Source organism: Pseudomonas sp. PA-5-4B, from assembly GCF_021606215.1.
In the GTDB taxonomy this organism is placed as follows: Bacteria; Pseudomonadota; Gammaproteobacteria; order Pseudomonadales; family Pseudomonadaceae; genus Aquipseudomonas; species Aquipseudomonas edaphica.
Genome location: NZ_WKDB01000055.1, coordinates 1 through 40,554, shown reverse-complemented (window position 1 = coordinate 40,554; position 40,554 = coordinate 1). Strand labels below are relative to the sequence as shown.

Below are 40,554 nucleotides of genomic sequence, written 5' to 3'. Positions count from 1 at the left end.
CATCCGGCGTGGGCTGCGCCGGCACGGTGGAGCGCAGGTAGTAATTCTGTTCCGTACCCGCGGTCACGCCCCCTCTGAACAAGTGATAGTCAAACGCACCAGCAGACACGGGGCCAGCCAGCGAGAACGCACCGACGCTGCTGGTGGCGCCCTGGGTTGCCTGTACCACCTCAATGCCATCCTTCACGGTCAGCGCACCTGCACCGCCCAGGTTGGTGATGCTGATCGCCGTGGCGCCCTGCAGGGTGCCTTGGCTGACCACCAGTTTGTCGCTGGGTGAGTTATCCGCGCCCAACACCGTTTGCAGCGCCAGCCGACCGCCCGTGCCGATGTAATTGCCGTTGACCGTCAAGCTGTCGGTCGTGCTGGAACTGTCGGTACTCATATCGATCAGACCGGCGTTGTTCAAGGTTGCCAATTGCCCGGACGTGAAGGGCGCGAGAGTGCCCGTTGTGACGATCAATCTGCTCGTTGCATCGATGCTCATTGCGCCGGTACCGGTATCGCTGCCTCCCAATACGAATGTGCCACCGAGTGTCAGGGCCGACCCATTGACCATAGACACCCGCTCCCAGCCGGTGTAGCGGCTCGGGACGCTGGTTTGCGTTGCGTCAAAGGTGAGGGTGTCGTTACCCACGCCGCCGTCCAGTTGGGGGGTGGCGGCCAGCAAGGTTTCGCGGAGGTTTTTCAGCAGGGCAGAATCATCATCGGCACCCATGAGAATTGCCCCGTTGATTGTTCCCCCGTCGGTCCAAATGAACTGATCGGCGCCGAAGCTCGTGAGGATTTGGCCGTTGACCCTGCCACCGCTGACCTGGATCAAATCCACGCCGGCGCTGGTGCTGATGTTGCCGCCGATGGTGCTGGTGCCCGAGACGAGAATGGTGTCCCTGCCAAGCCCTGTGACAAGGTTGCCGACGATGGTGCCGCCGCGCATATCGAAGACGTTGTTATCGAGTTTCATGTCGACCCGGCCGATGGTGCCGCCGGTCATCAATGCTTGATCGCCGTCTTCAAAGGCGCCCTTGATGGTGCCACCACTCATAACGAATGTGTCATGGCCGTCGCCTTGGGCCAGTGACTCGACAGTGCCATCGCGCATGACAAAACTGTCAATGCCCCCGCCCTGGATGATCGCCCCCGCGTGCCCACCGTTGATCTGCACCAGATCCACACCATCGCCCTGGGTAATGGACCCCGTGACCGCGCCCAGCGTCAGACGAAACGTATTCGCACCGTCGCCCTGGTGCAGCATCCCATTGATTGCCGCTGTCCCACCGTTGATGTCAACCAGATCGTTGCCGGCCCCCAAGGTGACATCACCGTTGAGGGAGCCGCTGCCGCTGAGGTTCAGCGTGTTGTTGCCGGCGGTGTCGGTAAAGCCCGGCGCGGCGCCGCTGTTGCAGGTCGAGGTGTCATTGCCGGCGGTAATGTTGATCGTGCAGGCGCCAAGCGACGGCAGCGGCCACACCGCCATCAACGTGATACCCAGGTAAGTCAGAAAAACTGGCAGTGTGCGCATGACGGCTCCTTGTCCGAAGGAAGTTCCCGCACCTGAGCAATCAGGTGCGGTTCAAGCCATGGGAAGGTAGAGCGCGATACGGAGCAGGCACGACGGGTTGCCTGTTCTACGAAAACACCGGCGAATGCAAGGGGTTGGCATGGCTTTCTCGACTGCACATCAAGCTGTGCAGGCTTTTTGCACCTTAGTCGCAGAGTGAGCCGGGTGCTACTGTGAGAACTGACAGGTACAGGCGAGTGCTGGCCTAGGCAAACACGATCTCATAGGGCTCACGCATCCGCTCCAGTAACTCCTGGGCAAGCATGGGCGCCAAACCGATCTCCGGGTCGCCGACCAATTGGCTGGCATACGCATGGGTGGCGTGCAGCTTGCGCGCAACGCTCCAGCTGTCCAGCCGTACCTTGCGCGCGCGATGCCAGGGGATCACCGAGCCTTCACGCAGCGGCCAATGCCAGGCCCATATCGGCAGTTCATACAGGCGCGCGCCGGTGAGCTGGCAGGCTTTGGCGCTGGCGCGGCCGACGGCGTCATGGTCGTCCTTGCCGTCGTGGCGCCAAGTGGTAAACACCACGTCGCCCGGTTGCAGATAGCGCGCAATGAACTGGCTCATGGGTTGTTCGCGGGCGGCCAGGGCGTCGTCGCAAAAGCCGCCGCGAATCCACTTAAGGCTGTGCAGCGGCATCCCCAGGCGCCGCAGCGCTTCAGCGCTTTCCTGCGGGCGGATCACACTCAGGCGGCTTGCCGGCCAGGCATTCGAGCCTGGGTGGCTGGCGCTGCCATCGGTGATCGAGATCAGTTGCAGTGGGTGGTCGAGGGTGCTGAGCAGTTGCAATAAACCGCCACACGCCAACACCTCATCGCCGGGGTGAGGCGCGATGACCACCACGCGCGCGCCGCGTGGCACCAGGGAGGAGGGCTTGATAAAGGGGATTTGCGCCAACTGTGGCGCACTGTTCCAGATTTGCGCAGGGCCGCGACGGCCCTCGCTTAATGAGGCAGATTTCATCGGTGTCACGTCCTTGTCGAATGATGCCGGGTCGTACCCCGTTGACGGGACGACGCTCTTGTACTCAGCACAGGCTCCGCTGCGATGAACTGCGGCCATCCAACCCTGGATGACCAGCAAGGCGATTTCAGCATAGTCAAGGATTCGGCGTTTTTACATCGTGCAGGGTCGAAATATTCAGGTGGCCTGCATCAAACTCTTCAAATAATCACCAAAACCGCCTTGGGCACGGCAGTCCAGGCGTGCGCTGGTAATTACCTGTGGCGTGTGACTCCAGGCGATTGAAGCACCGCAGCGCTCCAGGTTGCGCACCAGTTGCACATCTTCGTGGCAGGCCAACGGTTCGAATCCGCCGGACTGCACATACGCCCCGGCACTCACGCCCAGGTTGGCACCGTGAATATGGCGATGGCCGTCGCGAGCCTCATAGGCTTGGGTGTAGCGGATTTGGGCTGCCACGCCGAAGCCTTCGCTCCAGTCGTCCACCGTCACTGTGCCGCACACAGCATCGGCGCCCAAGGCCAGTTGCGCCACCAACCAGTCGGGGGCGACACGGCTGTCGGCGTCGGTGCACGAAATCCAGCGTGCACCCTGGTTTAACAAGTGCCGCGCACCCACTCCGCGCACCTGCCCGACGTTACGTGCCAGCACGTGTAAACACTGCACCGGATACGCCTGGGCAATCGCCGCACTGCCATCGCTGCAGCTGTCGAGCACGGCCAGGATCTGCACAGGCTCACCCAGCAAATCAGGGTGGCTGGCGGCAATCATCGCGGCTTTGAGGCACTCGCCCAATAGCGCTTCTTCGTTATGTACCGGGATTAGAATGCCGATCATCGCAAGCCCTCATGGGTGGCGACCGAGGTGCCGTCACGGCTCCACAGGTCGAGTAGAAAGTCACTGTCGTGATGGTGGGCGAGGTGGGCCATGCCCAGGCGTTGCGCGAGCATTTCGTGCACCTGTTCGGCCGTTTGCGGGCAGCCATCGATGCGCGGGCGCCAGTGGCAGGCGAGCAGTTGGCCGTTGTCGGTCAGCGCATTCAGGGCACAGTCGATCAAGCGCTGTAAATCCTCGGCATCGAGGTAGTAGCAGAGTTCGCTCAACACAATCAGTTCGAACTGGCCGGGCGGCCATTCCTCAGGCAAACGGCTTTGATGAACCTGGGCGTGGCTGAACCCCCGCAATCGGGTTTGCGCCAGCGCCACGGCAGCGGCGGCCGTGTCGCAACACACCAGGCGCTCGCAGCGCGGCGCCAATTCGGCACTCAGCTCGCCGTTCGCGCAGCCGGGTTCAAAAATCGAGCGATAGCGGGGCCGTGTCAGCACCGCCAGGGTGAGTGCGCGTTTACGCTGTTCGTACCAGCGCTGGCGAAAGGCCCAAGGGTCGTCATTACCGGCGAACAGTTGATCAAAATAGGGTGTGGCCACACTCATACAAACACCACTTCAAAAGGTTGCAGCAAACGCTCAACCACATAGGGTGCCAGCACCGGTGCAAGACCCACTTGCGGGTCGCCTTCAAGTTGGCTGGCAAAGGCGTGAATGGCATGCCGTTTGCGCGCCACCGCTTCAGGTGTCAGCACGATTTTGCGCGCACGTTGCCATGGCACCTGGCTGTCTTCGGGCGTTGCCCAATGCCAGGTCCAAACGGGCAGTTCGTACAGGGTCGCACCTACCGCCTGCGCCGCTTTGGCGCTGGCGCGGCCAACGGCTTCATGGTCGCAATGCCCGTCTTCGCGCCAGGTGGTGAACACCACATCGGTGGGCTTGAGATACCGCTCTATGAACGCGCTCAACTCATCTTCACGGGCCGCCACCTGGCTGTCGGCAAAGCCTGCGCGCAGCCACTGCAAACTGTGCAATGGCAGGCCGAGACGGTGCAGGGCCTGGGCCGACTCCTGCGGGCGCACGATGCTCAAGCGCTCGACCGGCCAGCGCCTGGAGCCTGGGTGGCTGGCGCTGCCGTCGGTGACGGAAATCAGTTGGATCTGCCGGTCCAGCAAGGCCAGGCCTTGCAGCAGGCCGCCGCAGCCAAGCACTTCGTCGTCCGGGTGCGGAGCAATAATAACGGCGCGATACCCCGCGGGCACCAACTGCTCGACACTGATTTGCGGCAATTGGGCCATATGGGCTGAACCCTGCCATTGATGCAACGGCGTGCCCTGGCCAATGATCGGGTTGAGTTTCATAACAGCCACCTACCTGTGGGTTCGTCCGCAACCAGCTTTCCCAGCGCCGCCAGGTCACGCTCGGCGTGGCTTTGACGTACATATACGGGTAAGTCCGCCATCAATTGGGCGAAGTGCGGATCTTTGCAGTAAGGCCCGGCACCCACCGCGCGCCCGACGTGATGAATGACCTGCTCGACGGTATCCTCGACGCACGCCCGTGCCTGTTGGGCCAGTTGCCGCGCATTGGCGCGAGGGTGGCGGTCAATCTGCTCAGCACCGTCGCGCAGTACACAGGCGGCGCTGTTGAGCACGCTGTCGACCGCGCCCAAGTGCGCCAGCGCATGCTGTTCGGGACGCTGGCTGCAGTGCACACGCAGCACCTCAGCCAGACGTTGCGCACCGCCATACCAGCACGCGGCGATACCGACGCCGCCGTGCCAGAAGCCAGGCCGTGACAAGTAGTCGCCCGGCTCGCCAACCGCGATGCCGCGGGCCTCATCAAAGATGATTTCGACACTGCCGGTGGCCGCCATGCCCACGGCTTTCCAGCCTTCGTGGGTGACGGTGACGCCGGGCTGGTCCATCTCGACCGCCACCAACTGTTGGCGGTCGTCTTCGTCCCAGGCGGTCAGCAAGCCATGGCTGACCACCGCTGCACCGGAACACCAGGCTTTACGCCCATCGACGATCAAGCGCTGGCCGTCGCGGCGTACGCGTACCTTGGCCGTCGGCGGTTCGGCGGCCCACATGCCCCAAACACTGCCCACGGGCGGCAAGGGGCTGTCGAGCTCGGCGATGATCGCCAGGGCGTCGGTGTGACCTTCGAACAGCTTGCACAGGCGCAGGTCATGACCTGCCACCTGCGCCAACCGGCTGAAGCGTTCCAACGTCTGGCCGCTGCCAGGTAATGGCAGTTGGTCCAGGCCTTCTTCCTGAAGCGCCTTCAGTGCAACGCCCAGCGCCTGCGTGTCGGCGTAGCTGCGGTTGCCTTGAAGGAATCCATGCAGAGCCATCTCACACCTCGTCGTCGCGTTGCAATTCGAACAGCAGCAGTGAGCGTCCGGTCACCGCGTACTCGTGCTCGAAGTCAAAACGCTCCTGACCGCGCACTGCGGGGGCGTTGGTATCGAGCATGCAGGTCCAGAATTCACCCTGGGGCACCGGCGGCAGGCGGAAATTCACCATGTCGTGGTGGGCATTGACCACCAGCAACAGGGTCGCATCACCCCCAGCGCGACGAATCCCGGTTTCCTGGGCGCGGCCATCCATCAGCATGCCCAGGCAGCGGCCATGGCTGTCTTGCCACTGTTCGGTGCTCATCTCGTTGCCATCCGGCGCCAGCCAGGTGACGTCTTTTACGCCGAGGTCTTCGTTGTAGTCGCCCACCAGGAAACGCCCACGGCGCAGAATCGGGTAGGCCAGGCGCAATTTGATCAGGCGTTTGACGAACTTGAGCAGTGCCTTGCCGTCGTCGTCCAGGTCCCAGTTGACCCAGCCGATCTCGCTGTCCTGGCAATAGGCATTGTTGTTGCCGTGCTGGGTGCGCGCGAACTCGTCACCGGCCACGATCATCGGTGTGCCTTGGGCCAGCAGCAGCGTGGCGAAGAAATTGCGCATCTGGCGCAGGCGCAGGGCGTTGATTTCCGGGTCTTCGGTGGGGCCTTCGACGCCGTGGTTCCAGGACAGGTTGTTGTTGCTGCCGTCCTGGTTGTTTTCGTCGTTGGCCTCGTTGTGCTTGTCGTTGTACGACACCAGATCGTGCAGGGTGAAACCATCGTGGGCAGTGATGAAGTTCACCGAACTGTAAGGCCTGCGCCCACGGTGGTTGAACATCTCGCCCGAGGCGGTCATGCGCCCGGCAAAGTCCGCCAACTGGCCGTCATCGCCTTTCCAGAAGGCGCGCACGGTGTCGCGGAAGCGGTCGTTCCATTCCACCCAGCCGGGTGGGAAGTTGCCCACTTGGTAGCCGCCGGGGCCACAGTCCCAGGGTTCGGCAATCATTTTCAGCTGGCGCAGCACCGGGTCCTGGCGGCAGGCCACAAGGAAGCTGTGGCGCTCGTCGAAACCGTCGCGGTAGCGCCCCAGAATGGTCGCCAGGTCAAAGCGGAAGCCGTCCACGTGCATTTCGGTGGCCCAGTAGCGCAGGGAGTCGGTGACCATTTGCAGCACGCAAGGGTGGCTCAAGTCCAGGGTATTGCCGGTGCCGGAATCGTTGATGTAGAAACGCTTGTCGTCGGGCATCAGCCGATAGTAGGAGGCGTTATCGATGCCGCGCATCGACAGGGTAGGGCCGCGCTCGTTGCCCTCAGCAGTGTGGTTGTAGACCACATCGAGGATCACCTCGAGCTTCTGCTCATGCAGGTGCGCGACCATCTCCTTGAACTCGGCGATCTTGCCGCTGGCCAGGTAACGCGGGTCAGGCGCAAAGAACGCGATGCTGTTGTAGCCCCAATAGTTGGTCATGCCTTTTTGCAGCAGGTGCTGGTCGTTGACGAAGGCATGCACCGGCAGCAGCTCAACGGATGACACGCCGAGCTGGCGAATATGCTTGAGCACGTCATCTTCCATCAGCCCGGCACAGGTGCCGCGTACCGACTCGCCCACCGAAGGGTGACGCATGCTAATGCCGCGCAGGTGGGTTTCGTAGATGATCGTGCGGTCCCATGGCACCCGTACCGGCTGGTCGTTGCCCCAGGTGTGCGCAGGGTCGATGACCTTGCACTTGGGCACAAAGGGCGCGCTGTCGCGTTCGTCAAAACTGAGGTCGTCGTCCGGGTGGCCGATGGTGTAGCCGAACAGTGCCTCGGACCATTTGAGTTCACCCACCAGCTGTTTGGCATAGGGGTCGATCAGCAATTTGTTGTGGTTGAAGCGGTGACCATTGGCCGGGTCATACGCACCGTACACGCGGTAGCCGTAAATCAGCCCGGGGTGGGCGTCGGGCAGGTAGCCGTGGAAGGTTTCGTCGGTGTATTCGGGCAGTTCGATACGTTCAAGCTCGACCTCGCCGGTATCATCGAACAGGCACAGCTCGACCTTGGTGGCATTGGCTGAGAACAGCGCAAAGTTGACACCCAGGCCATCCCAGGTGGCGCCTAGAGGGAAGGGCAAACCTTCACGAATCCGCGACGGCTCGTTTTCCGGCGTGGCTGGGTTGTTATCGGGTTTGCTCATTAAATTGCTCCTGCAAGGGTCTTTTTTCGGGCCGAGCGCTACCGTGCCGACGGTTGCTCAGCTGGCGCACTGAAAAGTAAAAAGGGCCTCCTGGCGACAATGTCGGCAGGAGGCGCGTGGGCTGTTAAGGCTTGGGCTTTTTCGGCGCCGCAGGCTTTTTGGCCGCTGGCGGTGCGGGCTTGCTGGCCGCCGGGGCCGGCGGCTTGGCTTTTGGCGCAGGCTTGGGAGCGGTCTTGGGTTTGGCCGCAGCTTTGGGTTTGCTTGGGGTCAGCGCTTCGGCTTCGGCTAATTTACGCGCCATCTCCCAGTGGCGTGCATCTTCACCGTGGGGCTTGCCTTCGGATTCCCAGATCTGATGCGCCAACTCGCGTATGCGTTTGTCTTCAGTACTCATCACAATACTCCTCACAGAAAATTTTCAGCTTTCTTGATCATCGGGATTGATAAAGACATTGACCGGGAAATCCCCCAGGGCAGCGCTGATCAACAGCTCCTTGTTTGGTGTGACTGCGCCTGTATGAAAAAGTCCCTTCCAGTTTTGTGTTGTGGTGGCGAACGGTAATTTCACCCGCGTATCGCCCCAAACCTGCGCATTGATATGGGGTTGTTCACCGTTTTCCAGCAGGCGATGGGGCCAGCGTGGCACCACCACCAGCAGGTGTTTGCCTTGATACGTGCGGCAAAATGCGACGACGTGATCGGCGTGTTTGCCTACCACTTCCAGCGGCGTGTAGCTGCCGCGTTGGAAGCGTTCGGCGTTGGCCTTGCGCACGGCCAGCACCTGGGCAATCAGCGCCTGTTTGATACGCCCGTCGCGCCAATGGGACAACAGCTCGCCGACGTCCGGCGGTGTGTTCAACGCCTGTTGCCGTGCGTTGAAGTCCACCGGGCGGCGGTTGTCCGGGTCTACCAGGCTGAAGTCCCAGAACTCATCGCCCTGGTACAAATCCGGTACACCCGGCACGGTGATACGAAGCAAGGATTGCGCCAGGCCGTTCAGTGCGCCCGCCGGGGCGATGGCCTGGGCGGCGCTGCCGATGGCCTTGCGTAACGGGGTGCCGGCATCGCTGAGCAATAGGCGTGACAGGAAGGCATCGACCGCCTGTTCATAGGCTTCGTTGGGCGCGCTCCAACTGCTTTGCAACTTGGCTTCGCGCAGGGCTTTTTGCTGCCATTGCCACAGGCGTTGCTGGTAACCCTGCATGTCCGGGTTGCTATCCAGCGGCCAACTGCCGAGCAGCACTTGGTAAAGGATCAGTTCATCGCCCGCCGACGGGCTGTGTGCATCGTCGCGCAACGGTGCGGCGAGGCGGCGCCAATGCTCCACCTGTTCGACATACCACGGCGCACATTCACTCAGCACCGCCAGGCGCGCTCGCGTGTCTTCACCGCGCTTGTGGTCGTGAGTGGCGGTGGCCAGCAGGTTGCCGGGGAAGGTCTGCAAACGCTGCTGGTTAGCCGCGTGAAAATCCGCCAACGGCGCACTGAACTGTTCGGTGCTGAAGCCCACATCGTTACGCGACAGCAGCACCGCCGAGCGGTAGAAGGCGGTGTCTTCCACGGCCTTGGCCGCCGCCGGCGACGTGAGCTGCTGGAAGCGCACGCAGGCATGCTTGAGCATCTTGCGTTCACGCCCGACCGGGCGGTTGCGCCACGGCTGGCCGCCCAGCCATTTTTCCAGGTGGTCGAGCACCGGCCAGTCGCCTTCGCCCAAGGTGCTGCGAGCACCGGCCAAGGCTTGCAGGAAAAACACATCATCATGGGCGCTGCGCCCACGGGCACTGATGTAGGTGCGGTACACCGGGAAGTGCACGATCAGCTCCTGCAAGGCACGGCGGATTGCGCCCAGGGTCAGGTCGCGGGTCATCACGTCGTCGCGGGCCACTTGCAGCAGGGCCTGGGCCACACTCTCGAAGTCACCGGCCAGGGAACCGTTGAGAATCTGCTGGCGGGCCAGCCGGGCTTCTTCGATAAAGGCAGCAGGCCGTTCGCTGTAGCGCGTCCACAGCTCCGCCAACGGCGCAAAGCCTGTTGGGTCGTGCTGCAACAGCGACAGCTGGTTCATGAATTCATAGCCGGTGGTGCCGTCTACCTGCCAGTCTTCGCGCAGGGTTTCGCCTTCACCGAGGATTTTTTCTACGAAGATCGGCAAATGCCGGTTGGGCGAAAGGGAATCCACGCGCCTGCGCAACTTGCGGCAATACCCGCGTGGGTCAGCCAACCCGTCGATATGGTCGATGCGCAAGCCGTCCACCAGCCCTTGGCTGATCAGCTCGAAAATCTTGCCGTGGGTGGCTTCGAACACGGCGCTGCGTTCTACGCGCAGGCCGCCGAGTTCGTTGACGTCGAAGAAGCGCCGCCAGTTGATATCGTCCGCTGCGGTGCGCCAACTGGCCAGCCGATAAACCTGTTGTTCCAGCAAGGCGTGCAAGTGATTGAAGCCGTCCGGCTGGCGCCCATCAAATTCGGCCAGCTGGCGTTCGATGGCGTGCAGCACCGAGGCTTCGGTGGCCCGTTCGGCCAGCACGTGTTTGAGCCAGCCGGCTTCGGTGTAGGCGTCATCCTGGTAGGCAAGGGCGCTGAAACGCTCGGCCAGGGGCTTCAACAATTCATCGCCGCCCAGAATCATGGCGTAGTCACGCGGGCAAATCGGGAAGCGGTGCTCGTAATGCTCGACGTAAAAACCGCCCTGCACGGCATCGAACTTGAGCGCCAGGTTGCCGCTTTGCAGCGCTTCACCGTAGTCGCTGCCCAGAAACGGCATCAGCAATTGGCCCTTGAGCAGCGGGTCCGGCGAGTGCCACTGGATATCGAAAAACTCACTGTAGGGACTCAGGCGGCCCCATTCCAAGAGGTCCAGCCACCACGGGTTGTCTGCACCGCCGACGGCCATATGGTTGGAGACAATATCGAGGATCAGCCCCATCCCATGCTCACGCAGCGCCGCAACCAACCTGTGCAAGGCCGGCTCGCCGCCAAGCTCGGGGTTGACGCGGGTCGGGTCAACCACATCGTAGCCGTGCATGGAACCGGCGCGGGCGGCCAGCAGCGGCGAGGCATACAGGTGGCTGATGCCCAGTTGGGCGAAGTAGGGCACCAGGGGCACGGCATCATCCAGGGTGAAGCCTTTGTGAAATTGCAGGCGCTGGGTTGCGCGCAGGGGTAATGCGTTCATCGGTCACGCTCATGGGCCTGGTTGCGCGCCACGGCCAGCAGCTCCAGGCGGCGGGCGGCGCTGTCGTTGTCGAGCAGGCTGGCGGCTTCACCCGGCAGGCGGCGGCGCCAATTGGGGTGGGTGTCGGTGGTGCCGGGCAGGTTGGCTTGTTCCTCGATGCCCAGCGCGTCTTCCAGCGGCAACAGCACCAACGGCGCGCGGGTGTGGCCCAGGTAGCGCACGCTGGCGTCGAGCATATGGTCGGTGTCATTGCGGATTTCATCGACGAAGTTCTGCGGGTCCTGGCTCAAGGCCTGGCGCAGCGCCTGGCGTTCGCGCAGGCGGTGTTCGCTCCATTGCTCCACGGTCGGCGCATCGATCAGGCCCAGCTGGATATTCCATTCGATATCGCGGCTGTGCCACCAGCCGTTGAGGGTTGGCAAGTCGTGGGTGCTGGTGGTAGCCAGGGCGTTGTCCGGCCAGTCGAGGATCGGCTTGAAGTGGCCGTCGTGGTTTTGTTCAAAGAGTAAGACGCGCATGCCCAGGATCGAGCGGCCGCTGAGTTTTTCGCGCAGGCCATCGGGCACGGTGCCCAGGTCTTCACCGAGCACGATGGCCTGGTGGCGGTGGGATTCCAGCGCCAGCAGGCGCAGCAGGTCATCCACCGGGTAGTACAAATACGCGCCTTCGCGCGGCGTAGCGTCCATGGGGATGACCCACAGGCGTTGCAGGCCCATCACATGGTCAATGCGCAGGCCGCCGGCGTGGGCGAAGTTGGCCCGCAGCATCTCGATAAAGGCGCGAAAGCCGTTGCGCTTGAGACCTTCAGGGGAAAACGCCGAGATGCCCCAGCCTTGACCCGCGCGGTTGAGAATGTCCGGTGGCGCGCCGACGGTAAGGTTGGCGAGTAGCTCGTCCTGCCGGCTCCACGCCTGGCTGCCGCCGCCATCGGCACCGACCGCCAGGTCTGCGATCAGGCCGATGCCCATGCCGCTGCCACGCGCGGCTTGTTGCGCGCGCTCCAGGCTGCGTGCGATCAGCCATTGGCAGAAGGCAAAATAGCCGATCTCATTCGTATGGTCGGCGGCAAATTGCGTCAGCGCCGGGCTCTGAGGCGAGCGCCATGCTTCGGGCCAGTGGCGCCAGTCGAGGTCTTCACCGGCGGCGGCACGCAAGGCTTGCACGGCTTCAAAGCGACAGTGGTTCTCCAGGGCTTCGCCGCCGGCCTGGCGAAAGCTCAGGAAGTCGGCGTGTTGCGGGTGCTGGCCGTGGCGGAAATCTTCATACAAGGCACGCAACAGGCGCTGCTTGGCGCGGGCGGCGGTGGGCCAGTCGATCAAGGTGAGCTGTTCCAGGGCGTGCAGCTCATCCGTAAGGTCCAGTGCCTCGATGGCGTTGCGCACTTCGCGCTCGCCAAGGATGCAGGCGGGCGAGGCATACAGGCTGTTGAGGAACAGGCGGCTGGAAGGTGAGTAGGGGCTGTAGCGCTCGGTGTCGGCGCTGAACATCGCATGCATCGGGCTGATGGCCAAGGCATCGGCGCCGCGTTCGGCGGCGCTGCGGGCCAGGTGCTCCAATGCCAGGGTGTCACCGAAGCCGCCGTCACCCAGGCGGCGCAGTGCATACAGCTGCGCACTCAGGCCCCAGGCGCGGGCCGGTTGGCTGTCGACCGCTTCAGCGACGCTGTAGCAATGGGTAGGGGCCACGGCCAGGGTGAAGGTTTGGTCGTCGATATGCACCTGGTGATAACCCAGCGCGATTACGCCGGGCAGTTCGGCATTGCCGTCCAGGCGCAATTCCAGGGTTTCGCCCTGTTCCAGGCTGACGCGGCACGGTGTGTCCGGGGCGAAGTAATGCGCGAGGTCCAGACCCACGCCGGTGTCCACGGTCATCAGCGGTGGCAGGTGCTTGTCTTGTTGCACCCGTTCCATTTCGAGCAGGCTGGCATTGATCTCGGCGTCAGTATCGGCCGGGTGGCCCAGGCCTTTGAGGACGGCACGCAAGGCGGCGGGTTCGACATGTTGCGGGCGGCCGTTTGCGTCGATCCAATCGACGGCCAGGCCCGCGCGGCTGGCGAGTATTTCCAGGTTCGCTTCGCTCAAGGGTGATCTCCAACAGGGGATAAGGCGACGCGTGCGCTGAACGGCGCCAGTTGCGCGCCTTCATGGGCAGACGTCTCGAATAGCAGGTGCGGCGGCGCCGGGTGATCCAGCGGCGTGGCACCCAGGTTCAGGTCAATCTGCAACAGGCTGCCGTTGCCCAGGCGCCAGCGCGCGGTGACGGCGCCGTCGGCCAGTACCTGCGCGCCCAGGGCCACGCTGCCGGGCAAGTGCGGCACGATGTGCCGATGGCGCAGGCTCAGCAGCTGACGGTAAAGCTGCGCGTGTTCGTGCTCGGTGAAGCGGGGCGCCGACTGCAGGAAAGTCGGCAGCGCATTCGGGTCGGGGATCTGTTCGCGCCGCTCAGGGTCTTTAAACGCGGCGAAATCGGCAAATTCGTTGCGTCGGCCCTCGCGCACGGCTTCGGCCAGCTCACCGTGATGATCGGTGAAAAACAGGAACGGCTGCTCGGCGTTGACTTCATCGCCCATAAACATCAGCGGAATCATCGGCGACATCAGCAGTAAGGTGGTGGCCGCCTTCAACGCCTGGGGCGAGCACAGTTGGTGCAGGCGCTCGCCCAGGGCGCGGTTGCCGACCTGGTCGTGGTTTTGCAAAAACGCCACGAAGGCGCTGGGTGGCAGATCACCACTGGGTTCGCCGCGCGCATGGCCGTGACGGGTGGTGTGGCCTTGGTAGATAAAACCTTCGCCCAGGCAGCGCGCGAGCTTCTCGGTGGGGTCTTGTGCGAAGTCGCTGTAATACGCATCCGTTTCGCCCGTGAGCAGTACGTGCAGTACGTTATGGAAGTCGTCATTCCACTGCGCATCAAAGTCGTGCTTGAGCAGGCGGGCCTGGTTGAGTTCGTTTTCCAGCACCAGCCATACGTGCCGGCCGGTGTCCACCTGCTGGCGTACCCGTTGCGCAAGTTCCTTGAGGAAACCGGGGTTGTCGATGGCGTGTACCGCGTCCAGGCGCAGGCCGTCGAAGCGGTACTCGAGCAACCACATCAGTGCGTTGTCGAGGAAAAAGTCGCGCACCTCACGGCGATCAAAATCAATCCCGGCGCCCCACGGCGTGTGCACGTCTTCTTCAAAGAAGCCTTGGGCGTACTGGCCCAGGTAATTGCCATCGGGGCCGAAGTGGTTGTAGACCACATCCAGGATCACCGCCAAACCGTGTTCGTGGGCACTGTCGATCAGGGCCTTGAGTTGTTCGGGGGAGCCATAGGAGGCTTGCGGGGCGTAGGGCAGCACCCCGTCATAGCCCCAATTGCGCTCGCCGGGAAATTGCGCCAGCGGCATCAGTTCAATGGCGGTCACGCCCAGTTCGGCCAGGCGTGGCAGGTGCTTTTGCACGCCGGCATAGCCACCCAGTGCGCCCACATGCAGTTCGTAGATCACCGCCTCTTGCCAAGGGCGACCTTGCCACTGGCTGTGTCGCCATTCGTAGGCGAGGGGGTCGACGACCACGCTCCAGCCGTGCACGTCGAGTGCCTGGGCCCGGGATGCCGGGTCCGGCACGTCCTGTTCGCCATCAATGTTGTAGCGGTAACAAGTGCCCGCCGGGCACTCGGTTTCTACCTCGAACCAGCCATCTGCCTGGGGCAGCATGGCGATGGACTTGCCGTCTTGCAATTCAACGCTGACATAAAACGCGTCTGGCGCCCACAAGGCAAAACGCGTGTGTTGCGCGTCCAGCATGATTGCGCCGTGGGGCCAGGTTTCCAGAGTCCGTGACGGCATCTATGAAGACCTCCCTTTTTTGAAACAACAACCAAAAAATTACTTCGTGGGTTTCCCCAGGGCCTTGGCCACCAGTTGCTCGTAAAGCTCGGCGTAGGGTTCCACCGCCTGGCACCAGTTGAACGGTTGGGTCATGGAGCGGCTGCGCATGGCGTTAAGCAGGCCTTTATTGGCAAACACCCTGAACGCGCGGCTCAGTGCTTCTTTATAGCTCTCGACAGTGGACTCATTGAACAGGAAGCCGGTGACGCCATTTTCGATGGTGTCCGCCAAGCCGCCGGTATTGCGCGCCACCGGCAGCGAGCCGAAACGCTGGGCGTACATCTGGCTCAAGCCACACGGCTCATAGCGCGAGGGCATCAGCAGGAAATCGCTGCCGGCGAACATGCGCCGTGCATCGGTTTCGTTGAAGCCGATGCGCACCCCGACCTGGCCAGGAAAGCGCAGGGCGAGTTCGCGCATGGCGTGTTCTTCCTCCGGCTCGCCACGGCCGATGATGGCGATCTGGCCACCGTTCTCGACAATAAAGCTGCTGACCGCTTCGGTCAGGTCCAGGCCTTTTTGGTACACCAGCCGTGATACCACCGCGAAAAGTGGGCCGGTGGACTCTTGCAGGCCGAACAGTTCGCGCACATGGGCGGCGTTCACCGCCTTGCCTTCCCAGTCGCCAATATTGAAGTTATGGGTCAGATGCGTGTCGGTGGAGGTTTCCCAGCTCTCGTCGATGCCATTGGGAATCCCGCTGAGCAGGCCTTGCTGGGTCTTGCTGGCGAGGAAGCCGTCGAGGCCACAGCCGAATTCCGGGGTGGTGATTTCCTGGGCGTAGGTCGCACTCACGGTGGTGATATGGCTGGAATACGCCATGCCCGCCTTGAGGAACGACATCTTGCCGTAGAACTCCATGCCTTCCTGTTGCAGGGCATGGGGTGGAATGCCCAATTCCGGGGTCGACGCCAGGCTGACCACCCCCTGGTAGGCGAGGTTATGAATGGTGAACAGCGTGGGGGTGCGCGACCCACGCCAGTGCATATAAGCCGGCGCCAGGCCAGCCGGCCAGTCATGGGCGTGCACCAGGTCCGGGCACCAGTGGATCTGCGCCAGGTTGGCGGCCATGTCGGCGGCGGCCAGGCCCAGGCGAGCGAAGCGGATATGGTTGTCCGGCCAGTCGCGGCCGTTGTTGGCGCCGTAGGGCGTGCCTTCACGTTCGTAGAGCTCGGGGCAGATCAGCACATAGATGACCAGGCCATCCTTGAGGTCCATGCGCCCGATCTTGCACGGCGGCAGCGCTGCGTGCCCGCCCAGCTCGCCAATGATATGGATCGGGTTGTCACTTTCCATTACCTGCGGGTAGCCCGGGATCAACACGCGCACATCATGCAGGTGCGCCATGGCGCGGGGCAGGGCAGCGGAGACGTCGCCCAGGCCGCCGGTTTTCACCAGGTCGGCGAATTCGGACGTCACAAACAGGACTTTCTTACGATTAGGGTTCTGACTCACGATCGGCCGCACAGTGTTGGGCAGGTCGGCCAACGAAGTCGGTCCCCCTGCCGGCTGACTAAAACGCTCTCCCTGAGTATCGACTGCAGCACTGATCATAGTTCTCTCCTACATGTTTGGTCGGCTGATGGCCCGCTGCCATCGGCTCCGATTGGCCACATCCTGCGGCCAGGCGCACAAGCACAGTACAAGCTGGCAAGGCGTATGCCAGTTGCACCCATTGCGAAAAAAGAGTGGATGGACGGGCGTTCGGCTGAAGCGCCTGCGCTCGTCTCCCTTAAAAACTTGACCTGCGGCAGAGTTGTAAAGTTTCGATTTTTTGCGGGGTTTTTGTTTTGAAACGGACCCATCGGTCATCAGTCTAGGACAGATCCCAGAGACTGTACGGTTTCTAGGGGTTTTTTGTAGGACAAAAAACTTGTAACGATATGCACCGTTCGGAACTTGCGGTGATTTTGGGAGAACGGCGGATAATTGAAGTGAAAAGAGCTGGTGTGGCGAGCAGGCTTGTTGTGGCGAGCAGGCTTGCCCTGCGTTGGGCTGCGCAGCAGCCCCATAATGAGCACACCCGGCCTATCTGATGCACCGATTGGGCGATTTGGGAGCGCTGCGCGCTCCAACGCAGGGCAAGCCTGCTCGCCACAACAAGCTTGCATGCCACAACAAGCCTGCATGGCAAGACAAGCTTGCTTGCGATACCGCTTATAGGCTGCGAATCGGCGTGCCGCTGGCCCAGGCCTGAATGTCCTCGATCATCTGCTGATAAAACTGCCGATAATTCTGTTCACTCACATACCCGACGTGGGGCGTGGCCAACACGTTCGGCAAGCGCCGGAAGGGATGATCAACCGGTAGCGGCTCTTCGCTATACACATCCAGCGCGGCCCCCGCCAGTCGCCCGGCCGATAACGCCTCGATCAGCGCCTGTTCATCCACAATCGGCCCACGTGAGGTATTGACCAGGCGCGCACTCGGTTTCATCCAACCCAGCGCCTGCGCATCTACCAGACTGCGACTGCGCTCGCTGAGCACCAGATGCACGCTCAGAATATCCGCCTGCTCGAACAACTCACGCTTGCTGACCCAGCTCACACCCGCCTCGGCGGCCCGCTCCGGCGTAAGGTTCTCGCTCCAGGCAATCACGCGCATGCCAAATGCCTGGCCAAACTGCGCAACCTTCTGGCCGATGCTGCCCAGTCCGAGAACCCCCAGGGTTTTGCCATACAGATCGCCACCCAGCCCGACCTGCCAGCCGCCGGCGCGCAATGAGTTGGCTTCGGCCAGCAGGTTGCGGGTCGAGGCCATGATCAGCGCCCAGGTTAACTCCGGCGCCGCCTGCTTGTAGCTGTCGGTGCCGCACACCTGGATGCCCAGGGCTTTAGCCGCGGCAATGTCGATGGCCGCGTTGCGCATGCCGCCGGTCACCAGCAGTTTCAGCTTGGGCAGGCCTTGCAACAGGGCCTGATCGAAGGTCGAGCGCTCGCGCATCAGGCAAATCACGTCGAACCCCTGCAAACGTTCAACCATCGTGGCGGTATCGGCGGGGTAATCGTGCAGAAAATGCACCTGGCCCACCGCCGCCAATGCCGACCAATCCACCACACCACTGGCCACATTCTGCCAATCATCAATGACTGCGATCTGTACCGACATTCAGGAGTGCCTCGAAAAAGGTTGGATTAAAGGGTGTTCAACCCCTGTAACAGTGCCTTATGAAACTGCGCCGGTTCTTCCATCTGCGGTGCGTGGCCCAGGCCCGGGAACTCCACCAGGGTCGCATGGGGGATCAGCTTGGCCACCTGCTTGCCCAGCACGTCGTAGTGACCGAGCCTGGCCTTGACCGCCGGCGGCGCGATATCACTGCCAATGGCGGTGGTGTCGGACGTGCCGATCAACAGTAGCGTGGGCATCTGCAAATCCTTGAACTCGTAGTACACCGGCTGGGTGAAGATCATGTCGTAAATCAGCGCCGAGTTCCATGCGACCTGGGTATGGCCCGGGCCATTATTGAGGCCGGCAAGCATGTCGACCCAACGTTCGTATTCCGGCTTCCAGCGCCCGACGTAGTAAGTGTTGAGTTCATACTGGCGAATGCCGTCGGCGCTGAGTTTCAACTCGCGCTCATACCACTGGTCGACGCTGCGATACGGTACGCCCAAGGCTTTCCAGTCTTCCAGGCCGATGGGATTGACCAGTGCCAACTGCTCGGTTTGTTGCGGATACAACAGTGCATAACGGGTGGCGAGCATGCCGCCGGTGGAATGGCCGATGAGGGTGGCCTTCTGAATGCCGAGTTTCTCCAGCAGTTGGTGGGTGTTGATCGCCAATTGCTGGAAGCTGTACTGGTAGTGGTCCGGTTTGCTGGAGGTGCAAAACCCGATCTGGTCCGGCGCGATCACGCGGTAACCCGCTTCGCTCAAGGCCTTGATCGATTCTTCCCAAGTGGCGCCGCAAAAGTTCTTGCCGTGCATCAACACCACGCTGCGGCCATTGGCACGGCCCTTGGCGGGCACGTCCATATAACCCATTTGCAGGGTTTTGCCTTGGGACTGGAAACTGAAATGTTCGACCGGGTAGGGGTATTGAAAGCCTTGCAGCTCGGGGCCATAGGTAGTGGCAAGGGGAGCAGCGGCGAGGGCGGGAGCGGCGCTCGCCGTGAGCAGGCCGGTGATGCAAAAGGCGCGGATTAGCGACATGAACAGGGCTCCGGAAGGAATGCCCGGATGCTGTTGCGAGGGGATTAAGTGGGGATTAACACCCAGTGCAGGGTCAGCGCCGCCAGCACGCCATAACGCAGGCTCTTGGCCAGCGTGACCAACAGCAAAAACCGCCACAGCGGTTCGCGCATTACCCCAGCGACCAAGGTCAGCGGGTCACCGATGATCGGCACCCAACTGAGCAATAACGTCCAGTGCCCCCAGCGTTCGTAATGGCGACTGGCCTTGTCGAGCTGCTTTGCGCTGACCGGAAACCAGCGGCGATCCTTGAAGTGTTCAACCCAGCGGCCCAGCCACCAATTGACCACCGACCCCAGGACATTGCCCACCGTGGCAATACCCAGCAGCAGCCACAGGCTATAGTGGCCGCTGAGCAATAAGCCAACCAGCACGGCTTCCGATTGCAGTGGTAACAAGGTTGCTGCGCCAAAGGCGGCAAAAAACAGCCCCAGGTAACCGGCGAGCATTAATCAGTGGGCCGGGTAGTCAGCCACCACCACATCCTGACCGTCGCGCGTCAGGCCGATGACCTGGTAGGCCTCGCGGCGCTCACCCATTTCCATACCGGGCGAGCCCATGGGCATGCCGGGCGCGGCAATGCCTAGCAGATCATCACGTTTGCGCAGTGCCAGCACCTGCTCGGCGGGCACATGGCCTTCGACGAACTTGCCGTCGATCACGGCGGTATGGCACGAGCCCAGGCGCGGCGCTACGCCCAGGCGCTGCTTGACGGCGCTCATATCGGCTTCGACATGGTCATTAACCTTGAAACCGTTGGTTTCAAGGTGACTGATCCATTTTTTGCAGCAACCGCAGTTGGCGTCGCGGTGCACGTCGATAGGGATCAGGTCGGCGGCCTGGGCCAGGGTGGTGGTGAACAGGGCGCAAAGTAGGGCCAGTCGCAGGGGGTTTTTCATGTGGGGCTCGTGGGCAAGAGGACGGCGTCGGGATTTTGCGGCGATCATGACGACGTCATCGCAGGCAAGCCAGCTCCCACAGGGTGAGCGGGGTGCCAGTAATGTTTCTAAATTATACGAAAGCCGCGTTTTCAAGGCGGTGCTTGAGTTGGTCCAGCGCAATGGTCGACAGGTCGATCATGCGCGCGTGCAAGGTGGCCAGTTGCAATTCGGTCTCGTAGGTGAGCACCCGTTTGAACAGCGTGCCGCCACGGTGGGGTTGCAGGAAGTAGTGAATCGAACCGTCTACCGCGAGGGAGGTGAACACGGTCTTGAATTCACTGGGGCGGCGGGCGATTTGTACGCGATAGCTCATGGGGACGCGCACGCCCAGCAGGTCGATGATTTCGGTAAAGCGCGTGCCGGCCGGCAGTGAGCCGGTGGTGCCGGTGTCGGCACTCAGGGAGGTGGGGTGCCACTCGTGCCAGCGATCCGGCTGGGTCACATAGTCGTAGATGACCTCGATTGGCGCCTGGATAAAGCGTTCCTGACTGATCCGCTCCAAGCGGGCCGAATGCTCAGCTGCATGCATGACACACCTCCTGTGTGGCGAGAGTTTGTCCTGAGAACTGTCAGAATAGTCCCACTCCCGCGCATTGCACGGGAGTGTCTCAGTCTTTTATCAGCGCACCTTGAAGCGGCCCATCAATGCAATGACCCGGCCATTGGCATCCAACAGGCTCTGAGTGTTGGTTTGGGTGGCGTGGCCACTTTCTACCAACTCATCGACCATCTGTCGGATCTGCACCATGCTGCGGTTGATCTCCTCGGTCACCGCGCTTTGCTGCTCGGCCGCCGTGGCGATCTGGGTGCTGAGGTTATTGATATGGCTGACGGAACCGGCCATCTCATCCAGCCCGGTGTTCACCCGTGCCGTGGCATCCGCCGCCGACTGGCAACTGGCCTGGGTGTTTTCCATGGCCGCCACCGACGAACTCACGCCGGTGGTCAGGCGCGCGAGCATCTCGTTGATCTGCGAGGTGCTGGCCTGGGTCCGTGCCGCCAGCGCCCGTACTTCATCGGCCACCACCGCAAAACCACGGCCTTGCTCGCCAGCCCGCGCTGCTTCAATGGCTGCGTTAAGGGCCAGCAGGTTGGTCTGGCCGGCAATCGCGCCGATCACGCCGAGGGTTTCGGTGATGCGTGCAGCGTCCTGGCGCATGGCCTCCACGGTGTGGGTGGCGCTGGCGACTTCGCCGATCAAGGCGCTGACACTGGTGGACGCTTCGCCCACCACCACGCGGGAGCGGTCGGCATGCTCGTTGGCGCGCTGGGTGAACGAGGCGGTTTCCGCCGCGTTTTGCGCGACGGTGTCGGCAGTCGAGCTCATTTGCGTGATGGCGGTGACGGTCTGGTCGGTCTCCGAGGCGTGGCGCACCAGGATCTGGTTGGTGTGGGCCGATGTCTGCTGCAGTTGCGCCAGGCTCGACGACATGGCGCCCGTGGCCTGGGTCACTTCACCAATCATGTTCTGCAAGTAGACGATAAAGTGGTTGACCGAATGGCCGATGGCGCCCAGTTCGTCTTCGGCGCGAATGGTGATGCGTCGCGTCAGATCGGCGTCGCCGGCTGACAAGGCATCGATATTGGTCTTCAACGACTTCATGCGCTGCACCAGTTGGCGGATCGCATAGGCGGCCAGCAGCACCAGCAGCAACACCATGGGAATTTGCAGCAGGGCCAGGCTGCCGAGCACGTCATCACGCTGGGCAGTGATCAACGAGGTCGGCAGGGCGGTGGCGAGGAACCACGGCGTGCCCTCGATCGGGCGCAGGTAGAAGGTGCTGGCCACGCCCTGGTTGTCGAACTCGTTACGCACAAGCCCTTGGTCACGATGGGCCAGTGCTTGACTCACTTGGGCGGCAAACGCCGAGGTGCTGGCCAGCTCGCTGATGTTCTTCAACACCACCGGGCCGCTGATGCGCGAACTGTTGCTGATGATCTTGCCGTCGCCTTCAACGATCAGCATCTGGCCGCCGATGTCTTTTTCCTTGCTGGCCACCAGCTCATTGAAGAACCCCAGGGTTACGTCAATGGTGGCCACGCCATAGGCTGCGCCATCGCGCTGAATGGCCATGGCACAGTTGGTGCGTGGCTCCTGGCTGGCGTCGTCCTTGTAGGCGGCGGCCCAGGCGCACTGGCCGCGCGGCGAGGCGAGGCCGCCTTTGTACCAGCTCTGGTCGTAGTAGTTGGGCGCAGCGTCGCTGTTCCAGAACGTGTTGACCGCCAGTTTGCCCGACGCATCACGGTGCCAGAAGGTGCTGAACTTGTTGCGCCCTGGAGCGCGCTGGTTGGGCAGTGGCCAGATACCGCCGCCGAAGACTTTCAGCTCGCCATACTGGTCCACCAGGCCGGGCAGCACCTTGTCGATGGCATCGCTGTCGAGCAGGGGAATGGTTTGGGTGATGCTACGTTGTTGGGCTTGAACCTTGTTCAGTTCGCCCTGGATGCGCTCAGCCACTTCGGCGACGCGGTTGAGCACCACCTGTTCTTCGGTATGGCGCAGCGTGGGGGCCACCAACTGGCCGATACCGACAACGGTCAACACCAATATCAGCAGGACGAACAGCACCAGAAACAAGGTGTAGCGGGTTTGGATGGAGCGCAGAGGGGGCATGGGATCGTCCTTACGAAGCGTTATTATCGACGCGGCTTTGTTAGAGCTTCGTAGGGCTATCGGCTTGGAGAGAAGGAGCTTTAGGTACGATGGTGCAAAGTGAGTGGGCAACGGTGACCTTGCCGGTGTTCGCCACTGCAAGGTCACCCCTTGAGCTGACCTTATTGGCCAGTGGTGCTCGGTTTCACCTCAGTGAAAGCCGAGCCTTGCGTGGTGTCGAAGTGATCATTGGCGCCAGCGAAAATACGGTCCTTGCTCCGATTATTCCGAATGCGGTCATTACCTTCGCCGGTGAAGAACGACGTACGGTCATGCCCCACCAATTCGTCGTCGCCGCCTTCTCCGTGCAGGTAGTTGTCCCCACTCCCACCCAAGAGCGTGTCGTCGCCGGGACCACCATTGAGAAGGTTCCATTTATGCGCGCTGCTGAACCCGGCCTGGAGGTGGTCGTCGCCAGCCTCGCCGAACAGAATGGTAGGGCCGCTGCCGCCGTACAGCCTGTCGTTGCCGTCGCCACCTTGTGCAACGCCAAAGCCACTGCCCAAGCGCAGCGTATCGTTGCCGTCTTGCCCAAGGAGTCCGGTCGGGCCTGCGCCGGCCTGGAGTCTGTCGTCGCCATCACCCCCCTCGATTAACACGTAATGCTTGACGTCATCCTCGACGATGACTGTGTCATTACCGCCATTGGTCTTGATCAACAGGTTGTTGTTCAAGCTTTGTTGGGGTGGGATATCGACCACATACGACTGTCCGTTGACGATGAACTGCAACTTGTCACCTGGCCAGCTGCGCACGCGAATGATGTCGTCGTCGTTACCGGTTTCCACCTTAAGTTGATTGGCAACAATCTTAGGTTTACCGGGGTACGCCGTGCTCCAGGTGATTTCGCGGCTAAAGGTCACATCGCCTTTTTGGAGCAGTATGTGTGTCCTGACGTCTCGCGCGCCCGGTGACAGGTCGGCGGGTGGATCATAGGGTGAAGGTTTGGGCTTGACCGGCTCGACGCTTGGCACAAGGTGACGCGCGGTTGCTGGGGCGTGAGCGTAGGGAGAGAGCATGGTGATGTCCTTCTCGATAACCAAGGTATAAACCTGACAGCAGGTCAGGGCTCCTCTTACGTGGGCGATCGATGCAAGAGCGTTCCTGGCAACCGCGCAGAGCTTGCGACTGGATATGTCGTTCGTCCGGTGATGATCGGCCGTAGAGGGTCAGACCAGGTAGCGCTTGCGCAAAGGCCGGTCCATTTCACGACTGGAGGTATAAACAGGAAGCCTCTCTCATCGCCTAAAACGGTCGGATCGCAATACACCACTGCCGCGTCGGCACGTGAGCCGGGCCTGTTGTGTGGTGCGTTTTCACGCAATTTCCGGCTTTCCTGGTTGCTAATTCCGCCATTGACCTTTGCGATAAGCCCCAGGCTGCTGGCCGGTGGTCTTGTAGAACGCCCGAGTAAACGCTGCCACCGACTGATAACCCACCGCCAGTGACACATCGGCCACGGTCATGTCTTCTTTGAACAGGCGGCAGGCATGGCGCATGCGCATCATCAACAGCACCTGCCCCGGCGATTGCCCGCACAGCTCGCTGAAACGCTTGAAAAATGCCGAGCGCGACAAACCGGTGCAGGCTGCCATGCTTTCCAGGGTCCATGGGTCTGCCGGTCGGGCGATCAATTGCTCGAGCAACTCGGCGAACGCCGGTTGTCGGCCCAGTGCCGCCAGACCGCCCAGTTCGCTGTTATCGATGACTTGCTGACGCAGCACATACAGAAACAATAAATGGCACAAACGCTCGAGCAATGCCGAGGAGGGCGCCGGGACGCGCTCGCACTCTTGCAGGATCAATTCGAACAAATTACGCGCAGCAGTAAGCGATGGGTCGCCGGCGCGCAGGATGATCCAGGCGGGCAAGCCGTCGACGATCATCGCCGACAAACCGGAATGGAAGTGAAAAAAACCGCAGACCAGGCCGACGCCATCGTCGGCGTTGCGGTCCAGCGCCAGCATCGGTCGGCGCGGGCATTCCTGCGCTGCCGCGGCCGTGGCCTCGCCAGACAGCCGATACTCGAGGTCACGCAGCAGAAACACCGCATCACCATTATTCAGGTGATGGGGAAGGGGTTCGCCGTCAATATGCAACCAGCATTGGCCCTGCACAATCAGGTGGAAACTCGCGCTGGCCAGCCCATGGGTGCTGGCATGCCACGCGCCGCAATAGCGGCCGACATGGAACAGGCTGGTGTTGAGTTCGAGGCTGTCTAATAACCAATCAACGAGCGCACTGGACGAATTCATCTAACGGAAAGACTCTAGAGCAAGTAATCGCTACTTTAGCCTATTGAGGCGTTTTTTTATAACCAACAGACTTAGGCGATGAACCCATCAGGAGACCACTCCATGTCCCGTGTACCGTTGCTCACCCCCGAAACCGCTCCGGAAGCGGCCAAGCCCTTCCTGGAAAATGCGCTCAAAGGCTCGGGTTTCATTCCCAACCTGCTCGCCGTGTTGGCCAATGCACCGGCGGCGCTGGAAACCTACATCACCGTGTCCGGGCTCAACGCCAAGTCTCAGCTGAGCCTGGCCGACCGCGAAGTGGTGCAGCTGATTGCCGCCACCACCCACGGCTGCGATTTCTGCGTGGCCGGCCATACCGCTGTCGCGCGCAATAAAGCCAAGCTGCCCGAAGACGTGATTGACGCCCTGCGCCAGCGCGGTGAATTGCCCAACGCCCGTTATGAGACACTCGCCGCCTTCACCCGCGAAGTGATCGCCACCCGTGGCGATGTCAGCGACGCGGGTTTTGAAGCGTTCCGCGCCGCCGGTTATACCGAGGGCCAGGCGCTGGAAGTTATTTTGGGCGTCAGCCTGGCAACCCTGTGCAACTTCGCTAACGTGTTTGCCCGTACCCCGCTGAACCCGGAGCTGGCGCAATACCGTTGGGAAAAACCGGCAAGCTGAATCGGCGATGGTCCACCTGCTGTAAAAAGGAGAAACGAATGCTTGACCCTATCTTGAGCCGTTGGCTCGATGTTCAAGCGCAGGCCCTGGATGTGGGCAGTTGCGATCCACAGGAAGTGCTGCCAAGGCTGGCAGAGTCGAATGTATTAAGCATTGGCGTGCCCAAGGCGCTGGGCGGCTTGGGCGGTGATGTGACGGGCGCGGTGGAAGCCATTGCCAACGTGGCCAGCCATTCCCTGGCGGCGGCGTTTGTGTGCTGGGGCCAGCGCTCTTTTATCGAATATTTGTTGCAGAGCCCGAATGAGCGGCTGCGCGAACACCTGTTGCCGGACCTGCTCAGCGGCAAGCTGGCCGGGGCGACCGGGCTCTCGAACGCGATGAAATTTTTGTCCGGCATCGAGACCCTGCAAATCAGCGCGGAGCCGACCGAAGACGGTTGGACCCTTAATGGCCGCCTGCACTGGGTGACCAACCTGCGCAAGAACGGTTTTGTTGCGGCGGCGGCGATTGAGCATGCCGGCGGCGGCGCGCCGTTTATTCTGGCCATCCCGGATTCGGTCGCAGGGCTGCAGCGTTCGCGTGACCTGGAACTGATGGGCCTGCAATCGAGCAATACCGCGGCCCTGGGCCTGGAAGGCGTGGAGCTGAGCCGCGACTGGTTGCTGCATGAAGATGCACGCAAGTTTCTGCCGGCGGTGCGCCCGGCGTTCCTGGGTTTGCAGTGCGGCATGTCCATTGGCCTGGCGAGGCGCTCACTGGCGGAAGTGGCCAACCATTTGGGCTCCTCACGCACGGTGTTGCGTGACGAGCTGGAAGCCTTGCGAGCGACCCTCGATCACCTGGTCACAGAACTTAAAGGCGGCCTGTTGGCCGGTCGTTTTGCCGTCGAGCCGGTGCCCTTGTTCAAACTGCGCATCGCCCTGGCCGAAACCGCCGCCAGCGCGGTGCAGCTGGAACTGCAAGCCAGTGGTGGCAAGGCCTACCTCACAGCCCATGGCAGTGGCTTTGCACGGCGCTGGCGCGAGTCGGCCTTTGTGCCGATCGTGACGCCAAGCCTGGTGCAGCTGCGCACCGAGCTGCACCGTCAGGCCAACCTATGAGTCAGGCGGTACTGAGCGCCGAGGGTATTTGCCTGGGCTATGCCAGCGGGCCGGTGTTGCAAGGGTTTGATTTGCAGCTGCAGCCGGGCGAAGTGGTGTCGATCCTCGGCCCCAGCGGCGTGGGTAAATCCAGCCTGCTGCGCGTGCTGGCCGGTTTGCAGGCGCCCCAGGGCGGTAGCGTGCAGGTGCTGGGCGAGCCGCTGGCCGGGCCGCATCCACGGGTGGCAGTGGCGTTTCAAGACCCCAGCCTGTTGCCCTGGCTGAACCTGGAAAAGAACGTCGCCTTTGGCCTGGATTTCGCCCGTCAGCCGCACTTGAGCCCTGAGCAGCGCCGCCAGCGCGTCGACCACGCCATTGCGGCGGTCGGCCTGGAACATGCGCGCCAGCAGTTTCCAGCGCAGTTGTCCGGCGGCATGGCCCAGCGCACTGCGTTGGCCCGTTGCCTGGCCCGCCAGCCGCAGGTGTTGCTGCTGGATGAGCCGTTCGGCGCGCTGGATGAAGTCACCCGCGCCGACATGCAGCACCTGCTGCTCAAGGTCAACCGCGAGCAGGGTTCGGCGGCGGTATTGATCACCCACGACATCGACGAAGCGCTGCTGTTGTCCGACCGCATCCTGCTACTGGGCAACCGCCCGGCGCGGACCTTGGGCGAATGGCACATCGATTTGCCGCAACCGCGCGAAGAGCAGGTTGAAGCCATCGGCGCGTTGCGTATCGAGATTCTGAAAACCTTACGGCAGGCGAGCCGCCCTCAACCCAACCCCATTGACCAACAGGAGTTTTCACATGTGTCTGGATGACCTTACGCACTCGCGCCGTGACTTTCTCAAACTCTCGGCGGTGCTCAGTGCCGCCGGTGCCTTGCCGCTGCTCAGCAGCCTGCAAGCCCGCGCCGCCAGCGAGCCGGACGCGCCGGTGCGCATTGGCTATTTGCCGATCACCGACGCCACGCCCTTGCTGGTGGCGCATAACAACGGTTTGTTCGAGGCCGAAGGCATCAAGGCCGAGCGCCCGGTGCTGTTGCGCAGTTGGGCGCAGGTGATCGAGGCGTTTATTTCCGGGCAGGTCAACGTGATTCACTTGCTGTCGCCGATGACGGTATGGGCGCGCTACGGCAGCAAGGTGCCGGCCAAAGTCGTGGCCTGGAACCATGTCGGCGGTTCGGGCCTGACGGTTTCGCCGGGCATTACCGAGGTGAAGCAACTGGGCGGCAAGTCGGTGGCGATTCCGTTCTGGTACTCGATCCACAACGTAGTGGTGCAGCAACTGTTCCGCGACAACGGCCTTACGCCAGTAGCGCGTGCCGCCGGCGCTGCGATTGCGGCCAATGAGGTCAACCTGATCGTGTTGCCGCCTTCGGATATGCCGCCGGCATTGGCGAGTAAACGCATTGACGGCTACATCGTCGCCGAGCCGTTCAACGCCCTGGCGGAAAATCTCAAGGTCGGCCGCGTGCAGCGCTTTACCGGCGATGTGTGGCGCAACCACGCCTGCTGCGTGGTGTTCATGCATGAGCATGACCTGACCAACCGCCCGGAGTGGTCGCAGAAGGTGGTCAATGCCATCGTCAAGGCGCAGGTGTGGACCCGCGATAACCGCGAAGAGGCGGTGAAACTGCTGTCCAAGGACGGCCCGAACCGCTATACACCGCACGCCGAGCCGGTGTTGAGCAAGGTGCTGGCCCCGGCCGCCGCCGACCGTGCCGCGTACCTGGCTGACGGCGCGATCCAGCATGCCAACTGGGACGAGCATCGCATCGACTTCCAGCCGTACCCATTTCCCAGCTACACCGAGGAATTGGTACGGCGCTTGAAGGACACTTTGATCGAAGGCGACAAGAAATTCCTCGCTGACCTGGACCCAACGTTCGTGGCCAAGGACCTGGTGGACGACCGCTTCGTGCGCAATGCCATCGAGTCCGTGGGCGGCATGAAAACCTTCGGCTTGCCCGACGGTTACGAACGGCACGAGGAGATCGGCGTTTGAACAACGGCAGAATCCCTGGCTGGTGGCTGGGGCTGAGTGGTTTGGCCGGCTTGCTGTTGCTGTGGTGGTTGGGCGTGAAAGTGTTTGGCGACGCCGATGGCTTGTCGGCGCGCTTTTCCCTGGCGGCAACCGCAAGCAGCTTGTGGGAATTGCTCGGGCGCAGCGAGCTGTACCTGCACATCGCGGTGAGCCTGAAGCGCATATTCGTTGGGCTGTTTCTGGCCTTGTTGGTCGGTGTGCCGTTGGGGCTGCTGGTGGGCAGTTCGCGCAACCTGGAGGCCGCCACCACACCGGCGTTCCAGTTTCTGCGGATGATCTCGCCACTGTCCTGGATGCCCATTGTGGTGATGTTGATGGGCGTGGGTGACCAGCCGATTTACTTCCTGCTGGCGTTTGCGGCGGTGTGGCCGATCATGCTCAACACCGCCGCTGGTGTACGCCAGTTGGACCCGCGTTGGTTGCAACTGAGTAAAAGCCTCAGCGCCACGCGCTGGGAAACCCTGCGACGGGTGATCATTCCCGGCGTAGTCGGGCATGTGTTGACCGGCGTGCGCCTGGCCATTGGCATTTTGTGGATCGTGCTGGTGCCGTGCGAAATGCTTGGGGTGAGCGCGGGGCTGGGGTATTACATCCTCGACACGCGTGACCGCCTGGCGTATTCGGAGTTGATGGCGATGGTGGTGGTGATCGGCTTGCTGGGGTTTGCGCTGGATGCCTTTGCGCGCTGGCTATATCAACGTTGGGTGCACGCAGGCTGACTGCAGGCGTCTCGCTTTGCTCACTGCAAAGCGAGGCGCGCGTGGTGTCAGCGACGCTCGTAGCCAGGGCCGCCATCGTAGCGATGGTCGTGGTCGTGCCAGCCGCCACCGCCGCCACGTGGGAAAAAGAAGCAGCCGCTCATGGTCAACATGATCAGCAATGGAATCAACAGTGTGATTCGACGGAGCATTTTCAAATCCTCTAAAGTACCGACAGGTTCAATCAGGCGCGGAACAAGCCAAAATTTCTCAGCGCCTGTAACATATGACCCTGCCGAACCGGTGCCATCCCCGTAACCGGGTATGTGCTTGGCATGCTCGGCGATACAAAGTGGATACATTCTTAAGCTTCAGGAACCCGTCATGACCCAAAAGCAACGTTTGAAATATTCGATTCTGATCGCCCTGACAGTACTGGCGTCGATGTTTGGCCTGTCTTATCTGCAAAACACCGGCGTGATCAGCGAAAAAACGTTCCAGTACCTGGCGATTGCGATTGCCGTCGTGGTAGTGGTGATCAACGGCATCATGCGTCGCAAGGTCAAGCCTCACTTCTGATGCCTGCTGGAGCGCCGAGCGAAAGCGTCAGGCGCGACGGTCGAGCACTTTGGCAGCCTCTGCATGGAGGCTGTAGCTCTTATCGGCATTGAGGGTGATCACGCCCTCGCTGCACAGGCGCTTCAGCACCTCGCGCACACTGAGAAACGACAACGGAATGCCCAGCTCCAGCAAATGGCTGTGCACGCCGCGCACGCCCAATGTGCGCTGGTTGTCGGCAGCAGTGAGGAGGGCGTCAATGACCTTCAGCCGGATCAGGCTGGTGCGCAAACCGAAGCACTTGAGCAAATGGCGGATACGCTGGTTGCCGTGCTCCGGCGCTTTGCCGAACGCTTGTGCGCCGCCGCCGTAATTGGCGTCGGCAGCCGGTGAATGTCCATCCATGGGCGGTTGCGGGTTGTACATGCAAAAAACTCCTTATCAGAGCCTGATCAGGAAAATGATGGCGCTCTTATTTGAATAAGACGAACGAGCGAGCGAAATCATGAAGTCCTGGATGTAGAAATTTTGTCGGTATCCGCTTTGTCACACGTCGACCGCCCTTAAAAAACACCCGCTGCGGCTAAATTATTCCCGGTTGCCTGCGTTCTTACGGTGGGGTCGTTGCCCCCTGTAAGGGTGTCCAAATTGACTGTGGAGCTTGCGTGATTATTTCCAACCGGTTGTCCAAGGCGTGCGTGGCAGGGCTGTTGCTGGGGCTGAGCCTGAATGCTTCAGCGCGTGAACAGGTGACACAGGCTTCAGCCGATATTCGCCGCACCACCTTCGGCGTGCCGCACATCCGCGCCAATGATGAGCGTGGCTTGGGTTACGGTATTGGTTACGCGTATGCGCAAGACAACCTGTGCCTGCTGGCCAATGAAGTGGTCACGGTGAACGGCGAGCGTGCGCGGTTTTTCGGCCCGGACCAGGCGACCCTCGAAGAGCGCAACAACCTGGCCAGTGATGTGTTTTTCAACTGGCTGAATACGCCCCAGGCGGTTGCCGCATTCTGGAAGGCGCAAACCCCACAGATGCAGCAGCGCATCGAAGGCTATGTCGCCGGCTACAACCGTTATCTGAAAGAGCAGGGCGCACCGACCCAGTGCCACGCCACGTGGGTGCGCCCGTTGGTCGTGGAAGACCTGGTCAAGCTGACCCGCAGGCTGCTGGTGGAAGGCGGTGTCGGCCAATTCGCCGAAGCCCTGGTCGGCGCCACGCCGCCTAACGCGACTGCCGCTGTGCCGTCGAGCATGAAGGCCTTTGAACTGGCAGCAGTCAATCAACAACGTTTCAGCCTCGACCGTGGCAGCAACGCCGTGGCCGTGGGCCGTGATCGTTCATTTAATGGCCGTGGCATGCTGCTGGCCAACCCGCATTTTCCGTGGGTCGGTGGCATGCGTTTTTATGAGATGCACCTGACCATCCCGGGCCAACTGGACGTGATGGGCGCAGCACTGCCGGGTTTGCCGGTGATCAATATCGGCTTTAACCAGCACGTGGCCTGGACCCACACGGTGGACACGTCCAAGCATTTCACGCTGTATCGACTGACCCTCGATCCCGAGGATTCCACGCGTTATCTGCTGGATGGGAAATCCATCGCTATGGAGCATCGTGCGGTGAAGGTCCAAGTCAAACAACCCGATGGCAGCCTCAAAGAGGTCACTCATACGGTCTACAGTTCGCAATTCGGCCCCGTGGTGCAATGGCCCGGCAAGCTCGACTGGGACAGCCACTACGCCTTCAGCCTGCGCGACGCCAACCTGGGTAACGACCGCGTGCTGCAACAGTGGTACGCGATGAACCGCGCCACCAGCCTTAAAGACCTGCAAACCTCGGTGCACACCCTGCAAGGCATACCGTGGGTCAATACCGTGGCCGCCGACGACCAGGGCCAGAGCCTCTACATGAACCTGTCGGTGGTGCCCAACGTCAGCGCCGCCAAACTGGCGCAATGCAGCGACCCTCGCGCGGGCCTGCAAATGATCATGCTCGACGGCGCCCACAGCGCCTGCGCCTGGGACGTTGACCCGCGTGCAGCGCAACCGGGCATCTTCGCTGCCGACCAGTTGCCGCAATTGCAGCGCACCGACTACGTGCAACACTCCAACGACTCGGCGTGGCTGGCCAACCCCAAGGCGCCACTCAACGGCTTCTCCCCGGTGATCAGCCAGGACCACATCGGCCTCGGCCCGCGCGCACGCTTCGCCGTGCAACGCCTGCAATCCCTGGAGAAGCAACCGATCAGCGTGGCCGACCTGCAAAACATGGTCATGGACAACGAGGTGTACCTCGCCGGACAAGTCATGCCAGACCTGCTCGAATATTGCGCCAAGCACCTGGGCACTGACGCCGCCGCGCTGCAACCGTTGTGTACCAGCCTGAAAGCCTGGGACCAGCACGCCAACCTCGACAGCGGCATCGGCCTGGTGCATTTCATTAACCTGGTCGAACACCTGCAACAAATCCCCGACGCCTGGCGCGTGCCTTTCGATTCGTCACAACCGTTGACCACCCCCCGTGGCCTGGCCATCGACCACATCGAGGTGGCCAAAGCCCTGCGCGAAGCCATGCTGGCCTCCAGTGAAGAGGTCAGTAAACTCAAGGCCACCCGCTGGGGCGACATCCAGGTCAGCGGCCAAACCCCCATGCACGGCGGCCCGCAACAGCTGGGCATCTACAACGCCATGCAAACCGTGCCCCGCGCCGACGGCAAACGCGAAGTCGTCAGCGGCACCAGCTACCTGCAAATCGTCACCTTCGACGACAAAGGCCCCCAGGCACTGGGCGTGCTGGCCTTCTCCGAATCCAGCAACCCCGCATCCAAACACGCCAAGGACCAGACCCAAGCCTTCTCCGAGAAAAAGCTGCGCGCGCTGCCCTTCACCGAAGCCCAGATCAAGGCCGACCCGCACTATCAGCAGCAGCGCATCCAGGAGTAGGGCAGGCCCGCAACCCCTTGATGGCTATACGAAATATTTTTGAAATCAAGGGGTTGCAGGTAAAAGCAAATACGTACATAATGGCGCCCATCGAACGCAACGAAGCATTTAAAACTTCAATGCATTCAATGAGTTAGAGTAGAGGCAGGGTTTTACAGCCCACTCAAGTTTTTATGCGGTGAATGTCAGTAGTCAGGGCGTTGATCGTTTGAGGCCGAGTAGCAAAATGGTTATGCAGCGGATTGCAAATCCGCCTACGCCGGTTCGATTCCGACCTCGGCCTCCACTCTTGAAAACCCCGTAGATTAACGTCTACGGGGTTTTTTATTGTCTGCGATTTGGTCATCGCTTCCGCAATTTTTCGGATCACTTCCGCAACACTGCCTTTTTTCGGGAAATTCAAGACGCCGTTATCGTTATGCCTCTCCTCGATTGGACGTGGGATTGTGCTTGAGACTAAGGAGCCTAAGCGCCCACAACGGCCGGAAGCGGTCATACGTAGCATCTGCTGGCTCATCCGAAGTCCAGACGCGTTTGTTATCAAGGTTGACGTTCGGATTCCATTGACGGCTCGGCGTTCTTGCAGGTCGTCGATAAAGCTACTCAGGCCGGATTGGATTCCGGCATCCTCCAAACGAAGACGGAGACGTTTTTCGGTCTTGCCCTGACCAATCAGCAAAAAGCCATTGTTCAAGTCGGTGGCTGCAATCTTGAGCACATCGGCGGGACGTTGGCCGGTCAGGTAGGCCAGATCCATCCCGTTCTTGAGCTCCTGTACCGCTTCCGCGTATACCGCGTTCCATACGGTTTCACCGGCATAATAGTCCCGTGGCTTTTCCTTGTTTCGGCGAACGCCAAAGCAAGGGTTTGCTTTGTCAGTCAGCCCTGCATACAACGGAGGGGAAAGAGAGAAAGTTCGGTTCTTATGCTGACCAGCGCTTCGTTTGCTCAGATGGAGCTCGACCGTAGTCTGAAGTTAGTCCGAGATGGCCGCTGACTGAGTTACGACAGGCAGGCGTTTTTCTGCCTCGTCGATAATCAGTGCGATGGTTTTTCTGGCGATGGGTGACAACGTACGGCCGGCATGAAACACGATGGTTTCCGGGATAGAGCGCAAATGTATGGGGATCGCAGGCTGGATTTTTTCGATTAGATCGATCAGCACGCCACTCTCCAAATCAGGCGCTAGCCAAGATTGCCAAGTGAGCAGTAGCGCGTCGCTAGTCAGCGTGGCCTGACGCAGGCAGTTCAGCTCATTGCATACCAACTTCCACGGCAGTAGTGTCGTCGAGGGCATTCCGAATAGCGCCCGGGCGTGCACGTCGTCCGTGGTCACAGCAGCCCACGGGTAGGCGAGTAGTTGCTGATGCGTCACCGGCTCGGCCTGTCGAGCCAGTGGGTGCTCGTGGCGACAGAAGATAGAGGCCGGTTGTGGCGGCAAACTCCGAACGTCAAAGCGTGGGTCTACCCCCTGCTCGACCCGCACGCTCGCTACGACAAACTCGATGTCTTCCTGTGCCAGTTGGTTGGCCAAGTGATGCCAGTAATTGACTTCAGGGGTCACCACCAGCTTGGGCGCGCTCTTGCGCAAGGCCAGCAGCACGTTGGGAAGGGTGGTGTTGGCGGTCATCATGCCGACGCCGAAGTTGAGTTCACCTCCCTGCCCCCCGGCGATGTCGCTGGCCTCCGCGACCAACTTGTCGGCGCACGCCAGCATCTCGCGCGCCCGAGCAATGAGCTGGTGACCAGCGCATGTCAGCGTCACTGAGCGGGTGTCCCGATCAAACAGGCGCACCTTTAGGTCTTTTTCCAGCGATTGGATGCTACGGCTGAACGCCGTCTGCGAAAGATGGGCTCGCTCCGCAGCCCGGGAGAAGTGCAGTTCCTCTCCAAGCAAGACCAGGTGACGAATTCGCTTCAAGTCAATTAAGTCGCTCAATGCATCAATCGCTCTTCATATTTGCATTGGACGGTTGTACCTCATTCCCAGAAAATTCGCCAGAGTTTGCGCTTGGTTGGCAGCCTGCGCGTTTGCGTTTCGATGCCCTGAAACGATGACGGCCGGCTCAACTTTAAAAAGGGTGAGACCTTCTTGATGATCTTCAAAGGCATTCACGACCTGCAATTGAGTACAGAGCTCCGTGTGATCTTGCGGCCTTAGGTCTAATTGGTTGCTGTGAACAGAAAAGGCCTGCTGGCCACCCGATTGCGACGCAATCCGAGTAATCAAGCGTGCGAAGGAGACTAAAATGCAAGTGAAAATAGACGCTCTGCAAACCTTGCCGGGCAGCGCTATAGCCCAGCATGACGTCCAGCCGCAGTTCCTCAGCGCCGACGCCAGCGATCCGCAGGTCATAGGCTGGATGCAAGGTTCACCGCCGGTGCCGGAAAAGGTCGTGCGGTTCAGCAGCATCCTGCAGTTCCCGCAGACGCGCTGGTCGTTCTCGCATCTGCGCGAGCTGTTGCCAAGCGTGCAGGTCGCGCGTGGAAAGGGAGCAGCCAGCCCGTTACCTCGCGCCGAACGCGGAGACATCGACGCCCTGGTCTTCACCCTACTGGGCAGCGACCGCACTATGACCTGGGAACAGTCACTGAAGGCCAACTACACCGATGGGATCCTGGTACTGCACCGCGGGCAAGTGGTCTATGAACGCTACTTCGGCGCGTTGACTGATCAGGGCCAGCACATTGCCATGTCGGTCACCAAATCTTTTATCGGCACCTTGGCGGCGATGCTGGTCGAGGAAGGTAGTATCGACCCACAGGCGAAGGTCAGCCACTACGTTCTGGAGTTGAGGGACAGTGCATTTGGCGATGCCACGGTACGCCAAGTAATGGATATGACAGTCGGTGTTCGCTACTCGGAAGACTACGCCGACCCCAAAGCGGAAATCTGGGAGTACTTACGAGCCGCCCATATGACATCGCGACCGGAGGGATACGTCGGCGCAACCGCGGTGACCGAATACCTGATGAAACTGCGCAAAGAGGGCGAGCACGGTCAGGCCTTTGCTTACAAGACGGTCAATACCGACGTTTTGTCCTGGGTGATCCAGCGCGCGACGGGCAAACCCATCGCAGTCAATCTACAAGAGCGCATCTGGAGCAAGCTAGGGGCCGAGCAGGACGCCTACTTGATCGTCGATGAGGTGGGTACCGCGTTTACCGGTGGCGGTTTCAACACCTCGTTGCGCGACTTGGCCCGTTTCGGCGAGATGATGCGCCTGGACGGCAAGTTTAATGGCCAGCAGATAGTGCCCAAGAGCGTGATCGCGAATATTCGTGGGGGCGCCAGCCAGCAAGACTTCGCCAAGGCAGGCTATGAGCTGCTGCCAAACTGGAGTTATCGCAACATGTGGTGGGTGTCCCACGACACTCATGGCGTCTACTCGGCACGTGGGCTCCACGGACAAAGCATGTATATCGACCCCAAGGCGAAAATGGTCATTGTGCGTTATGCCTCGCACCCCTTGGCTAGCAGTTCGAACTTCGATCCGACTACCTTGCCCGCCTATCGAGCGGTGGCCAATCATCTGATGGCCAGCTCGCTATAGTGCGATGAAAAGCGGTAATAGCAGGCATTGGAGAGTGGGCGGCAGTGTTCCGCGATGTACCATTCGCCAATGTTGAGTCGTTTCGCAATAACGAATACTGCTTAGACCGGTTGACCAACGCTGGTTTGAACGATTACTTATTTTAATTTTTAATAATATTTATACTGGAATATATTGTGGGCTCGCTAACTAATCCTCAAAAACCTAGTTTTAGAAGTCGCGCACTTATAGCATATCTTTTGCTGGTCAGGCGAAAATCAGTTTATGGCTCCTTGGATAGAGTGCTGAAGAGTTTTCGGAAATCACGAGAGCAGGGCCCTGCAAGACCAACTATTAAAATGCAAAAGAAAATCTCCATCGAACTCCAAATGGTTGATGGTATCGAAGTCTACAGGCTAGCCCCTAAAGATGACCAAGCAAGCTCCAAACATATTTTCTATCTTCATGGTGGAGCTTACGTTTGGCCTATTACGTTTCTGCACTGGCGCTTTCTTCAAACGTTAGTCGAAAGATATGGCTATATTATCATAGTGCCGCTTTATCCCCTTGCACCAGAGACTAAATGTAAAACCGTTATTTTTCGCATGTTGTCTATATATAAGCTTGCTTGTTTTAACGCTCGATGTCACGCAATGAATGTAATGGGCGACTCAGCTGGCGGCGGCCTTGCAGTTGCCCTCTGCTTCGCGTTAACAGATATCGGATATGTGCAACCTACTAAGCTAGTATTGATCTGCCCTTGGATGGATGTCACGTTGAGTAACGAGTTAATTTCAAAAACCGAGAAGTCAGATCCAATGCTCTCCGCGAGAGGTTTAAGAGCGGCCGGCATGATGTATGCGGGAGATCTTGGTACGGACCACAACTACGTAAGTCCGATTAACGGAGATCCAGAAAATCTACCTCCGATCCTTATTTTCGCTGGCACCCGCGACATTATTCACCACGATGCAATTAATTTCTGTGAGAAAACGTTGGCGCTTGGAGGTGAGGTTCAGTTGCATATCGGGAGAGGAATGATTCACGTGTGGCCAATCCTTCCGATACCTGAAGCGAAACAAGCTATGGATAAAATAGCTTGTTTTCTTTAATGCTGGTATGAGCGTCAACTGTCAAGTAAATAAGTGATGCGCAGCAGTCCTGTATGATTTCGAATCGGTCAAGCTAAATAGCTCTATTTAGAAACTTAGATCTCGCGGCTAACGACGGCATTGAGATTGCGATGCTGACTTCACGCTGCAAAGCGAACGGAGGGCGGTTCTTCATAATGTAAAACACGGTAATTGTGACATATGGCAGGTTTCTCAAGCCCGGTGGGTTCGTCATGCGATTAACAGCGGTGATATTGTCGTGCTCTGTCTACGTGAGCGTTCTTTCACTGTGCGCATCTGCGGACAATGTAATGCTGAAAAATGGTGACCGTGTTAGCGGAGACATCATTTTGATGGAGGGCGCAAATCTTGTTCTGAGTACGAATTACGGAGGCGATATAACGATCAGTAAGGACCAGATTCAAACTTTGGAAAGCAAGCAGCCGCTCATGGTAAAGCAAGTGGGCCAGTTGCAAGGAACTGTTGAATCGATTCAAACCGGTCCGCAAGGCAACGTGCGAGTTGGTGTGGGCGTTGGTTTGAGTCTTGTCGACCTTAACAATATCGACCAGATTATGAAGCCCCAACCCAACCTCACGGCTGCAATTTGGAAGGGGAACATTGACCTTGCGCTTCATGCCGAAAAGGCTAAGGCAGAGAGTGAAAATGTTGAACTTGCGGCACAAACAAGTTTTGTCAGTGGCTCTTGGCGGCATAGCGCGACTGCTCACGTCCGCGAAGATGACGCAGAGGTTGCAAGTACGGCAAACTGGAGTGCCGAGTACTCCGTGGATCGTTTCCTAACCGATAACTGGCTTTGGGAAGGAGGCTTCAATTACAAAAAGGATCAGTTCGAAGACCTAATAACCAGGCGAAAAATTGGCACCGGTCCCGGTTACCAATTCTGGGACGATCAATTAGGCAAGCTTACCATCGTAGCGCTGTTGAATCGTATGCGTTTCGGGTACTCAGACGGTAGCAGTAGTACGTTTTACTTCACGTCTGCCCGCTGGGACTTCAAACGATATCTGGTTGGAAAAAAGTTTGAATTTTTTACATCGGGTGAGTTGGGAAGGCCACTCAGCGATATAGCATATTATGCTTATGACTCTGAGCTAGGCTTGCGTTACAGTGTCACGGAATGGGCTTCCTTAAATCTGAAATATGAACACGCGGTAGTCGCGGGTAAATCCGATAATAGCAACTTGGACAGTGCTAGATATACAGCCGGTTTTGGTGTGAATTGGTGATGAATATTTTGCATGCCTGGATGAGCGCCCAGTGCGACCTCGAGCCCGAAGGTTCGGCCATCAGCAAAGCAATCGATGACAGCCTGAAATTCTGGGCAGCGCTGTAGCGCTACTGCAAACATGGACACCAGCGCCGGGTAGTAACCAGGGAAATTGATATTCTTGGGCTGACTCCGCCGACCTGGCAATCTGGACTGGATTACGAATATGAGACGTGGGGAAACGATCCGTTTAATATAGACACAGTCTTGGCGTCATCGCAAAGTGTGATTGGCAAACGCTTACTTAGCGGGCGCTTACAGCGTAGCTTAATGCGTCTCGTCTTATATGAGGCGGGCAGCTTAGATAAAAAACTAGATCCGGCTATGGAGGGCAGCGATGCCTATCCATTTCAATATCAATATCAGGAGATGTAGCGTGAGTCGTAGCAAAAAAGTGTTGGGCTGTGCATTTGTTATGGCAGTGTTGGCAGGGACGCTCTGGGGGGCATGGAAATTCTCATCACCCTCGGTTCAACCCTTTGCTTCGCTAAGACCGCAAGTCGGTCAAGGATCTCCGGACTTGACGGTGCGTTTTCTGGGCGCTGGCACATTGAGCTTCGATGATGGGGAGACTGCGATCATGGAGGACGGTTTTTTCTCACGGCCAAGTATTTATTCGGTGCTACTGACGGCTATACAGCCTAATGAGCAGCGCATTGATGCAAGTTTGCGCAGCGCTGGCATTTCCAAGCTTGCAGCGATATTCGTCGCGCATTCGCATTACGACCATGTCCTGGACAGTGGCTTGGTTGCTCTCAAAACAGGCGCTACGGTATTGGGTACAGCATCGACTGCCAACGCCGTTATGGGTGCCGGATTACCTCCTGAGCGTATCAAGGTAATCAAAGACGGAGATTCTTTTTCGTTTGGTCAATTTCAAATCAAAGCCTTCGAGACCCCGCATTCACCACATCCCACCTCACCAGGCTTCATCGATCATCCGCTGCACACTCCTGCCCGGCAGGAGGATTTCAAAGTTGGCGAAAACTTCTCGTACCTGATTACTCATGGCAGCCGTCGTCTTCTGGTGATCGCCAGTGGTAATTACAGTCCAGGCAAGTTCAAGGATGTCAGGGCAGATGTGGTGTTCCTTGGCATCGGAACGTTAGGTAAACAAACCCCGGAGTTTGTCGCGCAATATTGGCAAGAGGCGGTTGTCCAGACGGGCGCTAAAATCGTGATCCCGATCCATTGGGATAATTTTTTTGAGCCCTTGGACCAACCGTTGACCGCTATGCCGCGCATATTGGACTCTTTCGATCAGAGCATGGGCATGTTGATACCCCTGGCACAACGGGACGCTGTGAAGGTGCAACTGCCTGTCGCTTTCGCCCCGATCGATCTAGATGCCTTGTAGCCATTGAATAGGCCGGCGACTCGGTTGGCCTAAGGAAGCCACCGGTAAATTAAGAAAACGCAAGGACCTGATTTTCTCAAAGAAATATGGGGGGAGTGATCTATGGCGCCCAAAAAATAGCCCCATGCGCTCGGTCTTGTGTCGGTTGCAGGCAGCAGGAATCAGCCAATTCCTGCTCTTCGTGAAGGAATGTTTTGGGCCGATAGCTGCCTGTCTTGCCGTTGTGTCGAGGGCCAGCTCAGGGAGTGGGTGAAGCGACGGCGGCGATGCTGATCAGCCAAGATTGGAGCGAAAAACAGTTCCGCAATGAAAAATCAACGT

The 40,554-nt window shown here is 60.0% G+C and carries 35 protein-coding genes, 1 tRNA gene and 2 pseudogenes; 15 read left to right on the top strand and 23 right to left on the bottom strand.

Annotated features, from left to right (window positions below):
- The 20 genes from GIW28_RS23035 to GIW28_RS22940 all read right to left on the bottom strand — a co-directional run.
- Positions 1 to 1,522, bottom strand: a 1,522-nt coding sequence (locus GIW28_RS23035) for a pertactin-like passenger domain-containing protein (RefSeq protein ID WP_329606476.1), incomplete at its 3' end; no start/stop codon positions are given.
- Between the two features lie 244 nt (positions 1,523 to 1,766).
- Complete coding sequence (locus GIW28_RS23030; protein WP_236447561.1) at positions 1,767 to 2,528, bottom strand: PIG-L deacetylase family protein; 762 nt, start codon at positions 2,526 to 2,528, stop codon at positions 1,767 to 1,769.
- Between the two features lie 177 nt (positions 2,529 to 2,705).
- Complete coding sequence (locus GIW28_RS23025; protein ID WP_017138921.1) at positions 2,706 to 3,365, bottom strand: glycosyltransferase; 660 nt, start codon at positions 3,363 to 3,365, stop codon at positions 2,706 to 2,708.
- Positions 3,362 to 3,961, bottom strand: a complete 600-nt coding sequence (locus GIW28_RS23020; RefSeq protein WP_236447560.1) for an SAM-dependent methyltransferase — start codon at positions 3,959 to 3,961, stop codon at positions 3,362 to 3,364. The genes GIW28_RS23025 and GIW28_RS23020 overlap by 4 nt, the downstream gene beginning before the upstream one ends.
- Entirely contained in the window at positions 3,958 to 4,716 is a 759-nt protein-coding gene (locus GIW28_RS23015; RefSeq protein ID WP_236447559.1) for a PIG-L deacetylase family protein, read from the bottom strand. Before GIW28_RS23015 ends, GIW28_RS23020 begins: the two co-directional genes overlap by 4 nt.
- Positions 4,713 to 5,711 carry an acyl-CoA dehydrogenase family protein gene (locus tag GIW28_RS23010; protein ID WP_177033197.1) on the bottom strand — a complete coding sequence of 333 codons (999 nt, stop codon included), beginning with the start codon at positions 5,709 to 5,711 and terminating at the stop codon, positions 4,713 to 4,715. The genes GIW28_RS23015 and GIW28_RS23010 overlap by 4 nt, the downstream gene beginning before the upstream one ends.
- Before the next feature lies 1 nt (position 5,712).
- On the bottom strand, positions 5,713 to 7,872 hold the full coding sequence (gene glgX / locus GIW28_RS23005; RefSeq protein WP_099549665.1) for a glycogen debranching protein GlgX: 2,160 nt from the start codon (positions 7,870 to 7,872) through the stop codon (positions 5,713 to 5,715).
- A gap of 124 nt (positions 7,873 to 7,996) precedes the next feature.
- Positions 7,997 to 8,266, bottom strand: a complete 270-nt coding sequence (locus GIW28_RS23000) for a DUF2934 domain-containing protein (protein ID WP_017138916.1) — start codon at positions 8,264 to 8,266, stop codon at positions 7,997 to 7,999.
- Between the two features lie 24 nt (positions 8,267 to 8,290).
- Positions 8,291 to 11,047 (bottom strand): malto-oligosyltrehalose synthase, encoded by a 2,757-nt coding sequence (locus GIW28_RS22995; protein WP_236447557.1) that lies wholly within the window; start codon positions 11,045 to 11,047, stop codon positions 8,291 to 8,293.
- A complete protein-coding gene (gene malQ, locus GIW28_RS22990; protein WP_099549667.1) occupies positions 11,044 to 13,128 on the bottom strand; it encodes a 4-alpha-glucanotransferase in 2,085 nt (694 codons plus the stop codon). The genes GIW28_RS22995 and malQ overlap by 4 nt, the downstream gene beginning before the upstream one ends.
- Positions 13,125 to 14,870 carry a malto-oligosyltrehalose trehalohydrolase gene (gene treZ, locus GIW28_RS22985; RefSeq protein WP_236447556.1) on the bottom strand — a complete coding sequence of 582 codons (1,746 nt, stop codon included), beginning with the start codon at positions 14,868 to 14,870 and terminating at the stop codon, positions 13,125 to 13,127. Before treZ ends, malQ begins: the two co-directional genes overlap by 4 nt.
- 39 nt (positions 14,871 to 14,909) lie before the next feature.
- Positions 14,910 to 16,466, bottom strand: a complete 1,557-nt coding sequence (gene glgA, locus GIW28_RS22980; RefSeq protein ID WP_236447555.1) for a glycogen synthase GlgA — start codon at positions 16,464 to 16,466, stop codon at positions 14,910 to 14,912.
- Between the two features lie 603 nt (positions 16,467 to 17,069).
- Positions 17,070 to 18,020: a D-2-hydroxyacid dehydrogenase family protein gene (locus tag GIW28_RS22975; RefSeq protein ID WP_017138912.1), complete on the bottom strand. Its 951-nt coding sequence runs from the start codon at positions 18,018 to 18,020 to the stop codon at positions 17,070 to 17,072.
- A 26-nt stretch (positions 18,021 to 18,046) separates the two neighbouring features.
- On the bottom strand, positions 18,047 to 19,063 hold the full coding sequence (locus GIW28_RS22970) for an alpha/beta fold hydrolase (protein WP_138453600.1): 1,017 nt from the start codon (positions 19,061 to 19,063) through the stop codon (positions 18,047 to 18,049).
- Between the two features lie 44 nt (positions 19,064 to 19,107).
- Positions 19,108 to 19,551 carry a YqaA family protein gene (locus GIW28_RS22965; RefSeq protein ID WP_017138910.1) on the bottom strand — a complete coding sequence of 148 codons (444 nt, stop codon included), beginning with the start codon at positions 19,549 to 19,551 and terminating at the stop codon, positions 19,108 to 19,110.
- Positions 19,552 to 19,554: 3 nt separating this feature from the next.
- Positions 19,555 to 20,001 (bottom strand): DUF411 domain-containing protein, encoded by a 447-nt coding sequence (locus tag GIW28_RS22960; RefSeq protein ID WP_138453598.1) that lies wholly within the window; start codon positions 19,999 to 20,001, stop codon positions 19,555 to 19,557.
- A 112-nt stretch (positions 20,002 to 20,113) separates the two neighbouring features.
- Entirely contained in the window at positions 20,114 to 20,572 is a 459-nt protein-coding gene (locus GIW28_RS22955) for an SRPBCC family protein (protein ID WP_017138908.1), read from the bottom strand.
- Between the two features lie 90 nt (positions 20,573 to 20,662).
- Positions 20,663 to 22,657, bottom strand: a complete 1,995-nt coding sequence (locus tag GIW28_RS22950; RefSeq protein ID WP_170037595.1) for a methyl-accepting chemotaxis protein — start codon at positions 22,655 to 22,657, stop codon at positions 20,663 to 20,665.
- Between the two features lie 161 nt (positions 22,658 to 22,818).
- Positions 22,819 to 23,715: a calcium-binding protein gene (locus GIW28_RS22945; protein WP_080593797.1), complete on the bottom strand. Its 897-nt coding sequence runs from the start codon at positions 23,713 to 23,715 to the stop codon at positions 22,819 to 22,821.
- Positions 23,716 to 24,039: 324 nt separating this feature from the next.
- Complete coding sequence (locus tag GIW28_RS22940) at positions 24,040 to 24,951, bottom strand: AraC family transcriptional regulator (protein ID WP_176992154.1); 912 nt, start codon at positions 24,949 to 24,951, stop codon at positions 24,040 to 24,042.
- A gap of 102 nt (positions 24,952 to 25,053) precedes the next feature.
- Between GIW28_RS22940 and GIW28_RS22935 the strand changes: the two genes are divergently transcribed.
- Genes GIW28_RS22935 through GIW28_RS22915 form a run of 5 tightly spaced genes read left to right on the top strand, consistent with a single transcriptional unit; the run spans position 25,054 to position 29,458 of the window.
- Positions 25,054 to 25,614, top strand: a complete 561-nt coding sequence (locus GIW28_RS22935) for a carboxymuconolactone decarboxylase family protein (RefSeq protein ID WP_236447628.1) — start codon at positions 25,054 to 25,056, stop codon at positions 25,612 to 25,614.
- Positions 25,615 to 25,652: 38 nt separating this feature from the next.
- Positions 25,653 to 26,714 (top strand): acyl-CoA dehydrogenase family protein, encoded by a 1,062-nt coding sequence (locus GIW28_RS22930; RefSeq protein WP_099549677.1) that lies wholly within the window; start codon positions 25,653 to 25,655, stop codon positions 26,712 to 26,714.
- A complete protein-coding gene (locus tag GIW28_RS22925) occupies positions 26,711 to 27,514 on the top strand; it encodes an ABC transporter ATP-binding protein (RefSeq protein ID WP_099549678.1) in 804 nt (267 codons plus the stop codon). The genes GIW28_RS22930 and GIW28_RS22925 overlap by 4 nt, the downstream gene beginning before the upstream one ends.
- Positions 27,501 to 28,700 carry an ABC transporter substrate-binding protein gene (locus tag GIW28_RS22920; RefSeq protein WP_138451690.1) on the top strand — a complete coding sequence of 400 codons (1,200 nt, stop codon included), beginning with the start codon at positions 27,501 to 27,503 and terminating at the stop codon, positions 28,698 to 28,700. The genes GIW28_RS22925 and GIW28_RS22920 overlap by 14 nt, the downstream gene beginning before the upstream one ends.
- 11 nt (positions 28,701 to 28,711) lie before the next feature.
- On the top strand, positions 28,712 to 29,458 hold the full coding sequence (locus GIW28_RS22915) for an ABC transporter permease (RefSeq protein ID WP_370589405.1): 747 nt from the start codon (positions 28,712 to 28,714) through the stop codon (positions 29,456 to 29,458).
- A 47-nt stretch (positions 29,459 to 29,505) separates the two neighbouring features.
- Here GIW28_RS22915 and GIW28_RS22910 read toward each other — a convergent pair whose 3' ends face one another.
- Positions 29,506 to 29,649, bottom strand: a complete 144-nt coding sequence (locus tag GIW28_RS22910) for a hypothetical protein (protein WP_017138899.1) — start codon at positions 29,647 to 29,649, stop codon at positions 29,506 to 29,508.
- A gap of 172 nt (positions 29,650 to 29,821) precedes the next feature.
- Here GIW28_RS22910 and GIW28_RS22905 point away from each other — a divergent pair, with 172 nt between their 5' ends.
- Positions 29,822 to 30,016, top strand: a complete 195-nt coding sequence (locus GIW28_RS22905; RefSeq protein ID WP_017138898.1) for a hypothetical protein — start codon at positions 29,822 to 29,824, stop codon at positions 30,014 to 30,016.
- 27 nt (positions 30,017 to 30,043) lie between these two features.
- Here the strand turns inward: GIW28_RS22905 and GIW28_RS22900 are convergent, their stop codons facing one another.
- On the bottom strand, positions 30,044 to 30,421 hold the full coding sequence (locus GIW28_RS22900; RefSeq protein ID WP_176992157.1) for a fe2+ zn2+ uptake regulation protein: 378 nt from the start codon (positions 30,419 to 30,421) through the stop codon (positions 30,044 to 30,046).
- A gap of 239 nt (positions 30,422 to 30,660) precedes the next feature.
- On the opposite strand from GIW28_RS22900, the gene pvdQ reads away from it, so the two are divergent.
- From pvdQ to GIW28_RS30675, 3 genes are all read left to right on the top strand, one after another.
- Entirely contained in the window at positions 30,661 to 32,940 is a 2,280-nt protein-coding gene (gene pvdQ / locus GIW28_RS22895; RefSeq protein WP_236459087.1) for a bifunctional acylase PvdQ, read from the top strand.
- 212 nt (positions 32,941 to 33,152) lie between these two features.
- Positions 33,153 to 33,226: transfer RNA gene (locus tag GIW28_RS22890), tRNA-Cys, on the top strand.
- 294 nt (positions 33,227 to 33,520) lie between these two features.
- Positions 33,521 to 33,937: a hypothetical protein gene (locus tag GIW28_RS30675; protein ID WP_329606475.1), complete on the top strand. Its 417-nt coding sequence runs from the start codon at positions 33,521 to 33,523 to the stop codon at positions 33,935 to 33,937.
- On the opposite strand, the gene GIW28_RS22880 is transcribed toward GIW28_RS30675, so the two are convergent.
- The gene (locus tag GIW28_RS22880; RefSeq protein ID WP_017138895.1) at positions 33,917 to 34,879 is read right to left on the bottom strand and encodes a LysR family transcriptional regulator; all 963 of its coding nucleotides are present in this window, start codon (positions 34,877 to 34,879) and stop codon (positions 33,917 to 33,919) included. The two genes, GIW28_RS30675 and GIW28_RS22880, sit on opposite strands and share 21 nt — an antisense overlap.
- A gap of 111 nt (positions 34,880 to 34,990) precedes the next feature.
- Between GIW28_RS22880 and GIW28_RS30865 the strand changes: the two are divergent.
- The 6 genes and pseudogenes from GIW28_RS30865 to GIW28_RS22845 form a co-directional block, all read left to right on the top strand.
- A pseudogene (locus tag GIW28_RS30865) lies at positions 34,991 to 35,068 on the top strand (hypothetical protein); the annotation flags it as partial.
- 121 nt (positions 35,069 to 35,189) lie between these two features.
- Positions 35,190 to 36,494: a serine hydrolase domain-containing protein gene (locus GIW28_RS22870; protein WP_236447892.1), complete on the top strand. Its 1,305-nt coding sequence runs from the start codon at positions 35,190 to 35,192 to the stop codon at positions 36,492 to 36,494.
- Positions 36,495 to 36,832: 338 nt separating this feature from the next.
- Complete coding sequence (locus tag GIW28_RS22865) at positions 36,833 to 37,585, top strand: alpha/beta hydrolase (protein WP_017138893.1); 753 nt, start codon at positions 36,833 to 36,835, stop codon at positions 37,583 to 37,585.
- 311 nt (positions 37,586 to 37,896) lie between these two features.
- Entirely contained in the window at positions 37,897 to 38,835 is a 939-nt protein-coding gene (locus GIW28_RS22860) for a DUF481 domain-containing protein (protein WP_225932993.1), read from the top strand.
- Positions 38,836 to 38,951: 116 nt separating this feature from the next.
- Positions 38,952 to 39,107, top strand: a pseudogene (locus GIW28_RS22850) (AAA family ATPase); the annotation flags it as partial.
- 145 nt (positions 39,108 to 39,252) lie between these two features.
- Positions 39,253 to 40,233: an MBL fold metallo-hydrolase gene (locus GIW28_RS22845; protein ID WP_236447893.1), complete on the top strand. Its 981-nt coding sequence runs from the start codon at positions 39,253 to 39,255 to the stop codon at positions 40,231 to 40,233.
- The last annotated feature ends 321 nt before the right edge of the window (positions 40,234 to 40,554 follow it).

What these genes read in the sequence shown, in the direction of transcription:
- GIW28_RS22910 (WP_017138899.1), bottom strand. Translation starts at nt 29,649, where the DNA reads ATGCTCCGTCGAATCACACTGTTGATTCCATTGCTGATCATGTTGACC.
- GIW28_RS22995 (WP_236447557.1), bottom strand. Translation starts at nt 11,047, where the DNA reads ATGAACGCATTACCCCTGCGCGCAACCCAGCGCCTGCAATTTCACAAA.
- GIW28_RS22860 (WP_225932993.1), top strand. Translation starts at nt 37,897, where the DNA reads ATGCTGAAAAATGGTGACCGTGTTAGCGGAGACATCATTTTGATGGAG.
- GIW28_RS22920 (WP_138451690.1), top strand. Translation starts at nt 27,501, where the DNA reads ATGTGTCTGGATGACCTTACGCACTCGCGCCGTGACTTTCTCAAACTC.
- GIW28_RS22975 (WP_017138912.1), bottom strand. Translation starts at nt 18,020, where the DNA reads ATGTCGGTACAGATCGCAGTCATTGATGATTGGCAGAATGTGGCCAGT.
- GIW28_RS22900 (WP_176992157.1), bottom strand. Translation starts at nt 30,421, where the DNA reads ATGTACAACCCGCAACCGCCCATGGATGGACATTCACCGGCTGCCGAC.
- GIW28_RS23020 (WP_236447560.1), bottom strand. Translation starts at nt 3,961, where the DNA reads ATGAGTGTGGCCACACCCTATTTTGATCAACTGTTCGCCGGTAATGAC.
- GIW28_RS22970 (WP_138453600.1), bottom strand. Translation starts at nt 19,063, where the DNA reads ATGTCGCTAATCCGCGCCTTTTGCATCACCGGCCTGCTCACGGCGAGC.
- GIW28_RS22870 (WP_236447892.1), top strand. Translation starts at nt 35,190, where the DNA reads ATGCAAGTGAAAATAGACGCTCTGCAAACCTTGCCGGGCAGCGCTATA.
- GIW28_RS23000 (WP_017138916.1), bottom strand. Translation starts at nt 8,266, where the DNA reads ATGAGTACTGAAGACAAACGCATACGCGAGTTGGCGCATCAGATCTGG.
- GIW28_RS23030 (WP_236447561.1), bottom strand. Translation starts at nt 2,528, where the DNA reads ATGAAATCTGCCTCATTAAGCGAGGGCCGTCGCGGCCCTGCGCAAATC.
- GIW28_RS23010 (WP_177033197.1), bottom strand. Translation starts at nt 5,711, where the DNA reads ATGGCTCTGCATGGATTCCTTCAAGGCAACCGCAGCTACGCCGACACG.
- glgX (WP_099549665.1), bottom strand. Translation starts at nt 7,872, where the DNA reads ATGAGCAAACCCGATAACAACCCAGCCACGCCGGAAAACGAGCCGTCG.
- treZ (WP_236447556.1), bottom strand. Translation starts at nt 14,870, where the DNA reads ATGCCGTCACGGACTCTGGAAACCTGGCCCCACGGCGCAATCATGCTG.
- GIW28_RS22950 (WP_170037595.1), bottom strand. Translation starts at nt 22,657, where the DNA reads ATGCCCCCTCTGCGCTCCATCCAAACCCGCTACACCTTGTTTCTGGTG.
- GIW28_RS22955 (WP_017138908.1), bottom strand. Translation starts at nt 20,572, where the DNA reads ATGCATGCAGCTGAGCATTCGGCCCGCTTGGAGCGGATCAGTCAGGAA.
- GIW28_RS22925 (WP_099549678.1), top strand. Translation starts at nt 26,711, where the DNA reads ATGAGTCAGGCGGTACTGAGCGCCGAGGGTATTTGCCTGGGCTATGCC.
- GIW28_RS22865 (WP_017138893.1), top strand. Translation starts at nt 36,833, where the DNA reads ATGCAAAAGAAAATCTCCATCGAACTCCAAATGGTTGATGGTATCGAA.
- GIW28_RS22905 (WP_017138898.1), top strand. Translation starts at nt 29,822, where the DNA reads ATGACCCAAAAGCAACGTTTGAAATATTCGATTCTGATCGCCCTGACA.
- GIW28_RS22935 (WP_236447628.1), top strand. Translation starts at nt 25,054, where the DNA reads ATGTCCCGTGTACCGTTGCTCACCCCCGAAACCGCTCCGGAAGCGGCC.
- GIW28_RS22940 (WP_176992154.1), bottom strand. Translation starts at nt 24,951, where the DNA reads ATGAATTCGTCCAGTGCGCTCGTTGATTGGTTATTAGACAGCCTCGAA.
- GIW28_RS22960 (WP_138453598.1), bottom strand. Translation starts at nt 20,001, where the DNA reads ATGAAAAACCCCCTGCGACTGGCCCTACTTTGCGCCCTGTTCACCACC.
- GIW28_RS23025 (WP_017138921.1), bottom strand. Translation starts at nt 3,365, where the DNA reads ATGATCGGCATTCTAATCCCGGTACATAACGAAGAAGCGCTATTGGGC.
- GIW28_RS22945 (WP_080593797.1), bottom strand. Translation starts at nt 23,715, where the DNA reads ATGCTCTCTCCCTACGCTCACGCCCCAGCAACCGCGCGTCACCTTGTG.
- GIW28_RS22930 (WP_099549677.1), top strand. Translation starts at nt 25,653, where the DNA reads ATGCTTGACCCTATCTTGAGCCGTTGGCTCGATGTTCAAGCGCAGGCC.
- glgA (WP_236447555.1), bottom strand. Translation starts at nt 16,466, where the DNA reads ATGATCAGTGCTGCAGTCGATACTCAGGGAGAGCGTTTTAGTCAGCCG.
- GIW28_RS22965 (WP_017138910.1), bottom strand. Translation starts at nt 19,551, where the DNA reads ATGCTCGCCGGTTACCTGGGGCTGTTTTTTGCCGCCTTTGGCGCAGCA.
- GIW28_RS23015 (WP_236447559.1), bottom strand. Translation starts at nt 4,716, where the DNA reads ATGAAACTCAACCCGATCATTGGCCAGGGCACGCCGTTGCATCAATGG.